The organism is Methyloceanibacter sp. wino2 (genome assembly GCF_003071365.1).
In the GTDB taxonomy this organism is placed as follows: Bacteria; Pseudomonadota; Alphaproteobacteria; order Rhizobiales; family Methyloligellaceae; genus Methyloceanibacter.
This window is the reverse complement of the sequence record NZ_CP028960.1, coordinates 1369991-1427316: the sequence shown is the minus strand read 5'-3', so window position 1 is coordinate 1427316 and position 57326 is coordinate 1369991. Positions and strand designations below refer to the sequence as shown.

Annotated in this window: 49 protein-coding genes and 1 tRNA gene (2 of these 50 running past the window's edge); 17 read left to right on the top strand and 33 right to left on the bottom strand. The window is 64.1% G+C overall.

Annotated elements, in window-relative coordinates; translation table 11 throughout:
* The 10 genes from addA to DCY11_RS06525 form a co-directional block, all read right to left on the bottom strand.
* Positions 1-811: the start of a double-strand break repair helicase AddA gene (gene addA, locus DCY11_RS06570; RefSeq protein ID WP_159079854.1), read on the bottom strand. Its footprint begins 2729 nt before the window's first position; the window shows 811 of its 3540 coding nt (coding positions 1-811); its start codon is at positions 809-811; its stop codon lies beyond the left edge, outside the window.
* The gene (addB, locus tag DCY11_RS06565) at positions 808-3879 is read right to left on the bottom strand and encodes a double-strand break repair protein AddB (RefSeq protein ID WP_108682051.1); all 3072 of its coding nucleotides are present in this window, start codon (positions 3877-3879) and stop codon (positions 808-810) included. The genes addA and addB overlap by 4 nt, the downstream gene beginning before the upstream one ends.
* A gap of 9 nt (positions 3880-3888) precedes the next feature.
* Positions 3889-4614 (bottom strand): nucleotidyltransferase family protein, encoded by a 726-nt coding sequence (locus DCY11_RS06560; protein ID WP_108682049.1) that lies wholly within the window; start codon positions 4612-4614, stop codon positions 3889-3891.
* A gap of 12 nt (positions 4615-4626) precedes the next feature.
* Positions 4627-6153 carry a tRNA (adenosine(37)-N6)-threonylcarbamoyltransferase complex ATPase subunit type 1 TsaE gene (gene tsaE / locus DCY11_RS06555; protein WP_108682047.1) on the bottom strand — a complete coding sequence of 509 codons (1527 nt, stop codon included), beginning with the start codon at positions 6151-6153 and terminating at the stop codon, positions 4627-4629.
* Complete coding sequence (locus DCY11_RS06550) at positions 6150-8390, bottom strand: PAS-domain containing protein (protein WP_108682045.1); 2241 nt, start codon at positions 8388-8390, stop codon at positions 6150-6152. Before DCY11_RS06550 ends, tsaE begins: the two co-directional genes overlap by 4 nt.
* Before the next feature lie 227 nt (positions 8391-8617).
* A complete protein-coding gene (locus DCY11_RS06545; RefSeq protein WP_159079853.1) occupies positions 8618-10309 on the bottom strand; it encodes an outer membrane beta-barrel protein in 1692 nt (563 codons plus the stop codon).
* A gap of 82 nt (positions 10310-10391) precedes the next feature.
* A complete protein-coding gene (locus DCY11_RS06540; protein WP_108683718.1) occupies positions 10392-11777 on the bottom strand; it encodes a porin in 1386 nt (461 codons plus the stop codon).
* A 266-nt stretch (positions 11778-12043) separates the two neighbouring features.
* On the bottom strand, positions 12044-12358 hold the full coding sequence (locus tag DCY11_RS06535) for an EthD family reductase (RefSeq protein ID WP_108683717.1): 315 nt from the start codon (positions 12356-12358) through the stop codon (positions 12044-12046).
* A gap of 143 nt (positions 12359-12501) precedes the next feature.
* Positions 12502-12843: a c-type cytochrome gene (locus DCY11_RS06530; protein ID WP_159079852.1), complete on the bottom strand. Its 342-nt coding sequence runs from the start codon at positions 12841-12843 to the stop codon at positions 12502-12504.
* A 130-nt stretch (positions 12844-12973) separates the two neighbouring features.
* Entirely contained in the window at positions 12974-13375 is a 402-nt protein-coding gene (locus DCY11_RS06525) for a hypothetical protein (protein WP_108682039.1), read from the bottom strand.
* 412 nt (positions 13376-13787) lie between these two features.
* Between DCY11_RS06525 and DCY11_RS06520 the strand changes: the two genes are divergently transcribed.
* The 5 genes from DCY11_RS06520 (at position 13788) to DCY11_RS06500 (ending at position 17258) form a co-directional block, all read left to right on the top strand.
* Positions 13788-14351: a dTDP-4-dehydrorhamnose 3,5-epimerase family protein gene (locus tag DCY11_RS06520; protein ID WP_245409477.1), complete on the top strand. Its 564-nt coding sequence runs from the start codon at positions 13788-13790 to the stop codon at positions 14349-14351.
* A gap of 1 nt (position 14352) precedes the next feature.
* The gene (locus tag DCY11_RS06515) at positions 14353-15393 is read left to right on the top strand and encodes a glycosyltransferase (RefSeq protein WP_159079851.1); all 1041 of its coding nucleotides are present in this window, start codon (positions 14353-14355) and stop codon (positions 15391-15393) included.
* A 69-nt stretch (positions 15394-15462) separates the two neighbouring features.
* Entirely contained in the window at positions 15463-15867 is a 405-nt protein-coding gene (locus tag DCY11_RS06510) for a cupin domain-containing protein (RefSeq protein WP_108682035.1), read from the top strand.
* Positions 15868-16110, top strand: a complete 243-nt coding sequence (locus DCY11_RS06505) for a tautomerase family protein (protein ID WP_108682033.1) — start codon at positions 15868-15870, stop codon at positions 16108-16110. It abuts the gene before it with no gap.
* 113 nt (positions 16111-16223) lie between these two features.
* Positions 16224-17258, top strand: a complete 1035-nt coding sequence (locus DCY11_RS06500; RefSeq protein ID WP_108682031.1) for a zinc-dependent alcohol dehydrogenase family protein — start codon at positions 16224-16226, stop codon at positions 17256-17258.
* Between the two features lie 625 nt (positions 17259-17883).
* Here DCY11_RS06500 and DCY11_RS06495 read toward each other — a convergent pair.
* From DCY11_RS06495 to DCY11_RS06480, 4 genes are all read right to left on the bottom strand, one after another.
* Complete coding sequence (locus tag DCY11_RS06495) at positions 17884-18591, bottom strand: toll/interleukin-1 receptor domain-containing protein (protein ID WP_159079850.1); 708 nt, start codon at positions 18589-18591, stop codon at positions 17884-17886.
* Positions 18588-19148, bottom strand: coding sequence for a hypothetical protein (locus tag DCY11_RS06490; RefSeq protein ID WP_208430512.1), 561 nt, complete (start codon positions 19146-19148; stop codon positions 18588-18590). Before DCY11_RS06490 ends, DCY11_RS06495 begins: the two co-directional genes overlap by 4 nt.
* Positions 19149-19569: 421 nt before the next feature.
* Positions 19570-20295: an outer membrane protein gene (locus tag DCY11_RS06485; protein WP_159079849.1), complete on the bottom strand. Its 726-nt coding sequence runs from the start codon at positions 20293-20295 to the stop codon at positions 19570-19572.
* A gap of 102 nt (positions 20296-20397) precedes the next feature.
* Positions 20398-20664: a hypothetical protein gene (locus tag DCY11_RS06480; RefSeq protein ID WP_108682025.1), complete on the bottom strand. Its 267-nt coding sequence runs from the start codon at positions 20662-20664 to the stop codon at positions 20398-20400.
* 184 nt (positions 20665-20848) lie between these two features.
* Here DCY11_RS06480 and DCY11_RS06475 point away from each other — a divergent pair, with 184 nt between their 5' ends.
* Positions 20849-23320 carry an arylsulfatase gene (locus tag DCY11_RS06475; protein ID WP_108683715.1) on the top strand — a complete coding sequence of 824 codons (2472 nt, stop codon included), beginning with the start codon at positions 20849-20851 and terminating at the stop codon, positions 23318-23320.
* Between the two features lie 79 nt (positions 23321-23399).
* Here DCY11_RS06475 and ahcY read toward each other — a convergent pair whose 3' ends face one another.
* Complete coding sequence (gene ahcY, locus DCY11_RS06470) at positions 23400-24788, bottom strand: adenosylhomocysteinase (protein WP_108682023.1); 1389 nt, start codon at positions 24786-24788, stop codon at positions 23400-23402.
* 225 nt (positions 24789-25013) lie between these two features.
* Here ahcY and DCY11_RS06465 point away from each other — a divergent pair, with 225 nt between their 5' ends.
* Positions 25014-25589: a cytochrome b/b6 domain-containing protein gene (locus DCY11_RS06465; RefSeq protein WP_108682021.1), complete on the top strand. Its 576-nt coding sequence runs from the start codon at positions 25014-25016 to the stop codon at positions 25587-25589.
* Between the two features lie 33 nt (positions 25590-25622).
* On the opposite strand, the gene DCY11_RS06460 is transcribed toward DCY11_RS06465, so the two are convergent.
* From DCY11_RS06460 to DCY11_RS06440, 5 genes are all read right to left on the bottom strand, one after another.
* Complete coding sequence (locus DCY11_RS06460) at positions 25623-25940, bottom strand: HPr family phosphocarrier protein (protein WP_069443815.1); 318 nt, start codon at positions 25938-25940, stop codon at positions 25623-25625.
* Positions 25941-26342 (bottom strand): PTS sugar transporter subunit IIA, encoded by a 402-nt coding sequence (locus DCY11_RS06455; RefSeq protein WP_045364320.1) that lies wholly within the window; start codon positions 26340-26342, stop codon positions 25941-25943.
* A gap of 86 nt (positions 26343-26428) precedes the next feature.
* The gene (locus DCY11_RS06450) at positions 26429-26926 is read right to left on the bottom strand and encodes an HPr kinase/phosphorylase (protein ID WP_108682019.1); all 498 of its coding nucleotides are present in this window, start codon (positions 26924-26926) and stop codon (positions 26429-26431) included.
* Between the two features lie 16 nt (positions 26927-26942).
* Positions 26943-28757: a sensor histidine kinase gene (locus tag DCY11_RS06445; protein ID WP_108682017.1), complete on the bottom strand. Its 1815-nt coding sequence runs from the start codon at positions 28755-28757 to the stop codon at positions 26943-26945.
* A 12-nt stretch (positions 28758-28769) separates the two neighbouring features.
* On the bottom strand, positions 28770-29465 hold the full coding sequence (locus tag DCY11_RS06440; protein ID WP_045364328.1) for a response regulator transcription factor: 696 nt from the start codon (positions 29463-29465) through the stop codon (positions 28770-28772).
* Between the two features lie 177 nt (positions 29466-29642).
* On the opposite strand from DCY11_RS06440, the gene DCY11_RS06435 reads away from it, so the two are divergent.
* The 4 genes from DCY11_RS06435 to DCY11_RS06420 all read left to right on the top strand — a co-directional run bounded on the left by DCY11_RS06435 (position 29643) and on the right by DCY11_RS06420 (position 34774).
* On the top strand, positions 29643-30407 hold the full coding sequence (locus DCY11_RS06435; RefSeq protein ID WP_108682015.1) for a HugZ family protein: 765 nt from the start codon (positions 29643-29645) through the stop codon (positions 30405-30407).
* A 111-nt stretch (positions 30408-30518) separates the two neighbouring features.
* A complete protein-coding gene (locus tag DCY11_RS06430) occupies positions 30519-32324 on the top strand; it encodes a phosphoenolpyruvate carboxykinase (GTP) (protein WP_108682012.1) in 1806 nt (601 codons plus the stop codon).
* Positions 32325-32449: 125 nt separating this feature from the next.
* On the top strand, positions 32450-33973 hold the full coding sequence (locus DCY11_RS06425) for a gamma-glutamyltransferase family protein (protein WP_108682010.1): 1524 nt from the start codon (positions 32450-32452) through the stop codon (positions 33971-33973).
* Positions 33974-34105: 132 nt separating this feature from the next.
* Positions 34106-34774: a glutamine amidotransferase gene (locus DCY11_RS06420; protein WP_245409476.1), complete on the top strand. Its 669-nt coding sequence runs from the start codon at positions 34106-34108 to the stop codon at positions 34772-34774.
* A 3-nt stretch (positions 34775-34777) separates the two neighbouring features.
* On the opposite strand, the gene DCY11_RS06415 is transcribed toward DCY11_RS06420, so the two are convergent.
* The 5 genes from DCY11_RS06415 to DCY11_RS06395 form a co-directional block, all read right to left on the bottom strand.
* Positions 34778-35989, bottom strand: coding sequence for a hypothetical protein (locus tag DCY11_RS06415; RefSeq protein ID WP_208430511.1), 1212 nt, complete (start codon positions 35987-35989; stop codon positions 34778-34780).
* A 77-nt stretch (positions 35990-36066) separates the two neighbouring features.
* Positions 36067-37329 carry a SulP family inorganic anion transporter gene (locus DCY11_RS06410; RefSeq protein ID WP_108682006.1) on the bottom strand — a complete coding sequence of 421 codons (1263 nt, stop codon included), beginning with the start codon at positions 37327-37329 and terminating at the stop codon, positions 36067-36069.
* A gap of 54 nt (positions 37330-37383) precedes the next feature.
* Positions 37384-40335, bottom strand: a complete 2952-nt coding sequence (gene polA, locus DCY11_RS06405) for a DNA polymerase I (protein WP_108682004.1) — start codon at positions 40333-40335, stop codon at positions 37384-37386.
* Between the two features lie 91 nt (positions 40336-40426).
* Positions 40427-42097, bottom strand: a complete 1671-nt coding sequence (locus tag DCY11_RS06400) for an FAD-dependent oxidoreductase (protein ID WP_108682002.1) — start codon at positions 42095-42097, stop codon at positions 40427-40429.
* A 109-nt stretch (positions 42098-42206) separates the two neighbouring features.
* A complete protein-coding gene (locus tag DCY11_RS06395; protein WP_108683713.1) occupies positions 42207-43169 on the bottom strand; it encodes an acyltransferase family protein in 963 nt (320 codons plus the stop codon).
* A 215-nt stretch (positions 43170-43384) separates the two neighbouring features.
* Between DCY11_RS06395 and DCY11_RS06390 the strand changes: the two genes are divergently transcribed.
* The 4 genes from DCY11_RS06390 to DCY11_RS06375 all read left to right on the top strand — a co-directional run bounded on the left by DCY11_RS06390 (position 43385) and on the right by DCY11_RS06375 (position 46618).
* Positions 43385-43461: transfer RNA gene (locus tag DCY11_RS06390), tRNA-Arg, on the top strand.
* 134 nt (positions 43462-43595) lie between these two features.
* Positions 43596-43907: a hypothetical protein gene (locus tag DCY11_RS06385; protein ID WP_108682000.1), complete on the top strand. Its 312-nt coding sequence runs from the start codon at positions 43596-43598 to the stop codon at positions 43905-43907.
* A 43-nt stretch (positions 43908-43950) separates the two neighbouring features.
* Positions 43951-45237, top strand: coding sequence for an NAD(P)/FAD-dependent oxidoreductase (locus DCY11_RS06380; protein WP_108681998.1), 1287 nt, complete (start codon positions 43951-43953; stop codon positions 45235-45237).
* A gap of 127 nt (positions 45238-45364) precedes the next feature.
* Positions 45365-46618, top strand: a complete 1254-nt coding sequence (locus DCY11_RS06375; protein ID WP_108683712.1) for a NupC/NupG family nucleoside CNT transporter — start codon at positions 45365-45367, stop codon at positions 46616-46618.
* Positions 46619-46787: 169 nt separating this feature from the next.
* Here the strand turns inward: DCY11_RS06375 and DCY11_RS06370 are convergent, their stop codons facing one another.
* The 5 genes from DCY11_RS06370 to DCY11_RS06350 form a co-directional block, all read right to left on the bottom strand.
* On the bottom strand, positions 46788-48560 hold the full coding sequence (locus tag DCY11_RS06370) for a hypothetical protein (RefSeq protein WP_159079848.1): 1773 nt from the start codon (positions 48558-48560) through the stop codon (positions 46788-46790).
* A 166-nt stretch (positions 48561-48726) separates the two neighbouring features.
* Entirely contained in the window at positions 48727-50196 is a 1470-nt protein-coding gene (locus DCY11_RS06365; RefSeq protein ID WP_159079847.1) for a serine hydrolase, read from the bottom strand.
* An 18-nt stretch (positions 50197-50214) separates the two neighbouring features.
* Positions 50215-50679 carry a thioredoxin-dependent thiol peroxidase gene (gene bcp, locus DCY11_RS06360; protein WP_108681992.1) on the bottom strand — a complete coding sequence of 155 codons (465 nt, stop codon included), beginning with the start codon at positions 50677-50679 and terminating at the stop codon, positions 50215-50217.
* 13 nt (positions 50680-50692) lie between these two features.
* A complete protein-coding gene (locus tag DCY11_RS06355; protein ID WP_159079846.1) occupies positions 50693-51142 on the bottom strand; it encodes a GNAT family N-acetyltransferase in 450 nt (149 codons plus the stop codon).
* A gap of 5 nt (positions 51143-51147) precedes the next feature.
* Complete coding sequence (locus DCY11_RS06350) at positions 51148-52251, bottom strand: PHB depolymerase family esterase (RefSeq protein WP_245409475.1); 1104 nt, start codon at positions 52249-52251, stop codon at positions 51148-51150.
* Positions 52252-52465: 214 nt separating this feature from the next.
* Between DCY11_RS06350 and speD the strand changes: the two genes are divergently transcribed.
* The gene (gene speD / locus DCY11_RS06345) at positions 52466-53005 is read left to right on the top strand and encodes an adenosylmethionine decarboxylase (protein ID WP_108681986.1); all 540 of its coding nucleotides are present in this window, start codon (positions 52466-52468) and stop codon (positions 53003-53005) included.
* Positions 52954-53808: a polyamine aminopropyltransferase gene (gene speE, locus DCY11_RS06340; protein ID WP_108681984.1), complete on the top strand. Its 855-nt coding sequence runs from the start codon at positions 52954-52956 to the stop codon at positions 53806-53808. Before speD ends, speE begins: the two co-directional genes overlap by 52 nt.
* A 25-nt stretch (positions 53809-53833) precedes the next feature.
* Here speE and DCY11_RS06335 read toward each other — a convergent pair whose 3' ends face one another.
* The 3 genes from DCY11_RS06335 to egtB form a co-directional block, all read right to left on the bottom strand.
* Positions 53834-55084: a diphosphate--fructose-6-phosphate 1-phosphotransferase gene (locus DCY11_RS06335; protein WP_108681981.1), complete on the bottom strand. Its 1251-nt coding sequence runs from the start codon at positions 55082-55084 to the stop codon at positions 53834-53836.
* 106 nt (positions 55085-55190) lie between these two features.
* A complete protein-coding gene (gene egtD, locus DCY11_RS06330) occupies positions 55191-56186 on the bottom strand; it encodes an L-histidine N(alpha)-methyltransferase (RefSeq protein ID WP_108681979.1) in 996 nt (331 codons plus the stop codon).
* Positions 56186-57326, bottom strand: partial view of an ergothioneine biosynthesis protein EgtB gene (gene egtB, locus DCY11_RS06325; protein ID WP_108681977.1) — the 3' portion only. Its footprint extends 149 nt past the window's final position; the window shows 1141 of its 1290 coding nt (coding positions 150-1290); its start codon lies off the right edge, out of view — the gene reads right to left on this strand; its stop codon occupies positions 56186-56188. Before egtB ends, egtD begins: the two co-directional genes overlap by 1 nt.

Here is a 57326-nt window from a genome sequence, read left to right as displayed (position 1 = left end):
CGAACGCGGCGAGCGCTACAAGTGTGGTGTCGAGCTGTTCGTCCGAGAGCACGTTGGCTTGTTCGGTGACGAGCAGGGCCGCTTCTTTCCCAGCGACGTCGAAGAGGGCCTTGAGCGCTTCGGCTTCCGCGGCTGGCCAGTCGGCCGCGGGGGCTGTTTCCATGTGCCGCCGCACGATCCGATGCAACTCCGCGCGCTTCGCAAGGATCTCGCCCACGACATCGCGGAACTGGTCCTCGCTCGTCAGGGCGACGACCTTGGTGAGGGCGTGCCCCAGCGGGCTGCCGGGATTCGACGTAGCCTTCATCGCAACTGTGTCGAAGGCCTCGTTGCGCGTCTGTTTGGCGGTCGTCTCGTCGAGCACGGTGAAGTTCGGTGTCACCGTCGCTTCCAAGGGGAAGCGTTGCAGCAGCCGCTCGCAGAAGCCGTGGATGGTATGGATCTTCAATCCGCCACGTGCTTCGAGCACGCGCGCGAAGAGCCGCCGCGCGGTCCGCATGTCCTCCTCGTCGAAGGGCTTGCGGAGAAGTTTCCCGAGCGTCTCGCGCAGCTTCTCCTCCGGCATCAACGCCCAGCCCGACAGGGTCTTGAGGAGACGGTTCTGCATCTCCGCTGCGGCCGTCTTCGTGTAGGTGAGACACAAGATACTTTCGGGCGACGCCCCAGCCAGCAACAGCCGCAAGAAGCGCTGCACGAGCACGGCCGTCTTGCCGGTCCCTGCGTTGGCGGACACCCAGACGGAGGCCTCGGGTTCCGACGCGCGTGCCTGGTTGGCATCGGCGGTGTGAACGAGCTCGGACGGTTCATTCATGACCCGTCTCCCTCGGTCAGCCATTCGGGCACGCGGGCGAGTTGCTCGTAGTCGTCGAACCTGTAGGCGTCCGTGAAGCCGGCGTTAGCGCGCCGTTTCACCTCGTAGGGCGTCTTGGGATCGTCGAAATAGGCGACCAGCGCTTCGAGCTGTTCGAGCGCGAGCTTGGCCAGGACCTCTGGGCTTTCCTTGCTCGCCGCTTGCTGCTCGCCTCCCTCGCCTCGTCCCGAGGCGCGGATATATTCGAGCCCCGTCACCGCGCGGGCTCCCAGTCCTTCGAAGCCGCCGTCTTTGGCAATGGCGGCTTCCAACGGCAATTGCGGCCGATAGAGATCCTTGACGTGGCTTTGGCTCGGCGGCGGCCCGGTCTTGTAGTCGTAGATCACGAGCGTCCCGTCGTCCGCCGCATCGATGCGGTCTGCACGCGCCGTCAGGCGAAAGCCGGAGGGCAGTTCCAGCACGCCGGTCACCTCGGCGAAGGACTGCAGGATATTGGCGCGGCGTGCCGGTTCGGTGGCGGCGAACCACGCGGCAAAACGGCGGAAGCTCGGGCGCCAGAAAGCGTGCAGGCTCGGATCATCGCCGAGCGTCGCGAACGCCGCATCGCCGATCTCGTTCAGCGCGGCCTCGATGTCGTCCGGCAGTGCGCTGGGGTGGGCGTCCGTGAACTTTCGCAGGATCGCGTGAAAGGCGGAGCCGCGCATGGCGTTGTCCGGTTCGGCGCCGAGCGGCGACAGCGGAACAAGTTTCAGGATGTGCCGCGCGTAAATCTCGTACGGGTTCGCGATCCAGCGCTCGATCTGGGTGACGCTCAGGCTGCGTGGCCGCGCCGCCACGGGCGGGCAGGGACGGGGCCGCTCGGCAGGCTTGAACGGATCAGTGATCGCATCCCGGTCCCGGGCCCAGGCGATCCAATTCTGACTAGGCGAGAGAGCCTCGCTCAGCTTTGCGGCGTCGACCAGGGCTTGCAGCCGCTGCAGCCAGCGCGACGGGACGGTCGGCACGCCTTCGACCTTGAGAGCCCGGCTCAGGACCACGGACTTGGCGCCCAGTGCTTGCGCGAAATCGTGGGCGGCAAGCCCGATGCGGCGCTCCGGCGACGACAGGCCCAGCCTTCCGCGCATAGGCCGGTTGAGCCAGGGGTCCGAGTCTTGGGGCTTGGGCCAAGTGCCTTCGTTGAGCCCGCCCAGAATCATGAGATCGGGCTGCTGCAGCCGTGCTTCCATTTGGCCCCAGATGAACAGCCGGGGATGGGCGGGCCGTGTCGGGCGCACGGCGTGGCCTGCGAGCAGGGTGCGGTAAACGGCCGGGTATTCGCGCGCGCGCATCTCAAAGCAGCCGCCGTCCTCGATCAGCCGTGATAGGAGTACCGTAAGGGCCTCGCCCGCGTCGCCGACCCAGAGCGGTAAGGCGCCGGTCTCGTCCCGCGCCAGGGCTTCAGCAGCGGCCGTATGCGCCCGCACCAGGCTCGCCGCGTCATGCGGTGCGCTTCCCTCGAACAGGTCCGTGAGGGGCGCGAAAGCCGCCTGAAGCGCTTCGACGAGCGTCGAGGCCGCCGCGGCTTCGGGTTTCGTGACCGGTACTCTGTGGTCGAGATTCTCGAGGGCCTTGGCCGCATCTACCAGCCCCCGGCCGAGATAGTTCTCTCGAAACACCGCCCGCTCCAAAGCACGCCCCATATGGCGGATCTCGCCTGCGGGCCTCGACAGGCGCGTCAACGGGTGCTTGAGCAGCGCCATCAGGTCGGGCGGCGCGAAGTCGCTCTCGACGGCGGCGAGCACCAGGTCGAGGAACGCCCCCGGCAACGTGCGCCTGACGGGCGTTCCGGCGGAGTCGTCGATGGCGAGATCGTAGTCCCTTAAGCGTGCCGCCACCCGCCGCGCGAGCTCCCGGTCCGGAGTGACCAGGGCCGCGGTCTTGCCGGGCTCCTCGATGCACTCCCGCAGGATGAGCGCGATGACTTCGGCTTCGTCATGGGCGGTGGGGGCCGCGACGAGACTTAAGCCTTCGAGCGCCTCCGCAAGATCGGACTCCGGTCCCTCGCCTCCGCCGTCGAACGCCTCGGGCCAGCGCTCCGTGGTCTCGGCGGGACGCAAGGTTTCGCTGGCGAGACGCAAGCGCGCCTCCGCAGCGGGCCCAGGGTCGCTGTCGGGCACGAGAGCAACCTCCTCGCGTGTGGCGCCAAGCTTCGTCAGGAGCTCGGCCATGCCCGCTTGCGGGTGCTCCGGATGGCGGTGGAGTGTCTCCCAGCTCTCGCCTTCAAGGAGGAGATCAAGACCGGGCAGGACAACCGCCCCGTTCGGCAGATGAGCGATCGTTTGCAGAAGCCGCGCCGTCGCAGGCACCGTGCCGGTCGACCCCGCCGCGATTACGGGATAGGGCGAACCCGCTGCGAGCCGCGCGGTCTCCTGCGCCATGAGAAGGTTGCGCCGCCCCACCGGTGAGACGAGACCGATTTCCTTTAGGTACGCGGGCCACTGCTCGGTGACGATAGTGAGAAAGTCCACGGTCTCGGCCCAATGGGCCGCCAGTTCCTCGGGCACCAGCGTATCGAGTGCGGCAAGGTCGACTTCCTCGGACTCCGCGCTGTCCATCAGCGCCGCAAGGTCTCCCGCAAGGCTCGTAGCCTGCGCCGGCGTCATGGGCATCGGGACCTCAGAGCCGGACGGCTCCGCCGCAGGTCTGTGCGACCAGGCGAGGATCATGCGCGTCAGGGCGATCAGGCGCGCGGTCGGCTCGATTGCCGGGATGCCCAACGTGGCATCGGCCTCTGCGAAGCGCTCCGCGTCGAGGATCAGTGCTTCGTCTTCGTCCGCATGGCCGAGCGCCAGGATTCTTGGCAGCAGCAGGGCTTCGCCGCCGGACTCTTGCAAAAAGGCTTCGCGCAAGGTGCGCGCCGCCCGCCGCGTAGGCAGGTAGATCGTGGTGTTCGGCAGGTCGAGCAGGCTGGGCTTGGCGCCGCCTGGCTCCGGCAAATCGCCGGCGAGGATCGCCCTTGCCAGGGTCGTGAGGAAAGGCGCCGAAGGCGGGATTGTGTAGAGGCGGGGCTGTGCGCGGGGCTCAGACACGCGTCAGTCTCATGCGCCTTCGTGCTCGAAAGAGGCCTCTGCCTCCGTGATCGCTTCGGGCGTGCCCACGTGCATCCAGCGGCCGTCCAGGCGCACGCCATAGACGCGTTCTCTCTCGAGAGCGCGGTCCCAGAGCAGGTTCAGCGAGAAGGGGCCTTCGGGAGCGTCTTCGAAAAGCGCCGCGGTGCACAGGGACACACCGGCGAAAGCGAAGGGCACGACTTGGCGTTCGCCGCGCCGGGAGATGCGTCCGTCCGGCTCCATATCGAAGTCGCCGCGGCCGCCATAGCCGATGCTGGTCGACAACGGGGCGAGCAGCAGGAGGCAATCCATCAGCGCCGGATTCCAGTGGCGCTGCATATGGGACAGCGCGGGCGTCACGCCCTCGCTCCAAACCGAATCCGAATTGTGGATGAAGAACGGGCCCTCACCCAGCAGGGGCAGCGCCTTGGTCGCGCCGCCGCCCGTGTCGAGCAGCTGCTCCCGTTCGTCCGAGATGATTGTTTTCGGGCCTCGATCGGCGCGTGCCGCCATGTGCGCTTCGATCTGGTCGGGCAGATAATGCACGTTCACCACCGCCGTCTCGACGCCCGCGGCATCGAGCCGGTCGAGGACATGATCGATCAAGGACCGGCCCATCAGCGGCACGAGAGGTTTCGGCATCTTGTCGGTGAGGGGACGCATGCGCTCACCAAACCCGGCGGCGAGCACCATCGCACTGCGTACAGGAGTCATCGTGGTATCCTTCTAGAGCGACTTCGGCGGAAGGTCCTCCGCGGCCGGGAAGGCCCGCGCGTAGAAGTCGCGCAAATCTGCGAGCGCCGGGTGAGCGAGGTCCCGTTCCAGGTAACGCGCGACCCGCGGCATATGAGCCAAATAGGCGCGCTTTCCGTCGCGCTTCGCCAAGCGGGCAAAGATGCCGAGAATCTTGGAATTCCGCTGGGCGCCAAGCGTGGCGTAGAGCGTTCGAAAATCATCGCTTGAGAAAGTCCCACCCCGCGCCGTTCGGGCGGCACAGTACCGGTCGAGTTGGGCCCGTTCAAGCGCTTCGGGGACATCGAGCCTCGCGTCTTGCAGCAAGGAGACGAGGTCGTAGGCAAGGGGGCCGCGGAGCGCATCCTGGAAGTCCAGAAGGCCGATATCCCGGACGCCGGCGCGGTCGGGCAAATACATCAGATTGGGTGAATGGAAGTCCCTGAGGACCCATCCGGGATCGGCTTCCGCGGCAGCTTCGAGATGCGGCCGCCAGAGGGATTCGAACTCGGCCCTCACGTCTTCGGGCAATGCGCGACCCTGCGCGGCCGGCCAAAGCCATTCCACGATGAGCGAGGCCTCGATCAACATGGCCTCGGCGTCGAACCGGGGCAGGGCGTAGGGGCTGCTGCCGGGCACAGGGAGGGCGTCCTCGGGCGGCGTCTCGCTGAGCGCGAGCAGCACGTCGACGGCCTTGTGCCACAGCTCGGCCTGGCTCATCCCGCGCTCCATGGCCGTCTTGAAGACTGCGTCACCGAAATCCTCCAGCACGATGAATCCCCTATCGAGATCGAAGGCCTGGATCTCCGGGGCCGAAAAACCGCGCGCCCGCAAGGCTTCAGCCACGGCGACGAAGGGCTTCACGTCCTCGGCCAGGTGCACGAGAGCACTGTAGGGCTTGCCGTCGCGGATCGGTGGGCCGTCGGGTTGCCGCGGCGAATTCATCAGCACCGCCCTCCTGTCCGGCAGCACGAGCCGGGCATAGCCGCGTGCGGACGCATCCCCTTGCAGGTAGAGCGCATCGGCTTCGGCGAAGGCGGTTCCTTCCAGAAAGCCCGCCATGGCTTGGAGACGGTGCAGTCTTCCGGCCCAATCGCCATGGCCGGTCAGTACCAGCGTGCGGGTCTCGGGCGCGCCCGTCTCCTCGAAAACGATCTCAAGCCGGTCCTGCGGCAGCCAGCCTTGGGCCCGCTCCGGCCACTCGATCAGCAGGGCGCCGTCGACAAGCGCATCGTCGAGGCCGAGCTCTTCCAGCTCGCCGTCGTCGAGCCGATAGAAGTCGCAATGGCTCAGGGCCAAGCGGGGTGTCTCGTAGCGCTGGATTAGCGCGAATGTTGGGCTCGGCACCTCGCTGCCCCGGTCGAAATGACCGACCAACGTCCGCGCCAACGTCGTCTTGCCGGCGCCGAGAGGCCCCGACAGCGTCACCACGTCGCCAGTCTTGAGGGTCAGCGCGATCCGGCTTGCAAGGCGGTCGAGACGGTCCAGATCGACGCCGTCAAGCCGCCAGACTTCGGTCATCCGGCGTGTGTAGCCCGCATGGGACCCGCTTCCATTTCGGGCGTTTCCAGGTCCTGCGTGAGCGGAAGCAGCACGGTGAGCCGGGTGCCCCGGTCAGGCGCGCTTTCGAGCGAGACCGTGCCCCCGTGGAGTTCGGTCAGGCTCTTGACGATGGACAGTCCTAGCCCTGCGCCGCGGTGGCGGGAGCCCTGCGTACGGCTTTCGAAACGATCGAACACGGTTTCCTGGAAGTCCTCTGGTATACCCGGACCTTCATCCTCAACGGAGAAGGCCAGCATCGGGCCGTCGCGGCGGCAGGTCAGCCGCGCGACGGAGTTCGGCTCGGAGAAGCCGATAGCGTTCGAGAGCAGATTATAGAGGATCTGGGTGACACGGCTAGCATCCGCGACGACCTCGTCGACCCCATCCTCGATCTCGATTTCCAGCTGGACTTCGTTCTGTTTCAAGCGTTCTTCGACGCCATGCCTTGCCGCGTCGATGATGGCCGACACGCGCACCGGAGCGAGTTGAAGCCGCAACGACCCGGCGTCGATCGTGGCCAAATCCAGAATGTCGTCCACGATGGCGCGTAGTGTGGTGCCCGAGGAGAGGATGTCGTCGACATATTCGCGCTGCTTGTCGGTCAAGGGACCGAAGGCGGGCTCGGCGAGCATCTGCGCGAAGCCAAGCATGCTGTTCAGCGGCGTCCGCAATTCATAGGACACGTGCGAAACGAAATCGCTCTTCAGACGGTCGGTCGTTTCGAGCGCTTCGTTCTTCTCGATCAGCGCGCGTTCGGCGCGTTTTGAATCGGTGATGTCCGAATAGGTCAGAAGCGTGCCGCCGTCCGGCAGGGGCAACGCGGCGAAGGACAGCACCGTGCCGTCCGGCCGGTCGAATTGGCTGTCATAGGGGCGCCGCTCGGCGACGATGGAAGTGACGATTGCCCGGGTCCGGTCCCACTCGTCCGGTTCGTTGTAGAGCAGGCTGCACCATGCCGTGACTTCGTCCACATGCGGTTCGGCGTCGAGGAGCTTCGGCGTCAGGCACCAGATGGCGGCGAATGCGCTGTTGTAGAGACGCAGGCGCCCATCGGAGCCGAACACGGCAACGCCTTCGCGCAGCGTATCGAGAGTCTCGCGCTGTACTTGGGTCAGAGCGTTGTACCGGCTCTCCAAGGCGATGTGCTCGGTGACGTTCTCGTACAGATATGTCACGCCGCCATCGCTGTTCGCGTCTGCGATCACGTGCAGCATACGGCCGTCAGGCAGATGCCAGCGGTCTTCGGTCTGGTTGCCGCTGCCGTAAGTCGAGAGCCAGTCCTGCTTCCAGACACGGTACTCGGCGCGTTCTTCGAGCCGTCGGGCCTGGCGCAGGCGATCGAGGATCTCGCCGTCGCGCGGCCGCGTTTCGAGCCAGTCGGCATCGAGTTGCCAGAGATCGACATAGGCTTGGTTGTAATGCGCGAGCCTCTGCGTGGAGTCGAACACGGCAAACGCCGTCGCCAAGCGGTCGAAGCTGCGGAAATGAGTGTCGAGCAGCGCGCGCGCCTCAGCGTTGTCGCGCTCGTTCTGCTTGGCCTCGTCCAGCAGCAAGCGCAGCGCGGCGACCTGCTCCTCGAGCTCCTTGTGCTTCGCCGAAAGCTCGGCCAGTTCGAGACGCTGCCCCGCGATATCGCGGACCTTCAGAACCAGGGTGTGCCCGGCAGTCCGTCCGTCCGCTTCTACATAGCGTCCGCGTTTGGTGCGGAGCATCAGATTGAACGGTTCGCCGTGCGCGGCGAGTTCCTTCATCGCGGATTCGAGATCGGCCGCCGAGTCGCCGTCGAGCCATTGCTCGAAGGCGAGCAGCAGCGATGCGTCGCGTGGTACGCCGAAGCTGCCGGGCAGGTTGGACACCAACAGCTCCGGCGTCGCCGTTTCGCCGAGAGTCAGTAATGCCTGCGGCTCGGCGGCGAGCACCGTCTCCAGCGTGTTCTCGCTCAGAGCCAGCCGCTCGGCTTCCTCGGCGGCGGTCGCCTCGCGCAGCCGCGCCCGTTTGATGGCGCGCAGGCACGCGATGACCATGCCGACCGAAAAGGCGATGATGCCGAGATCGATGCCGAGCTTCAGCAATATCCCGGGTTCGAGAAAGCTGCCGTCCGCCGCGACCGCGCCAGTGCTGCAGAGCAGCCACGCCGGGACGGAATAGGCGAGAACGCGGGACAGCGCCGTAGGCCACCTTGATGCAGGCGTCGCCTCCCCTGTGCTGGTCCGCATGGTCCCCCTCGCTCCACGCCACAGATGGGCTGCCGAACATCCGCCGGCCGCGCCAACTGCGCTGCGTATGATGGTGCCCTTGCGGTACTAAAACTGAACGCGTCTGAAACGTGCCGCATTTTGGACGCGAAACCGAGCTGGCGGACGCCAGCCGCAAGGACGAATCACTTTGAGACTACCTGCTTCGCGCCACCTTGCCCACAGGCTGAAGGCCCAAGGAACGGCCTTTAAGGGCCACCGAATCGATAAGAGCCCTGGACGAGGAGCTGCGCCTGCTCGGCCGCGTAGCGCATGGGAATGATGGTGCCGGTGCCGCCGAAGTTCACCGTGCCCTGTGTCGTCCACATCGCCCAATAGCGCCCGCCGACACCGATGCTGAAGGCGTCCGTGAGCGCATAGGACAATGTCGCTTCGAGTTGCACGCCGATGCCATCGCCGTCCTCCGGCGATACGAGATTGCGCAGGATGTGATCGTCGGTGCCGTCGAAGGCCACGTAAGGAAGATAAGCGGCATCGGCCGTAAGGCTCATGCGCGGCGCAATTTGCGCTTCGGCTGCTGCGCCGAGCCGCAGCGCCTGCCACGTGTCGTCCTCCGTGATGCCGCGCACAGAGCGGGCGAAGGCGGGGTTGCAGTCCGAATAGCGGTTGGCGATCTGGCGGCAGCCGAGCCCGGTCATGTCCTGTTCGAAGCGGGCATAGCCGACGAAGGGCGTGATCGAATGGGTCGGGCCGCGCCACAGTGCGTAACCGACATCGACGATGCCGTAACGGATGTCGTTGTCGACGCCCGACAGCGTGTTCGAATAGGGCACTTCGTTGGGACCGAATTCGAGATCCCAGTCTTCGTCGTTCAGCGCGCCGCTGCTGCTGCCGCCGCCGACAAGTCCCTTCACCACCAGCCCGAACGGCGTGTCGAGCCGCGCGAAGGCCTCGCCCCCGTGCGTGTCGGTATTCTCGTAAGTGAGCCGGGAGGCGAGCGAGCCGAGGCCCTGGTTCGGGATACCGAGATCCTTATGGAACTGGCCCCAACCATAGACGTAGCGGGCACCCGTGGTCAGCGCGTAGCCGGGCGCCATGGTGTCTCGCGCAAGTGTGCCCTGCGTGCTGGCACTGTCGCCGGAAGCCCCCGCCGCCATCTCCGCCGCAGGTCCCAACCGGTAGTTCACGCCAAGCTTGATCAGGTGGACGTTCTGGGAAAGGTCCGTTCGTGCAGACGGGGCCGCTTCGAAGCCGGGCTGGGGCGGCCTCGGTTGAACGCGGCTGCTAGGGGCTACGAAGCCTTGATCGAAGGAGAGGAAGCCGTACTCCGCCTTCACCGTCCAGCGCGGCGACAAAGCGCGCTCCACGCCCCCGCCGACTGTCCAGCCCCACTCCGTGCCGCTCTCCGCCGTGCCGGGCACTTGGAGGCCGCCATTGGGTATGGCTTGGAGGTCGCCGGTCGCCCAGGCAAGGCCGGCCTTGCCGTACAGCAGCGTCTTGCCGTCCGAGGGGAGGACGTAGCCCAAGCGCCCGGTCAGCGTGCCGAGCGCATCGATCCCGGCCCGGCAATTTGAGCTGATGAAATAGCCGCTATAGGCGTAGCAGGTGTTTGTGCCGCCGAGATCGGCCCAGCTTGCATCGGCCTCGATCCCGAACACCGCCGCATCGTGCTGCCAATTGTAGCCGGCCTGTCCGCCGGCGATGGGCCCCGGGGTGCGCACCGTGTTGCCGAAGATCGAACGGCCGTACGGATCGCCCATATCGGCGAGGCCGAGCCCGCCGCCGAGATGCGCGCCGGCGTAGAAGCCGCGCCAGTCGTAGAACCCATCGGGGACGCTTCCGTTGGCGGGCGCGTCCCCGGCCACGGCTGGCGTGCAAACCGCCATCGAGACAGCCGTCAGCGTGGCAAGCAACCCGTGTGTCCTGAAGCGCGAAACCATGCGCCGCCCCTCCGCATGTTCGAAGGCTCGAGTGTGCGCTGATTCGCATCGCCGTTGCGAGGCCATCGAGCGGCCGCGTGGCTCAGAAATAGAGCCCGACATTAATGTTGAAGCGGGCGTGCCAATCGTTGTCCAGCCCGCCGTCGGCCAGCGCGGTGGTCCAGTCACCGCCGAGCCAGGGCTGGTTCTTGCCCATGGCGAGGTCGATATAGATGTAGAGCGGATCGGCATCCACGGCGCAGCCCACCACGTTCTGCAGGCTGTTCTTGAAGCCGCTCTCCTGCTTCGCCATCAGGCTGAAGTCGTTGTAGAACGTGAGCGACTTCACGCGCGGCCAGTCGACAGGAAGCGTGTAGGCGATCCCCGCCGTATACACGGATGCGACCGACGCCACGTAGTACTCCGCGTCGTAGGCGCCGAAGACGACGAAGCTCCCATCCGGACTCGCATCGCGGATCGGATCGTTGTCCACGTCGTAATCATAGTGGAGCGCCTGGAGCATCACGTTCCAGCGGTCGTAATTGCCGACGAGATGGGCCGCGACCGCATAGCGGCTGCCGTCCCCACCAAGAGGATTGCTGTTGTCGACTTCCCCGGCCATGAGCGACACGCCGATCTCCGTGGCGTATCCCTCCCTGTGATCAATCGTGTAGGCCAGCCGTCCGTTGAACTGGTTGCGCTCGGCATTGCTGTTCGTGCCTTCCCGCACGAGATCGTAGGAGTAGCGCGCGCTGTCGCCGCTATCGCCGAAATAGTTCCCCTCGTCCTTCGGGAAGTACGCGACCTGGATGTTCCAGGGCGAATCGTCGGCGATGTATTTGATACCGAGATCGTAATCGTCTTCGAGCCCGAGATAATAGGGCAGCTGGAAGAACCAGTTGTGCGAGGCGTAAGGCAGGATGCCGAACGGGACCTTGGTTACGCCGGCCTGCACTTCGCGCCGCTCACCGAACTTCCGTCCGATCCACGCGTGATGGATCATCGAGTAGTCGTGGCCGTCCGCGAACTTGTCCTGGTAGTAGCGGTATTCGAAGGAGCCGATGATCGGGCTCGCCTCCTCGTCCAGATCGAGATTGATCCGCGCGGTGTCGAAGGCCAGTTCCCCCGGCCAGTCATAGGCGTCGTCCCAGTCCTTGTAGATGTAGTTGACGCGGAACGCGCCGCCGATGCGCACCGGGCCTATTCTGAGAGGCTCCCAGCCCTCATCGACCACGTCATACGGGTCGTCGATTTCGGGATCGCCGGCGTCCGGATTGCCGGCAAGCGGGTCGTCGATTTGGATTTGCGATTCGGCAGCGCCTTCGGGCACGGGGCCCGTGCCCCTATCTTCGACCGGCGCGGAAGCGCCCTCGTAGACCTCCTGCGCCTGCAGCGGCAATGTCCCCAACCCGAGGGAAATCCCAACCGCCACCAGCCGCAGGCCGATCCACGCGGCACTCGGCAACCTACATGGGACTGCGGCCTTCATAGCGGCGGGCGCCCCTTCCAAAAAGCGCGTCTCACGGTTGCGGTCCGGCCGCACCCGTTCACTTTCGGCAATGGACGCGGCGACCCTCGCCGCAAGCATGTCACACGCGGCGGCTCCCTGACCAGCACCGGAAAGTCGGGGAGATGTCTCTCCATCGTCGCCCTGCACGGACGAGCCCAGCTATAAAGACTTAGTAGAAAAGAGGGGTGGCGATGCTCACGAGGCGCCGTCGGGCGGCGTGAGCATCGGAGGCTCGGAGAGCTTGATCAGTCGACGACGACGTCGCTGATCTGGATAATGGGCGCGAGATCGGTGTAGTTCGGAATGTCCCCCATGATCTCATCGGCGTGCGGGCCGAAGGCGCCCTGGAAGCTCTCGACCGAGTCGCAGTAGATGTGACACATGCCCACAAAGGGCGCATCGCTGTCAGGCGCGCCGCCCGCGATACCTTTGTCGACCGTGTAGCGCAGGCAGGCGTCGCCCATCTTCTCCGCCACCATCGGCATGTGCTTCTGGGCGTAATACTCGTGGTCGAAACGTGCCCCGGCTTCATTGGGGTAAAAAACGCTGACCTTGATCATGCGCGTGCTCTCCTCGAATGTTCGGATGATTGTGTAAGGGTTGAGTGTGTAGGACGGCCACGAGAGTGTGTCGAGAATAAGGGACAAATGCCTGCACGCGCGGTGTCGCTTCTCTCGTTCGAATGCGAACGCCCGCTTGGACGCTAAGGATGGCCAGGCGCCGCTGGCGCGTCCAAGTCCACGATGTAGGCCGCCAGGTCGTTCAATTCCTCAGGACCAATCGGAATGTTCGGCATCATGGGATGTTCGGCCTTGATTCTCTGAATGACTGCCTTTGCGGAGCCGCCAGACCGATCGGCGATTTCATCGAAGGTCGGAGCCTCTCGAACTGGAGAGCTCTGGTCGGAAAGAATCGCATGACAATTGGCGCAGACTTCTTTGGCGTACACGAATCCCTCTTGGGGATCGCCCGTGTCGAGCGGCTCCGCACTGAGGCTGGTGGAGACCAAGAGCAAGATTGCAGAACTCAATAGCGCGAGTTTCATTCGATCCTCCATGAGCTCGTCGGACGCCAGGCGGACCATAGCAGCTACCCGCAGCCACCGGTCCGGCGACTTCCCGCCATTTCGCATCCCATGCCCCTGGCCCAGAGCCCAAGAAAATGCCCTTAGGCTATCACCTGCTGTTTTGACCTTCTTTGCAAGAGCCTTGGAACAGCCCGTAGGAGCCCCGCAATTTGATAAAGCGTGTGTAATCGGGTGGCAGCCTGTCGGGCACCGGGCGCTCCTCGATAAAACCGAGGTCGCGTTCGCCTTCAACGCTTCGTATCTGCCACGTCTTGCCCCGCGTCGTGATGTACGCTTGCGGCAGGGGCGGCGCGAGACTGTCGCTTTCTTCCGCTACATCCTCCTCTATGCCGCGCACCGGCGAAAAAAAGATATCGTCCCGGCTAATATCGAAGTTGTGGTGGACGGCTGCGGTTAGCTCCGCAAAGACCTTTTCTCCCGCACCATGCGGCAAATAATAGCCGACGCAAGCAAGGACTAGCGTCGCGCCTAGGGTTCCAAATCCGGTCATGTCCAAACGCCCTCGATCGCGACAATGCCCGGCTCACATGTCAACTCCAAGTCTAAGCCTCTCAAGTCTGAAACTTTCAGGTCCGAGCCCTTCACGAGCAGCTCCCCCAAAATGGGTTTCCACGCAGGGCCGAGAGTAGCAGACAAAAAAGTGAGCCTTGGCGTTTTCGCCGGAATTCAGAGCCTGGACCTAGCGCCGCGAACGGTCTGCAGCCCGCGTCCTCCTGGGCGAAGCGTGGTGGCATCACACTACTGGGCTTGTCACCAAAGGCGGCACTCTGTGCGTCTGCACACCGATTATTCTGACTGTGGGGCCCGCAATTTCGATCCCCTCGACTCTACTGCCAAAAAGGTGAAACTCTCCCTAGTGGCGATCGTCGAGAAATCTATTGTCAAAGGGAGCGAGCCAACAAGTGAGCAAGGATCACGGCGAGATAAGTGCTCTCGAGGAAACACTCCGGCATGCCGTCAAGGACTCCCAGATGGTCACGCCCCAAGGCGCCAGCTTAGGCAAGCGCGTTCATGGGGTGAATTTTCGTGACGTGCCGACGCATATCGATGCGCGCGGGAGCGTCGTTGAAATGTTTGACCCGCGCTGGAACTGGCACCCGGACCCCTTGGTCTTCGCCTATAGCTTCACGATCAAGCCAGGATACGCGAAAGGCTGGAACCTGCATAAGCACCATGAAGACCGGTACTTCCTCCTGCAAGGCGAGATGGACCTCATCTTCTATGACGTGCGGCCGGATTCGCCGACGCTCGGACAGGTGCAAAAGATCACGCTGTCGGAGAAGCGACGAGGACTCGTCAACGTGCCAACCCATGTTTGGCACGCCGACCACAATATCGGAACGCATGACTGCGTCGTCGTGAACTTTCCGACGCAGCCCTACAACCACGAAGACCCCGACAAGTACCGCTTGCCCTTAGACAGCCCCCTGATCCCGTATACGTTCAGGGACGCGCGTGGATGGTGACGTGACACCGCGTTTTAGCGTTCTGTTGCCGACGCACAACCGGGCCGATGTTATTGGCTATGCCATTCAGTCTGTGCTTCGCCAAAGCGAGCAAGATTTCGAGGTCCTGATCGTCGGAGACGGCTGTACCGACAAAACCGCCGAAGTTGTCGCTGCCTTCGACGACCCGCGTCTCCAATGGTTCGATCTTCCGAAGGCGCCCTACTACGGCTATGCCAACCGAAACATCGCGTTGAAACAGGCGCGCGGGGACTACATCGCCTTCATGGCGCATGACGACATTCTGTTCCCTGATCATCTTGAGATTCTTGCAGCGACACTTGAGAGCACGCGCAAGGAGTGGGCCTACAGCCGGCCGCTCTGGGTCGATCTCAACGGCAACATTGCTGCCTATCCCATGAACCTCGAGAATGATCGCGAACTTGACGTCTTTCTCAATCATCGCAACACGGTTCCAGCGAGCTGCGTCGTTCATCGGCGGGATTGTTTTGAAAAGTACGGATACTGGCCAGAAGACGTTCCGAGATCTGCGGACTGGCATTTCTGGCGTCGGATATTGGAAGGGGGCGGGCGAGAAAATTTCGCTCAGTGTCCGAAGCCGACGTGTCTCCATTTCGTGGCGGATTGGCGCCGGAAGCGTGCTCCTGCGTACGACTCCCCGGACCAAGCAATCGTCGGGTCTGTTCGCATCCCTCCCGGTCACACCGAACAGCAAGCGTTCTTTGACGCGATGGTCGCGGGTGGTGATGAGTGGGTGTCTGCCATACGCCAGGCCACTTGCCGCGCTGTCGACGGACTGGCCTGGAGGGCGACGACTGAGCTTGCTCCCCGCCTGGCAGCCGCGTCAAAGAGCGCCGAGGGAACGGCAAGGCGTCTGTCAGGATTGGAGAGGGAGAAGCGCGCGTTGGAAGCCGACAAGGTTGAGCTGAAGAAAGTTGCAGCGCGACTTCGCAGAGAGGTTGAGGCCCTTCGCGAGAGCAACTCCTGGCGCATAACGTCGCCGCTGCGTCGATTGAAGCGATTGCTTAGACGCGGAGACTGATAAGAGAATTGGTCTGAGTGACGCGCGACGCGAGCGCCGAACGCCGCCGCGCAGGAAGGACATACGACAATGGACATCGTTCGCATCGGCACGCAGCCTTCGGTTCAGGGCCCGGCCGATTGGTTCACCGGCGACGCCCGGATCGACTCAGCCTTTCAGCGGGAGGACCCGGCCCGGGTCACTGGCGCGGTGGTGACGTTCGCGCCCGGCGCGCGCACCGCATGGCATACCCATCCGCTCGGGCAGACCTTGATCGTGACCGCCGGTGCCGGCTGGGTGCAAACACAAGGCGGCCCGCGCGTCGACATCCACCCCGGCGACGTGATCTGGTTTCCGCCGGGCGAGAAACACTGGCATGGCGCGACCGCGACCACCGGCATGACCCATATCGCGATCCAGGAAGCCCTCGATGGCAACAACGTCACCTGGATGGAGAAGGTCGCGGACGCGGACTATCTGGGAGGGACGAAATAGATGCCCCATATCGTCGTGAAGCTTTGGCCCGGTAAGAGCGAGGAACAGAAGGCGCAGCTCACCGAGGCGATCGTCCGCGAGGTGACGGGCATTCTGGGCAGCGGTCCCCAGTCCGTCTCCGTCGGTTTCGAAGAGGTGCCTTCCGACGATTGGACGGAGCAGGTTTTCGAGCCCGACATCCTGAACAAATGGGACACGCTGACCAAGGAGCCCGGCTACGGACCGCGGCCGAACCGGTCGTAAGATGGTCCCAATTGACCATGGAAGGGCCTTCGTTTTTCCGTAGGCTTCGCTGGAGCGCCGCCCCTGCGGCTCGCACCCCGCCCCACGCCCCCGAACCTGAAAGGCTTACAACCATGCGCGCAACCGTCATGTACAAGGCACACGATGTCCAGATCGCGGACGTCCCCGACGCCGCTCTCCACAACCCCACCGACGCCGTCATTCGCGTGGCCCGCGCCTGCATCTGCGGCAGCGACCTCTGGCCCTACAACGATGGACCGAATGTGAGCGGCCAGCAGATGGGCCATGAGGCCATCGGCGTCGTCGAAGCGGTGGGCAGCGATGTTCGCACCGTGAAGCCCGGCCAGGTCGTCGTCATGCCGTTCGCCTATTCCGACGGCACTTGCATGTTCTGCGGCGATGGGCTGCAGACGTCCTGCGTGCACGGCGGCTTTTTCGGCCAGGGCACCGAGATCGGCGGCGCGCAGGCCGAGGCGCTGTGTATTCCGTATGCGGACGGCACGCTCTACCCGTTGCCGGTCGGCGAAGACGATGCGCTGATGCCCTCGCTGCTCACGCTTGCCGATGTGATGGGCACGGGCCATCACGCGGCGCTGACCGCGGGCGTATCGCCGGGCGACAGCGTGGCCGTCATCGGCGACGGGGCCGTGGGCCTTTGCGGCGTCATCGCGGCCAAGCGGCTCGGGGCCGAGCAGATCATCATCATGGGCCGCCATGAAGATCGCATCGCGCTCGCCAAGGAGCTCGGCGCAACCGACGTGGTGAGCGAACGGGGTGAGGAGGCATACGAGCGCGTCCGCGCCCTGACCGGTGGTTTCGGCGTGAACGCCGTGCTCGAATGTGTCGGTACGGAGCAGGCCATCGGCACATCCACCGCCATCGTCCGTCCCGGCGGCGGCATCGGCCGCGTCGGTGTCCCGCATTACGATACGATCCCGGCCGCGCAGGAGACCTTCTATCAGAACGTCAGCGTCGCCGGCGGGCCTGCGCCCGTGCGCGCCTATATCGACGAGCTGCTGCCGGACATCATGGAAGGCCGCATCGAGCCGGGGCGCGTGTTCGACCGGACCGTGGATCTCGACGGCGTTCCCGACGGCTATCGCGCCATGAACGACCGCGAGGCGCTGAAGGTGATGGTCCGGCCTTAAGGCTTTCGACGCGCACGCATCTGAAGGACGCACGCCAAAGCACCCCGGCGCGTGGGTGCGCCCGGACGACGAACTCGTCTCCCTACGTCTCAAAACTCAAACCCGCGAAGCGGGGACTTCGTCCCGAAGGGACGTGCGGGGCGCTGGTCGGCCGCCGTCCGTATTTTTGTGGTGGGCAGCCTTCCGGCGCCCCGCATGGCGTATCGAATTCGCATCACGTGTCGCGAAGCGACCCTCGACGCCGCGGCGATATTACAGCCCCCATCTCCGCTTATCTCGTACTGTTCGGTATGAGCCCTCTTGGCAAAGCCCCAAGAGAGCAAGCCCGCATAGCCGGACCTTGGATGACACCGCCCAAGGCGGGAGGTAAGGGGCCCCTGAGGCCGTTCCGTTACGCATGATGCGGGGTTCCGGGCCTTCTCTCATCCGGCCCATCTTTACCGCACCTTCCTCAGGCGCCGCGTCCCCCGCCCCGAGAGCAGACGGTCTGCAGCTCGCGTCCTCATCGAACGAGGGATGGGACGGAGTGTACGGCAGGTTTCGGGGGAGGGGGATAAGCGTCATCTGGAACTAAGACCCCAAGAGGTCAATCCGAGAGTTACCACGCTCCAACTTACCAGTGACCTCAGAAAGGTATCTCGTCATCATCGATCGCGGAAGTCTTGGCGGACGCTAGACGGTCTTTGGTGCGAGGGTCCTCGGAGAGAAGCTCGTGAACCTCCTTTGCGATGTCCTCTGCCCTCTTTTGCAAGCGTGGAAGCGCCTGTCGACGGCCGATGAACCCTGTGGGGTCTTCGCCCATTCTAAGCGAGACAATCTTGACTCCTCGCGCAACGGCGAATCCGACTTCTTGTTGGGTCCAAGTGCTGGCAGAGAACCCCCTTGTGTGCATTGCTATGAACGCATCCATATGAAACAGCGCTCGCGTGATCTCATCCTGCCATTCCAGGGTCGGATGAATGTCATCGTGTGCCACGAAACCACTGATCCCGTATGTGGCTAGGCACTCCTTAAGCCGAGTGGCTTTGACCTTCTCCTGGGATATGTGGCTGATGAACAGGCGGAATAGCTTTGTGTCTCGCCAGTTTGCGGGAGCGTTGGACTCCGTTCCTGCAGCGTCGATCCCCAGGTCGCCTGCAATCTCGATGACCTTCGAGAGTGGCTGGGGAGCGAGCGCCGCACGCGAATACACCCACTTGCTGTTTACGCCCACATTCTCTGGGCGTGCGATGCCCCACGCCGTTAAGTAGTCATCGCGCTCGCCGAACGTGAAGCGCGTTTGTAGTTCCCTACCGATTTTATCGACAAGAGCCAAGCGCTCGGAGACCTTCATGCGTCTCCTCCTGCGACCTTGCGGAACGTATCCATAGCCTTTGAAGGGCTCTCGGTCATATCTTTTGCGCCTAGGTCTAGAGCCCATTCGACGAGTGCATTGTAACTATCCTCTAGGAGTCCAGGCGTGCGTTGTTCGTAGTGCCAGCGGATTACCAGATGGGGGTTGTGGATCAGGGCGAGGCTCATGGGTCCCGACTTGCCCCCCTTGATGTCGATGAAAAGCAGGTCCGCCAGCTTCTTCGCACGTGTGCGCCAAGTGTACTCCGCGCGACTGCCACTGAATCCAGCGGCGACGGCTAAGTCCCTTTGCTTTGCGAGTGATGCGAATGAATTGTCCCAAGTTGAGCACCATAGGGTCATGTACGTCTCCGAGAGACGTGTGCCGTTACCCAACTCGTCCATGATCCTGAGGATCATGGGCATCGTTTTTGGAATCGTCGCGAAGCCTTTGTTGGCCTTGCGATTCCAAATGACTGATTCCGCCTGTGGCCAGAGTTGATCCCGCAATGCCAGTTGCTTCTTCGCGATGGCGGTTGCCGCTTTGACACTAACCATGTTCGTTCCTCGATAGGGTCTAAGGGCGGGCCGAGGTTTGGACCCTCGGCCCCTGTGGACGTTTCCGAGACGCAGCTTCCGCTATGGACACGGACCGCAGCCCGAATTCAGCCACGCATCGGACTATGGATAATAAATTGTTATAATTCAATGACTTAGGTAGATACTAAAATGAAAACCACATGTAAGTTCAATGACTTGTTTCCTCCAGCGCGGTACTCATAGTGCTCAGTGTGCTGTTAGCGTGCTGATGGTCCTCGTCGGTGCTCACGGGGAGGGTGTGGGAGGGGGTCGCCAACGGGTCTTTCAGGCAGGGCTCGCTGGCCGCCCGTTCAGCCGCAACACGACGATTTATCATGCGCCTTCCGGGCCGCGGCTGAGCGGATCTTAGGTTCTTGGATGACGGCGGAGCGTTTAGTCCCTACCACCAACCCCCAAACCGCAAATTCAGACCCGCACGGACGACGTTGGCGGTGTCGTCGATGTCCACGAAAGCCGTCGGCAGGAAGCTGTATTGCGGGTCGAGCGTGATGCGGTCGGTGCCGAAATCGTAGTGGGCGTATTCGACGAAGGCTGAGACGTGTTCGGTGATGGCGTATTCGCCGCCGCCGCCGAGGGTCCAACCGTCGCGCGTGTCCGTGGCGCGGTAGGCGGTGCCGATCTGCGTGGTCGAGGCGGCATATGAGACGCGCTCCCAGGCCACGCCGCCTTCCACGTAGAGCAGCACGTCGCCGAAACCATAGCCGAGCCGGCCGGTGAGCGCGCCGAGCCCTTCGGTTTCGCTATGATAGAACACGCCGGTCTCGCGGGCGGACGGGTGCGTGCCGTCCGCGTCCGTCCAGCCATAGTCGCCGCCGATGCCGAGCACGATGCCGTTCGACAGCTGAACGTCGCAGCCCGCCTGCACGCCGCCGATGAAACCGTCCGTGTCGTGGCCGCCCAGCGACACGCCTTCGAAGGCACCGCCCGGCGTGCGCGGGATCCATTTGTCGCTCGTGCCCCAGGCCCCGCCGAGATGGCCGCCGCCGTAGCAGCCCGTCCAGTTCGTAAGGGTTGGCGACTCCGTGTGCGCGACGAGCATGCCGCCCGCGCGGGCTTGTCCGCTAAGTGCAATCACGAACGCAATGGCAGTCAAGACTGTGCGCATGGCATCGCCCCCCAACGATGAGGGGCCACTATAGCGCAAGTCGTGGTCTTGGGTCCTGTTGAACCCCACCTTGTGCCGGACTCACGATTTCCTGCGAGCGCGCTACCATCCGCCGATCCACGTGCCCAAGGCCCAAAACAGGACGACGTTGACGGCCATGCCCAGCGCGACAAGAGCCAAGTTCACCGTCACCGATTGGGTGTCACCCAGCCAAAGCAGCAGGTGGCTCCAGGGCATACCGAGCAGCAGAGCCGGAACGGCCGCCAAGGGATCGGGGCGCAGCCACCCGGCGGCGCTCAGCGGGATCGCCGCCAGCGCGAGCACACAAGCAATCGCATAAAGCCCCGCGGGCCAATGTTCAAAACGCATCGGTCCTCACTCCGCAGGACGGACTCTATCCCCGAAGACGGCACCGAATGGCAAGTTTCGCCGGGAAGTTGCGGATAGGGTGCATCGGCAGAGCCCTAGGCAAATTCGGAAGGAAGACATGATGATACCGTTTGGGCGCAAGGCGGCCGCCGCCTGCGTGTGCGCAGGGATCGTGGCCCTTGGCATGCTCCCGCCGCTGACAGGAGACATCGCGCACGCTGCCGAGAACGCCGCCGGACCGGGTTCGCCAGGCTACAAATCGACGATCGACGGGAACTACCTGCCGAGCCCGCCTGCGCCGTTCGGCGGCGAGATCAATCTCAACGCCTCGCAGTCCAAGCCCTATTGGCCGGCCCGCGTGGTGCCGCCCAAGGGTGCCCCCAATATCCTGCTCATCATGACCGACGACGTGGGCTTCGCGGCACCGAGCACGTTCGGCGGTGTGATTCCGACGCCGGCGCTCGACCGGATCGCGAATGCGGGCTTGCGCTATACGAACTTCCATTCCACGTCGCTGTGTTCGCCGACGCGCGCGGCGCTGATCACGGGACGCAACCATCATGCGGTCGGGTTCGGCGTCATCACGGAGCAGTCGACGGGCTTTCCCGGGTACAACAGCCTCATCGGTCCGGAGAACGCCACCATCGGGCGCATCCTTCTCGAGAACGGCTACCGGACGTCGTGGTTCGGCAAGGACCACAACACGCCCGACTGGGTGGCGAGCCAAGCGGGCCCGTTCGATCAATGGCCCACGGGCATGGGCTTTGAGTACTTCTACGGCTTTGTCGGCGGCGACACGAGCCAGTGGCAGCCGAACCTGTTCCGCAACACGACGGCCATCTACCCTTATGTGGGCAATCCGAAGTGGAACCTGACCACGGCCATGGCGGACGACGCCATTCACTGGCTGAACCAGCTCAACGACATCGATCCGTCCATGCCGTTCCTGTTGCACTATGTGCCGGGCGGTACGCACGCCCCGCACCATCCGACGCCGGAGTGGATCGAGAAGATCACCGACATGCATCTGTTCGACGGCGGTTGGAACAAGCTGCGCGAGACGATCTTCGCCAATCAGAAAAGGCTCGGCGTGATCCCGCAAGATGCGAAGCTGACGCCCTGGCCCGAGAAGCTCCTGCGCAAATGGGACACGCTCTCCGACGAGGACAAGAAGCTCTATATCCGCCAGGCGAACGTCTATGCAGCCTATCTCGCCTACACCGATCATGAGATCGGACGCGTCATCCAAGCTGTCGATGATCTCGGCAAGCTCGACGACACGCTGATCATCTATATCAGCGGCGACAACGGCTCGAGCGCCGAAGGCTCTCCCAACGGCACGCCGAGCGAGGTGATGCAGTTCAACGGCATCGAGCTTCCGGTCGACAAGCAGATGAAGTGGTATGACGCCTGGGGCACGGACGAGACCTATCCCCACATGGCGGTCGCCTGGACCTGGGCCTTCGATACGCCTTTCAAGTGGACCAAGCAGATCCCTGCCTTCTTCGGCGGCACGCGCCAGGGCATGGCCGTCTCGTGGCCGGGGCACATCACCGATCTCGGCGGCGTCCGCGAACAGTTCGGCCACGTGATCGACATCGTGCCGACGCTGCTCGAGGTCACGGGCATTCCGGCGCCGCGCATGGTTGACGGTGTTGCGCAGAAGCCGATGGACGGTGTGAGCCTCGCCTACACCTTCGACAAGGCGAATGCGAAGGCGCCCTCGCGTCACAAGACGCAGTATTTCGAGATGATGGGCGTGCGCGGCCTCTACCACGACGGATGGATGCTGAGCACGGTTCCCACGAGGCCGCCCTGGGTTCTGCTCGGCCCGACCATCGACGACCCGGCCAACGCCTATGAGTGGCAGCTCTACCACGTCGCGGAGGACTGGACGCAGAACGACAACGTCGCGGACAAGTATCCCGAGAAGCTGCGGGATATGAAGGAGCGGCTGTGGGCGGAACTGCAGAAGTACAATGCGTTGCCGCTCGATGCCTCGGTCGCGACACGTCTCGTGGCGCCGCGTCCCAACGTGACCGCCGGACGGAAGGAGTTCACCTATTCGGGCGAGACGGTCACCGGCATTCCGCACGGCGATGCACCGAGCCTGCTGAACACCTCATACACCGTCACGGCCGAGGTGGATGTGCCGCAAGGCGGCGCCGAAGGCATGATCCATACCAATGGCGGGCGCTTCGGCGGCTACGGCTTCTACCTGCTGAAGGGTAAGCCGGTCTTCCTGTGGAACCTGCTCGATCTGGAACGCCCGCGCTGGGAGGCCTCGGAGGCGCTGAGCCCCGGCAAACACACGATCTCGTTCGACTTCAAGTATGACGGGCTCGGTCTGGGTACGCTGGCGTTCGACAACATGAGCGGTATCGGCAAGGGCGGAACCGGCACGCTGACGGTCGACGGCAAAGTGGTCGCCGAACACCGTGTGGAACGCACGGTGCCGCTGATCCTGCAATGGGACGAGACGTTCGACATCGGAGCCGACACGGGCACACCGGTGGACGACGCCGACTACCAGGTTCCGTTTGCGCTCACCGCCAAGCTCGACAAGCTGACCATCTCGCTGGACCAGCCCGAGCTGACGGCGGAAGACGTGAAGAAACTAGAGGCGGCGCAGAAGTCAGCTGCCGACGCGAACTAGGGCAGCCCAGCAGACTCACCCGCCCGCAAAAAAAGGCGCTCCCGCAGGAGCGCCTTTTTTCTTGGAAGCAGCGAAGCTGCTAGTAGCGGTAATGCTCCGGCTTGTACGGGCCGTCGACGCTCACGCCGATATAGGCTGCCTGCTCGTCGTTGAGCTTCGTCAGCTGCGCGCCGAGCTTGGCGAGATGAAGCTGCGCGACCTTCTCGTCGAGATGCTTCGGCAGCACGTAGACCTTGTTCTCGTACTTGTCCGAGTACTGCCACAGCTCGATCTGGGCCAGCACCTGGTTGGTGAACGAGGCGCTCATCACGAAGCTCGGATGGCCCGTGGCGCAGCCGAGATTCACGAGCCGTCCCTCGGCCAACAGGATGATGCGCTTGCCGTCCGGGAACTCCACCTCGTCGACTTGCGGCTTCACATTGTGCCACTTGAAGTTCTTCAGCGCGGCCACCTGAATCTCCGAGTCGAAATGACCGATATTGCAGACGATGGCCCGGTCGTGCATCTCGCGCATGTGGTCGACGGTGATGACGTCCTTGTTGCCGGTCGTGGTGACGAAGATGTCGCCGCGGGGCGCGGCGGCTTCCATTGTGGTGACTTCGTAGCCTTCCATGGCCGCCTGAAGCGCGCAGATCGGATCGATCTCGGTGATGGCCACGCGGGCGCCCTGGCTCTTCAGGCTCTCGGCGCAGCCCTTGCCCACGTCGCCATAGCCGGCGACCACGGCATATTTGCCGGCCAGCATCACGTCCGTGGCACGCTTGATGCCGTCAGGCAGGCTCTCGCGGCAGCCATAGAGGTTGTCGAACTTCGACTTGGTGACGCTGTCGTTCACGTTGATGGCGGGGAAGGGGAGCGTGCCCTTCTTCTGCATCTCGTAGAGGCGGTGGACGCCGGTCGTCGTTTCTTCGGAGACGCCTTTGAGATTGCCGCGCACCTTGGAATAGAAGCCCGGATCGCGCGCAAGGCGCTTCTTGATCGTGGCGAAGAAGGCTTCTTCTTCCTCGTTCCCCGGATTGTCGAGCACGGAGGGGTCGGTTTCGGCCTGGGCGCCGAGGATCACCATCATCGTGGCGTCGCCGCCGTCGTCGAGAATGAGGTTCGCGGTCTCACCACCCGGCCATTCGAGGATGCGGTCCACGTAGTCCCAATACTCTTCCAGCGTTTCGCCCTTCACGGCGAACACCGGCGTGCCGGTCGAGGCGATGGCCGCGGCGGCATGGTCCTGGGTCGAGAAGATGTTGCACGAGGCCCAGCGGACCTCGGCGCCGAGCGCCTGAAGCGACTCGATGAGAACCGCCGTCTGAATGGTCATATGCAGGCAGCCCGCGATGCGGGCGCCTTTGAGCGGCTGCTCGCTGCCATATTCCTCGCGCACGGCCATCAGTCCCGGCATCTCGGTCTCTGCGATGGCGATTTCCTTACGGCCCCAATCGGCGAGCCCGATATCCTTGACGTGGTAGTTCATGCCGTCCTGCCTTTGCGTCCTGCCTGTTGCGTCTCGCAACGTGGCTGCATAAAGATATAAAGAAGTCCTTATATGTTATAGGCGGGTGGGGGAGTCAAGACGGGGGTGCGCGGTTTCCGGGCGGCAAATTTGCCGTGCCGACGTTTCAGGTCCCTTTAATCTGCGTCATTTTTGTTGTCCCCGCTGGATGGCAAATTGCCGGCGGATCTATTGAGGAATGAGATCATGGGGAACGAGATCGAGGCTTCTTCCGGGACGGAAGTGGTGGTTTGGGATCCTTTCGTCCGCTTTTTCCATTGGACCGTAGTGCTTGCTTTCGTCGTCGCCTACCTGGTCGAGGATCCCCACATCGTCCATGTCTGGGCTGGGTACGTGATCGCCGCGATGCTGATTGCCCGCGTGATCTGGGGCTTTGTCGGCTCAAAGCACGCGCGCTTCACCGACTTTCTGTATGCGCCGTCGACGGCGTTCGCCTATGGGCGAGACCTGCTCCGGATGCACGGCAAGCGCTACCTCGGGCACAGCCCGGCGGGCGGCTACATGATCGTGGCGCTCATCGTGATGCTTGCCCTCACCGGCATCGCCGGCCTGATCGTGTATGGCGGCGACGAGAACGCAGGTCCGCTTGCCGGGATGGTCACCAAGCAGACCGCCGAGCAGTTCGAAGAAGTGCACGAGGTGCTCGCGAACGTCACGCTCGCGCTCATCCTCGTTCACATCTCAGCCGTCTTGTTCGCGAGCTTTGCGCATCATGAGAATCTCGCCCGGTCGATGGTGACCGGCAAGAAGCGCGCGGAATAGCAAGATGCTTGGCGGCTCCATCTAAGAAGGCCGCTAGTCTTCTTCGCCGAAGCCGTCCTCGACCAGGGCCACGAGGGCCTGGATGGCCGCCTTCGCGCTCTCGCCGCTCGCCTCGATATGGATGAAATCGCCTTGCCCCGCCGCGAGCATCATGAGCCCCATGATCGAGGTGCCGCCGACCGTCTGCCCGTCCCGGCTGACCTGGACATTCGCCTTGTAGTCACCGGCGGTGCGCACGAACTGCGCCGAGGCGCGGGCGTGGAGCCCCTTCTTGTTCGGGATGAGGACGTTGGCCGCGTAGGCCCCGTTGGCGGGGTCCGAGAGTTCGATACGGGCCTTCGTGCTGCCCATCTAGTGCGCCGCGAGGATCTGGCTGGCGACACTGATATATTTGCGGCCGGCCTCCTGCGCCTGGGTGATCGCTTCCTCGAGGCCGCATTCGCCGCGCACGCTCGCCAGCTTTACGAGCATCGGCAGGTTGACGCCGGCCACCACCTCGACGTCGGGTTTCTCCATGGCCGAGATCGCAAGGTTCGACGGCGAGCCTCCGAACATGTCGGTGAGGACGACAACGCCGTCACCGGAATCGACCTTGGCGAGCGCCGCAAGCATGTCCGCGCGCCGCGCATCGAGGTCGTCGTCCGGTCCGATCGAAATCGTTTCGACTTGCTCCTGAGGACCGACGACATGCTCTAGTGCTGCCCGGAACTCGCAAGCCAGATTACCGTGGGTCACGATGACGACGCCGATCATGTTACCTCTGGGATGAATGCCGCCCCGCTATGGGCCACTATTGTCTTCAGGCGGACGGGGACTGTGCAAGTCTGATCCGCGCCTTCCTAAACCCGAATGTTCACGCCGCGCAAGTGCGCCGTGGCGGCGACGATCGCCAGCCTAAGTTTCAACGGCGCGGATGCCTCGAATGGCGCCAATTTGAGCACAGGAAGCTCGCTTCCCGCCAGCACGGTCCGGTCCCACGGGTCCGGGGGCATGCGGGGAACATCCTGTGCGGCCACGAGATCACACACGACAACCAGCCGCGCCGAACCTGCAAAAGAGACGGTCTGAATTCCGAGCCCGCGCACTTCAATGAGCCCCGCGAGAGTTGCCGGGGGGCTCGCCACCAGGCCGTCGGCCGTGGCCGTCAAACAAACTTGATCGTCGGCAACGAGCGCCGGCTGTCCCGCTTCGCTGACCGGCAGGGCCAGAAAGCGTAAGGCGAGGTCGGACTTGCCGGTTCCCGAGTCACCGCGCAGCAAGACGGCATCCGTCCCCAGTGCGACGCAGGTGCCGTGAACGGTCTCTCGATCATCGTCGCGGACAGGATCGCGCGTCATCGCTTCTCTGAAAAATCTACGTAGCTGCAAGGCGGATGACGAAGCGCGCACCGCCGCTGCGCTTTACGCCCGCCGTTCCGGCGTCGCCGCCCGGCGCCGGCCGGTTCTCCGCGTAGAGCCGTCCGCCATGGGCCGCGATGATCTGGCGCGAGATGTTGAGACCGAGGCCGGAATTTTGGCCGAACGTCTCGTGGGGCCGGTCCGTGTAGAAGCGCTCGAAAATGCGCTCCAGATTCTCCGGCGGGATTCCCGGGCCCTCGTCTTCGATCAGGATTTCGATATTGGTCCCACGCCGCCGCGCCGTGATGGTCACGCGGCCTCGCGGCGGCGAGAAGGAGATCGCGTTCTCGATCAGGTTCACCATCACCTGATGCAGCCGGCTGTCGTGACCGAAGACGCGATAGGGGTAGGTCCCGGGCGCATGCTCGATCTCCAACGAAACTTCGGGCAACTCGTCGAGGTGGATGTCGTTGTAGAGCGACACGGTTGCACGCAGAAGGTCGTCCATGTCGACAGGCCCCGCATCCTCACGGGCCAGTTCCGCATCGAGACGCGAGGCATCGGAGATGTCACTGATCAAACGGTCGAGCCGCTTCACGTCGTGCTGGATGATTTCCATCAAGCGCGTGCGCGATTCCTGATCCCTCACCACGGGCAACGTCTCGGTCGCGCTGCGCAGCGACGTGAGAGGATTTTTCAGTTCGTGCGCGACGTCGGCGGCGAAACTCTCGATCGCGTCGATCCGGTTGTAGAGCGCTGCCGTCATGTCTCTGAGCGCACCGGATAGATGTCCGATCTCGTCGGAACGGTCCGTGAAGTCCGGGATCTCCGCGCGCGCCTTGACGCTGTGCCGCACGCGCTCGGCCGCGACCGCCAGGCGCTGCATGGGACCGGCGATCGTGTTCGCAAGAATGAGAGACAGGACGACCGTCACGGCCGCGGCGAACAGCGCGACGCGGAAGATACGCCAGCGTTCCGCGGCAACGACTTTGTCGATATCGCCGCCCCGGGTCGAAAACAAAAGCACACCGAGCACCGACCGCATGCGTTCGACGGGAACGGCGACGGAGACGACAATCTCACCCTTTTCGTTCTTGCGGACGATGGGAACGGACGTGCCCGTAAGCGCGGCCTCGACCTCCGGGTAGGCTTTCCCGTTCACGGTTCCGATCTCCGTATAGACCGGCAGGTCCAGCGGCTGGAACTGATTGGCCACCGCGTTCCAGAACGTTGTCAGCGCGTCGGGCTCGCTCGTTTCCGGCGGCGGCAGGTCGTAGCGCAGCACCTCGCCGCGCGAATAGAACGTGTCGGAATCGAGGATCAGCGCGCCGTCGCGGTCGTAGATGCGCGCGCGGCTGCCCGTGGGTTTCACCAGCGGGCGCAGGATCGGCGCGGCGCGCTCGGGATCGATCGTGAAACCGAGTGCGTTGGGAAGGGTGCCGCTCTCGGAGAAGGCGGCATCGCCCATTTCCCGTTCCAGGATCGTCTCCGGGTCGACATCGGACTCACCGGCATCGACACCCGCGGATGCGGCGATGGCCCGGGCGATGATCTCGCCTTGGGTCTGAAGGCTCTGGACCTCGGCACCGATCAGAGCGGCGCGCAGGTCGTTCAGATACAGAATGCCCGAGACGAGGATCGCAAGGCCGATGAGATTCAGCACGACGATCCGGCGGGTGAGGCTCGAGAAGCCGTGACGGAACGGACGGTGCTGCCCGAGCCAGCGCGTGGCGCGGCGGACCCAATAGAGACCGGCACGGCCCACGCGCATGGCGCGGGCGCGCAACGTTCCCGAGTCCTGCTGCCAGGACCTTTCGGCCTCGGCGGTCATTGGCGCCGCCTGTTATTCTTTGAAGCGATAGCCCACACCATAGAGCGTCTCGATCACATCGAAGCTTTGGTCGACGGCCTTGAACTTCTTCCGCAACCGCTTGATGTGGCTGTCGATTGTGCGGTCGTCGACATAGACTTGATCATCATAGGCCGCATCCATCAGCGCGTCCCGGCTTTTTACCACGCCCGGGCGCTGCGCCAGCGCCTGCAAGATCAGGAACTCGGTCACGGTGAGAGTCACCGGCAACCCGTCCCACACGCAGGTGTGGCGTTCGGAATCCATTTTCAGCTTTCCGCGCTCCAGGACCTTGGATTTGTCGTCCGCCACTTGGGCCGTGTCGCGGGGCTGGGCGCGCCGCAGCACCGCCTTGACGCGCTCGATCAGGAGACGCTGCGGGAAGGGTTTCCGGATGTAATCGTCCGCACCCATCTTGAGGCCGAACAGCTCGTCGATCTCCTCATCTTTCGAGGTGAGGAAGATCACGGGCATCTCCGTGCGCTGACGAAGACGCCGCAGGAGCTCCATGCCGTCCATGCGCGGCATCTTGATATCGAGGATGGCGAGATCGGGCGGACTGTCGAACAGACCGTCCAGCGCGCTGGCGCCGTCGTTGTATGTCTGGGTCTTATACCCTTCCGCCTCGAGCACCATGCGCAAGGAGGTGAGAATGTTTCTGTCGTCGTCGACAAGGGCAATAGTTGGCATAGGGGGGGCCTTTTTGCGCGCGTTGCGCGATTGACTGGGTGTTATGCTCCTAGCGCTGCGTGAAAACCATGGCAGCATCGGGGCAAAGCTTGGGGCGCCTTGCGCCCGACCCATCAATACCGGGATGCAACAAAAACCGTTATGGCGCAAGTAAATAACTCTCCAGAATTACCCGACATGGCAGGGATCGCGGCCGAAGCGCGCAGCCTCGTGCGACTATCGACCAAGGGCTCTTTGGCGACCCTGGAGGCCACTTCCGGGGCGCCCTATGTCTCGCTCATCACCCTGGCGACGGAGGCGGACGGGTCGCCCATCTTCCTCATTTCGACGCTGGCCCGGCATACGCGCAACCTGGTGGCCGATCCGCGCGCGGCGATCCTCCTGGACGGGACCGGTTTGGGCAGCCCCGGCGGCGGCGATCCGCTGCAAGGCGCACGCCTGACGCTCAGCGGGCGTGCCGAACGGACGGACGATCCGGCCGCTCGCCGGCGGTTCCTAGCCCGGCAGGCTCAGGCCGCGTTTTACGCGGATTTTCCCGATTTTTCGTTCTGGAGGCTGGAAATCGAGGGCGCCCATTTCATCGGCGGCTTCGGCCGCATCGTCGACTTGTCGCCGGAGGACCTGTTGGTCCCGGTTGCAGGCGCGGAGAGCCTCCTGGAGGCAGAGGAAGGGATCGTCGCGCACATGAACGAGGATCATGCCGACGCCGTCGCCCTCTATGCGCAAGTCTTCGGCGGTGTGGCGCCCGATCCGGCGGCTCCACCAAATCCGGCCCAGCCACCTTGGCTGATGAGCGGTCTCGATCCGCTGGGATGCGATCTTGTGCGCGGCACCGAGGCCCTGCGGATCGATTTCAAGGGCCGGATTCACACCCCGCAGGACGCGCGAAAGGAACTCGTACGACTTGTGGATGAGGCCAGGGCCACGCTAGGCTCTGCCTGACAATTGCCATTGGCCTATTTGCCGATAGGCGTTTTCCAAGAACGAAGCATATTGGAGAAAGCTCCATCGACTAGAACAACAGACAACATCAAATAATAGGGACGGAAACGCATGAATGTTCAGTCAAAAGTGGCCCCGACCACGAATCCGAAAGTGCTGGAGTTCGTGGCCGAGGCGGAAAAGCTATTCAAGCCGGAAGCAGTCCATTGGTGCGATGGCTCCAAGGAAGAATACCAGGCGCTGCTGAAGGCGATGGTCGATGGCGGCACGGCGATCTGGCTGAACCAGGAAAAGCGCCCGAACTCCATCCTGGTCCGTTCCGACCCTAAAGATGTCGCCCGCGTCGAAGACCAGACCTATATCTGTTCCGAAAAAGAAGAAGACGCCGGCCCCACCAACAACTGGTTCGACCCGGCCAAGATGAAAGAGACCCTTTCCGCGCTGTATGACGGCGCGATGCAGGGACGCACCATGTATGTGGTGCCCTATTCCATGGGTCCGGTGGGTTCCCCGATCGCGGGCATCGGCGTCATGGTCACGGACTCGGCCTACGCCGTCGCCAACATGCACATCATGACACGCGTGGGAGATGCGGTCTGGGGCGCGCTCGGCGACAGCGATGATTTCGTCCGCGGCATGCATACGGTAGGCGCGCCGCTTTCGGCGCCGAACCAGGCCGACGTGCCGTGGCCCTGCAGCGAAACCAAGTACATCTCGCACTTTCCAGAGACACGGGAGATCTGGTCCTACGGGTCCGGCTACGGCGGCAATGCGCTGCTCGGCAAGAAATGCCACGCCCTGCGCATCGCGTCGGTGAAGGCGCGCGACGAAGGCTGGCTCGCCGAGCACATGCTGATCCTCAAGCTCACCAATCCGGAAGGCGAGGTGAAGTACATCGCCGCTGCCTTCCCCAGCGCTTGCGGCAAGACCAACCTGGCGATGCTGAACCCGACGATTCCCGGCTGGAAGGCCGAGACCATCGGTGACGACATCTGCTGGATGAAGTTCGGCGAGGATGGACGCCTCTACGCGATCAATCCCGAGACCGGGTTCTTCGGTGTGGCGCCGGGCACGTCGGACAAGTCGAACGTCAACGCCATGCGGACGCTGGATGCGAACTGCATCTACTCCAATGTCGCGCTCACCGATGACGGCGACGTTTGGTGGGAGGAGATGTCGAAGGAGCCGCCGGCCCATACCACGGACTGGCTGCGCCGCTCCTGGACGCCGGACGCGGGACGGCCGGCCGCGCATCCCAACTCGCGCTTCACCGCGCCTGCCGGCCAGTGCCCGGTCATCGCCCCCGAATGGGAAGACCCGAAAGGTGTGCCGATCGATGCGATCCTGTTCGGCGGCCGCCGTGCCTCCGTCGTGCCGCTCGTCATGGAAGCGGCCTCCTGGCGCCAGGGCACCTTCCTCGGCTCGATCATGGCCTCGGAAAAGACCGCGGCCGCTACGGGCGGACTCGGCAACCTGCGCCGCGACCCCATGGCGATGCTGCCCTTCTGCGGCTACCACATGGGCGAATATTTCGCCCACTGGCTGAAGGTCGGCGAGAAGGGCGGCGATAAGATGCCGAAGATCTTCTACGTGAACTGGTTCCGCAAGAGCCCCGACGGCAAGTTCCTGTGGCCGGGCTTCGCCGAGAACTCGCGCGTATTGAAGTGGATCTTCGATCGCTGCGATGGCAAGGCCGAGGCCGTGGACACGCCGCTCGGCAAGATCCCGGCCGAGGGCGGGCTCGACACCGAGGGTCTCGATGTCGACAGCGCGGACATGAAAGAGCTGCTCCGCGTCGACGTTGAAGGCTGGAAGGCCGAGATCCCCTCGATCAAGGAGCACTACGAGTCCTTCGGAGACAAACTGCCGGGCGGCTTGAAGGAAGAGCTCGCCGATCTGGAGCAGCGCTTGGGCTAGCGCGTCTCCAAAGCACCAAGACACGGAAGCATGGCCGGGTTCGTCCCGGCCATGCGCCGTTTTGAGTGCCGGTTTCGTGCATCTCGCCCTTGCTCCCGGCGGCAACCCCCCTTACGCACTCCCGGATGAAGAAACCCCAATCCGTCGTCGCGGCAGGCCATAGCCTGACTGCCGAGGCTGCCGCCGAAATCCTTGCCGACGGCGGCAACGCCTTCGATGCGGCCATTGCCGGTGTGTGCATGAGCTTCGTGGCCGAAGCGGTGTTCGCCTCTCCGGGCGGCGGCGGCTTTCTGATGGCGCGGGCGGCGGGCCAGCGGGCGGCGAAGCTGTTCGACTTCTTCGTGGAGACACCGCTCAAGCGCCGCGCCGCGAACGACGTCTCCTTTTTTCCGATCAACGCGAATTTCGGACCTGCTACCCAGGAGTTCCATATCGGGCTCGGAGCCAGCGCAACGCCCGGCATCGCGCAAGGTCTTTTCGCGATGCATGAGGCCTATGGGCGCCTGCCCATGAAGCGGCTGGTGGAGCCGGCCGTCCGCGCGGCAAACCAAGGGTTTCCGCTCTCGGACTTCCAGGCCTATCTGTTCACGGTCGTCGCACCGATCCTGCAGGAAAGTGCGTCGGCGCGGGCGATCTTCGCCCCCGGCGGCACGCTCCTCAAAGGCGGGGATACGTTCCGCAACGAAGGACTCGGCGAAACGCTCGCCTGGCTCGCCGAAGACGGCGCACGCCTTTTCGTTGACGGCGATATCGGCCAGGCCATCGCCGCCCAATCCCGGGACCTCGGCGGGCACCTCACCATGGACGACCTCAAGCGCTACGAGGTGTGCGTGCGCGATCCGCTCCTGTGGCGCTTCGGCGGCGCTGCCGTCGCGCTCAACCCGCCGCCGAGCGCAGGCGGCGCACTGATCGCCTATGGCCTGTCCTATCTCGAGGCCCATACGGCGCTGGGGCAGGATATCGACGCGCGCGCGCTGGGTGCGGCCATGATCGCAACCAACGAGGTGCGCGGCGCCCATGGCAATCAGCTCGCCGCGAAGCTGGCGGCCGGTGCTCTCGCAGGCGACATCGCTGCGAGCGTGGCCGCGCCGCAAGCCTATCGCGGCACGACCCATATCAGTGTGATCGACGCGGAGGGTAATGCGGCCGCCGTCAGCCTCTCGAACGGCGAGGGCAACGGCTTCATCGTCGGCGACCACGGCTTCATGCTGAACAACATGCTCGGCGAGGAAGACGTGGTGGGCGGCGAGCCTGGTGATTTTCGCGAAGGCGTCCGCATGTCCTCCATGATGGCGCCGACGATCATTCTGGAAGCCGACGGAACGGTCACCGCGCTCGGCACGGGCGGGTCCAACCGTATCCGCACCGCGATCCTGCAGGTGGCGGTCAACATCCTGGCGCACCGCTTAGAGGTAGAGGACGCCGTGAACGCGCCGCGTCTGCATGTTGAGCGCTGCGGCACGGTGAGTTTCGAGCCGGGCTTCACGGAAGAGGAAGAGGCGGCATTGCGTGCGCTCAGCGAGACCGTCAAGGCCTGGCCCGAGCGGAACTTGTTCTTCGGCGGCGTGCATGTGGCGCGCTGGCACGAGAAGAAGGGCGCGCAAGGGGCTGGCGATCCACGCCGTCAGGGCGTCGCGAAGGTCGCGTAGCGTCACGTCATGTCGCAAACGAACAACCCGGCGTCGCACACAGGCAATAGGACTGTCGGTACCGGTGCGATCCTGCTGAAACCTACGCAGGGAGGAAGACCCGCATGAAAAAACGCCGTCGCCATCTATCACGTGGCTTTCGAGGATGCCGGCACGCTCGGCCCCGTGCTCGCCGAGCGCGGCATCGGTCTCACCTATCTTCAAGCGGGGCGCGACGATCTCAGCCCGGCACTCGACGCCGATCTCGTGCTCATCCTCGGCGGGCCCATCAGCGTCTACGAGTTCGAGCGCTATCCGTTCCTGACGGACGAGCTGAAGCTGATCGAGGCCGTGGTCAAAAAGGGCACGCCCGTGGTGGGCATCTGCCTCGGCGCGCAGGCCCTGGCGGCGGTGCTCGCGGCGCGCGTCTATCCCGGCGCGGAGAAGGAGCTCGGCTGGGACCAGCTCACCTTGACCGAGGAAGGCAAGGCCTCGCCGCTCGGCGTGCTGGAAGGCCTGCACATTCTGAACTGGCACGGAGACACGTTCGATCTGCCGTCCGGCGCCACGCGGCTTGCCTCCACCACGATCACGCCCAACCAAGCCTTCGCGTATGGCCCCAACGTGCTTGCGCTCCAGTTCCATGTGGAACTGCCTAAGGAAGACATGGAGCGCTGGTTGATCGGCCACACGCTGGAACTGGCCAACTCCAATGTGGACTTGGGCGAGATGCGCGCCACCACGGCCCGCTATGCCCCGGCCACCAACGAAGCCAGCCACAAACTGTTCAACGATTGGCTCGATCGCTTGCCGCGCAGCTAGCCGTCATTCGGCGCCGCCTTCGACCGGCGTGCCGTACAGCGTGATCGCGAGCCCGAGCACCATCAGCGCCGCATAGGAGATGCACAGAGGCCCGAACGGCTTGTTGCGGTGGGCGAAGTGCGCCGCGATGCCGGCCTGGATGGCGTAGTAAGCTGCGAAGGCGCGCGAGGCGTAGGCGATGATCTCGAACACGTCCGCGGTCCAGGTGAGCGCAATGCCGACGACGATGAGCAGGAGATAGCCGACCCGGCTTGAGACCTTGCCGTGCGTCAGCTCCTCGAACAGCCCGCCCGATCCGCTCGTGTCGGCCACCGCGGCGCTGAACTGCGCGCTTAGCGCCGCGACCACCAGCAGCACGGTGAGGATCGGGGCGACCATGCCCATCATGTCGACCACCGCGGTCTCCGAGAAATGCAGGTCCTCGCGCGCGAACACGAACGTGACGAGGCCGATATAGACGAGATAGATCGCGGTCGAGATAATCTGGGCGAGCCGCATCGAGGCGATGCGCGTCTTGGCGGAATAGGTGTCGCCGAGATAGCGCGAGGTCTCGAAGCCCTGCACGGTGACGATCAGGCCGAACAGCATCGCCACTGCGTTCCACCCCGTGACCTGCGGCGTGTTCAGGACGAGCGCACCTGCGGATGCCTTGGCGCCGAAATAGCTCGCAAGGCCGACGAGCAAGCCTCCGATGACCGCAAGCTTCAGCCCGACGGAGATTTGCTCGAGCCGTTCGAGCGCGGAGAAGCCCCGCGTCCAGCCGATGACGAGAATGAACGCGAACATGACGGTGGTCAGCAGCTTCGCCGAAAAGTCCTGATCCACATCAGCAAGGCTGACACCAAAGGCGCCGAACAGGTTCAGGTAATAGGCGACCGAGATGATGTAGGCGAAGGCCAGCACCCAGGAAGAGATCGACTCCAGCCGCTCGATCGGCGACCCGGCGATCCATCCGTCCTTGGCGTAGGCGGCGATGTTGAAGCGGATGGCCGAGCCGAACATGGCCGCCATTGCACACAGCGCGGCCATGGCGAGAAGCCCGTAGGCGCCGAAGCGGTCGTCGAGGATAGGGCCGAGCACCAGGAAGCCCGACCCGATGATCGAGGCCAGCGGCGTCAGCGTGGCGCGCCACAGCCGGTTGTTGGCGAGCTTCGGCCACGCCATCAGCCCCGCGCAGGCGGCCGTCGTCAGGAGTATGAGGGCGCTAAGCATCATGGGAACCAATCGTCCAACCAATAGCGAATGATGCGTGCGAGGTCATGTCGGCCGGTGCCTGCGCACGCAACTCGCGGTTAGCGCTCCGGCGTCTGCCAGTCCGAGGGCGGCACGTTGCGGCGCCGCAGCCGAATAGCCAGCCCCAAGGCGACCCCGACTGCAATGGCAATAGTGAGATTGGTCAAAACCGTCAGCACGAGCGTCAGCACCAGCAGGACTCGGTCCGCCAGCCGCTCCGCCATGTAGCCGCGCCATTTGTGCGGCTCGCTCATGTACCAGGCGGTGAGGATGAGGAGCGCGGCGAGCGCCGGCAGCGCGAGATGTCCAGCAAGGGGCGCCGCGACCAACATGATCACCAGCACCGCCAGCGCATGGATCAGTCCCGCGACCGGCGTCTTGGCGCCGGCCCGCACGTTTTTCGCGGTCCGGGCGATGGCGCCCGTCGCCGGTAGGCCGCCGAACAGCGCCGAGCCCACATTGGCTGCGCCCTGGGCAATGACCTCCGCATTCGGCCGGTGCCGGCTGCCGATCATGCGGTCCGCGACCATGGCCGACAGCAGCGATTCCACCGCCGCCAGGAAGGCGATGACGAGGGCGCTCGGCAGCAGCTCCACCACGCGCTCGAACGACAGTACGGGCAGCGCCGGCATCGGCAGGGTCTGCGGCAGGGGCCCGTAGCGGGACACGATGGTATCGGCGGGAAGCGCGAAAATCGCGATCACGGCCGAGACGATGGCCACCACGATGATCGTGCAGGGCAGGCGCGGCGCCACCCGGCGGAGCAGCACGATCGAGACCAGCGTGACGACGCCGATCACAAGCGCGGTGAGGCTGGCGGTATCGCGCGCGGCCCAAAGCGCCGCGACCTGGCCGCGGAAGTCGGCCGGCAGCGACTCCACCTGGATGCCGAAAAAGTCCTTCAGCTGGCTCGTGGCGATGATCACCGCGATACCGATGGTGAAGCCGTTGATGACCGCTTCGGGAATGTATTGGATCAGGCTCCCGGCCCGGAGCGCGCCGGCGATCAGCAGGATGATCCCCGCCATCAGCGTCGCCAGCACCAGACCGTCATAGCCGTGCTCGGCGATGACGCCGTAGACCACCACGATGAAGGCGCCGGTCGGCCCGCCGATCTGGACTTTGCTGCCGCCGAGCAGCGAGACCAGGAACCCGGCCACGATCACCGTGACGATGCCTTTCGCTGGGTCCGCGCCCGAGGCGATGGCGATGGCGATGCTGAGCGGGATCGCGACCAGGGCGACCGTCAGCCCCGCAACCGTGTCGCTGAGGAAGTCCGCGCGCGTATAGCTTTGAAGGGTGGTGATCAGCTTGGGCTTCATGGGCCCGTGTCGCGCACCGGCCCACCCGCCGTCAATGCGCGAATTGCCCCGGCCCTAGTGCGCAGCTTCCCAGTTGTCGGCGGCGCGGGCGTCGACCTTGAGCGGCACCTTGAGCTCGAGCGCGGGGGCCGGTGCGGCTTCCATGATCGCGCGCGCGACCTTCATGGTCTTCTCCGCTTCGCTCGAAGGCGCTTCGAAGATCAGCTCATCGTGAACCTGTAAGAGCATGCGGGCTTCCAGCCCTGCATCGCGCAAGGCCTCCGGCATGCGGATCATGGCGCGGCGGATGATGTCCGCCGCCGAACCTTGGATCGGCGCGTTGATGGCAGCGCGCTCATAGTTTCCGCGCAAGCTCGGATTCTTCGTGTTGATCTCCGGGTAGTGGACTTTGCGCCCGAAGAGGGTAGAGACGTAGCCGGAATGCTTCGCTTCGGCCTTCATCTGCTCCATGTAGTCCTTGATGCCGGGAAAGCGCTCGAAATAGGTCTTGATATAGGCGGCCGCCTCCCCGCGCGGGATGCCGAGCTGCGCGCCGAGCCCCACCGCCGAGATGCCGTAGATGATGCCGAAATTGATGGCCTTGGCGCGCCGCCGGACGCCCGGGTCCATGCCCTCGATGGGCACGCCGAACATCTCCGACGCCGTCATGGCGTGAATGTCGAGGCCGTCCGCGAAGGCTTGGCGCAAGGTCGGCGTGTCGGCCATGTGGGCCAGCACGCGCAGTTCGATCTGGCTGTAGTCCGCGCTGATCAGTGTCTTGCCGGGTTCGGCCACGAAGGCCTTGCGGATCTCGCGGCCTTCCTTGGTGCGCACGGGAATGTTCTGCAGGTTCGGCTCTTGGGAGGCGAGGCGCCCCGTCGTGGTGGACGCCAGAACGTAGCGCGTATGCACGCGTCCCGTGTCCGGGTTGATATAGGCGGGCAAAGCGTCCGTATACGTACTTTTCAGCTTCGCGAGCTGCCGCCATTCGAGAATCTTCTGCGGCAGGTCGTGGCCTGCGGCCGCGAGTTCGTCGAGCGCGGCGGCGTCCGTGCTCCAGGCGCCTGTCTTGGTCTTGCGCCCGCCCGGCAGGCTCATCTTGTCGAATAGGATCTCGCCGAGCTGTTTTGGCGAGCCGATATTGAAGTCTTCGCCAGCCAGTTCCCGGATCTCGTCTTCGAGCCGCGCGATGGTCTGCGCGAACGAGCCGGAGAGCCGTGCCAGCATGGCCCGGTCAACCTTGATGCCGGCGCGTTCCATCTCGGCCAGAACCGGCTCCAGCGGCCGCTCGAGTGTCTCGTAAACGGCCGTGACGCCTTCCGAAGGCATGCGGGGCTTCAGCACCATCCACATCCGCATGGCCGCGTCGGCTTCTTCGCCCGCCGCTTCCGTGGCCCGCGCCACGTCGACCTGGTCGAAGGGAATCGCAGACTTGCCGGTGCCCACCACCTCCTTCTCGGTGAAGCAGGTGTGTCCGAACAGGGCCGCCGTGCGCTTCGCCAGGGTGTGATCCGACCGCCCGGCATCCAGCGCGTAAGAGATCAGTGTGGGGTCGTCGACGCTGTCCAGAGCAATCCCGTAGCGGGCCAGCACCACCATGGCGGGCTTGGCGTCGGCGATGATCTTCAGCACGGCCTCGTCTTCGAGCAGCGGCTTCAGCAGTTTCAGCGCCTCGGCGGGGGCAATCTGCGCAATCTCCGGACCACCGCCGAGATCGAGCCCGTCACCGGCGCGATGGGCCATGGGAATGTAAGCCGCCTGGCCGGGCCCTAGCGACAGCGCGATACCGGCAATGTCGGATGCCATGGGATCGGCGCGGTCGCGTTTCACCGACAGCGCCACGAAGGCTTGCTCGCGCGCGCCCTCCACGAGTTCAGACAGCCGGGCGGTGTCCGTCACGGTCTCGTAGGCGCTGCGGTCGAAGGGGATGTCTTCGATCCGGTCCTGACGCTCGGCGGCCAGCTCGCGGGGCGATCCCCCCTGGACGGCGATATCGCGGGCGGGTCCGGTAGCCCCGCGCGGGCTCTGCCGCAAGGGATGGTCGTAGTCATCCTTCTTCTTGCGGGCAGTCTTCTTCGGTTTGTCGAGGCCGTCGGGAACGGGCGCGCCAAGTCCCTCGGCCACGCGTTTCGTCAGCGTGGTGAACTCCATCTCACGCATGAAACCGAGCAGCGCCTCGGGCTCGGGCGCACGCACGGCCGTTTCGGCCAGCGGCACGTCCAGCGGCGTCTGCGTATCCAGCGTCACGAGCGTGCGCGACAGCCGCGCCTGGTCCGCGAATTCGATCAGGTTCTCACGGCGCTTCTTTTGTTTGATCTCCTCGGCGCGCGACAGCAGCGTATCGAGGTCGCCGTACTCGCCGATCAGCAGGGCGGCCGTCTTGACGCCGATGCCCGGCACCCCCGGCACGTTGTCGGACGTATCGCCGATCAGCGCCTGCACCTCGATGACCTTCTCGGGCGGCACGCCGAATTTCTCGACCACGCCCTCCTCGTTGATCACCTTGTTCTTCATGGTGTCGTACATGCGCACGCCGGGACCCACCAATTGCATCAGGTCCTTGTCGGACGAAACGATGGTGACGTCGGCGCCGGCGTCCTTGGCCTGCAGCGCGTAGGTCGCGATCAGATCATCGGCCTCGTAGCCCAGCTTCTCGATGCAGGCGACGTTGAACGCGCGCGTTGCATCACGCACCAGCGGAAACTGCGGCACGAGATCCTCGGGCGTCTCCGACCGGTTGGCCTTGTAGCCCGCGTAGAGCTCGTTGCGGAACGTATGCTCGGACTTGTCGAAGATCGCCGCCAGATGCGTCGGCGGCGCCAGTTCGTCCGCGTCCCGCAACAGCTTCCACAGCATGGCGCAGAACCCGTGCACGGCGCCGATGGGCAGACCGTCAGAAGGGCGTGTTAGGGGCGGCAGCGCATGGTAGGCGCGGAAAATATAGCCCGAGGCGTCGATCAGGTAGACGTGGTCGCCGGGCCCTGCAGGTTTGTTGGCGCCGGTTGAGGCGGTGCTCTTCTTGGTCATGACCGGGCGACTATAAGGACTGCGGGCCCTGCGCGGGAGGGGGAAAGCCTAAACGGCCACAAGGAGCTTGCACGAGACGACGATAGGGGCCTCAGGCCTGCGGCTGGTGCTCGTCTTCCTTCTCGTCCATGACATTGCCTGGCGCAAAGGCCTTGTCCGGGCCGCCGAAGGTCTCGTCGATATAGCTCCGGAAGTACTTCTCGAGCGGCGGGAAGGCCCGCGCGAAACGCCGGAAATCCTTCTGCGCGGTGAAGAGCAGCAGACCGTCTTCGAGCGCCTCGACAAGGCCGGTGCGCAAATGCGACTTGAGCAGGACCCGTTCGCCAAAATGGTCGCCCGGCCCGAATTCCTTTTCGAAATGCTCGCCCGTGTCGGGATTGTCGATGGTCAGTTTGAAGCGGCCTTTGATCACCGTATAGAAGCCGTCGATCAGCATGCCGGGTTCGAAGACCTTGTCGCCCTCCCAGTAATGGATGTAGCGGGTAGCCGGCGCCGGCATGCGCAGCTGCACGATATTGGGCGGCATCACGGCGTTGATCATCCAGTTCAGCCCGACACGGAATTTCGACACGAGGCCGGGCAGGAACGACAGATAGAATCCGCGCCACAGCAGCCAGGCAAAAATGCCGTGCATCTTGACGCCGTAGACGTCCGCCACGGCCTTACTCATGCCGAGCGAGGCGAGGGAGCCCTTGGACGTGTAGGCAAAGGGCTTCAGCGGCTCGCTCTTGAGCTTCGCCACGATATTGGCGGCGAGCTGATAGCCCTCGCGCACCGCGAACTGCGCGGTCTGTGTCGCGTAATCGGCCGGGTCGTCCTGCGGATCGTCGTTCAGCGGGATCAGCGCCGCGTCGCCCAGCGCCCAGACATGGTCGTGACCGGGGACCTGCATGAACCTGTCGGTTTTGATGCGGCCCCACTTCATGTCGAGGCCGAGCGCGTCCACCAGCGGGTGCGGCCCGTTGCCGATCGTGGCCACGATGGTCGAGGAATTGATCACCCGGCCGTTGGTCAGTTCGACGCCCGTGGAGGTGGCCGACTTGGTGCCCACGCCGGTCAGTACCTCCACCCCGTTCGCCCGGAGATTTTTCGTGGCGTAGTCGGCAAGGTCCGCCGGGAAGGTGGGCAGGATGCGCGGTGCGAACTCGATGAGATACATGCGGATCTCTTCGGGCGTGATGTTGTGGTAGTAGCGCAGCGCGCGGCTGATCAGCTCGTTGGTCTCGGCAGCCGTCTCGACGCCTGAAAAGCCCGCGCCCACGACGACGAAAGTCAGCAGCTGATCCTTGACCAGCGTGTCGGTGGTGACGTCCGCAGTCTCCAGGCAGCCGATCACGTGGGTGCGCAGCATGTGCGCGTCCGTCAGGTCCTTCATCGTCAAGGCGTGGTCCGACATGCCCGGAATGCGGGCGAGGTCCACGCCGGTGCCGAGTGCGATGACGAGTTCGTCGTAGGGCAGTTCCACGGGCGTCATTCGGGCGCCCTGGATGACGATGACGATCTTGCGCTCGAAATCAATGCCCATGACGCGCGCCTGGCGCACCTGCACCCGGCTCAGGAGCTGCCGTAGCGGCACTACCGCGTCCGAGGAATTCAGGTTCGACGACGCCACCTCCGGCAGGAGGGGCTGAAACACGAAATAGTTGTTGTTGTTGATCAGCTCGACGTCGACTTCGCCGCGTCCGAGCTTCTCCAAGGATTTGGCCGCGAACACGCCGCCAAAACCGCCGCCGATAACGATGACCTTCTTTTTATCCGCCATCCTCTTATTCACCCTCGGCTGCCCAGCCGCCTCTTAGCCTTGAGGCCGCATAGGTGACGCCTATGCTCAAGCGCGTCAAGTAAGCCATGAACCCGGGATTTCGGGCCTCTTAGGAGGCCTTGGCCGGCGGGCTCACGGGTGTGGGGTCCAATTTGGCCCAATCCGGGCGTTTGAACAGGAAGCTGAAGGCCGTATTCCGGACCAATCGGTGAAAAATGAGGGGCACGACCACCCCCATGGCGGTTACGATCAACGAGACCAGCCCCGTGTCGAGCCCGGGCGCGAACCTCAGCAGGAGGATCCGAGTCGCGGCCATGGGCAGGAAGAAGGCGAGATAGATGACGATCGAGTTCTCGCCTGCGTAGCGCACGAAGTCGGCCACGCCCAACCGCCACAGCAGCACGCCGGAGGAGATCACGGCGAGCGCTCCCAGGAAGCCCAGCCCCAGATTGACGACCGGGAGCTCGGACACGCCGCCGAACACCATCAGGGCCTCGAAAACAGCCCAGCCGACTAGCAGGGCAGCGGCCTCGCGCGGATGCTGCTGCACCGTATCCGCGAAGCGGAAGAAGAAGGCCGCGAAGACGTAGCCGGAGTAGAAATAGACGAAGCGGGCGCAGAATTCGTCGATCACGATGCTGCCCGTGTCCACGCCGGCGATCTGCAGCGCCGCCGCCAGGGGCCAGACAATGAGCGGCGAGATGCCACGCGTGAGCTTCGAGACCACGAAGAAGATGGGCAGCAGATAGATGAACCAGAGCGTGCTGAAGGGCTGGATGTAGGCCAGGGCATAGGCTTCCAAGGCCCCGGCCAAACCGTCTTCGGCGAAGTGGTGCGCCTTGACGACGAACTGGATGGTCACCCAGAGGACGTAGAAATAGGCGAAGTGGACGACCTTCGTATCGAGGTATTTGCGCCAGGGGCGGTCGATCACGCGGGCGAGAAAAAGGCCGGAAATCAAGAAAAAATCGGGCATGCGGAAGGGCTTGGCGAAGGCGACGAGCGCGCCCATCCAGCTCGGTTCGCCTGTGGCCTCTTGGACGCCGAGGGTCGAATGCATCATCACCACCATGATGATGCAGATGCCCTTGGCGTAGTCGACCCAGGCAATTCTGTCCGAACTGGTCGTCACCCGCTCCTGCCTCCGTTCCCTGGCGTACTGGCCCCCGCTATGGCGAGCGGGCGCGGCCTGCCCAATTCTCGGGTTACAATACCCCTCAGGCGGGGTTAAGGGGCCGTTGCTTCGCGATCACGGTTTGGTTAGGTTCGCGCACAGATTCCGCGATAGCACCCGTAGCTCAGCTGGATAGAGCGCTGCCCTCCGAAGGCAGAGGTCACAAGTTCGAATCTTGTCGGGTGCGCCACAAACAGGGTCCTCCGCGGGCTAGAACGCCCGCAACGAGCGCTGGTCCTGAGCGCGCAATGGGGACACGTTCCAACTCCTCCGAAGGCCGCCACGGTCGTCGCGATCAGGAGGGCCATTGTGAGATCGTTTCTCTTGGCGATCGGCTTGGTGTTCTTGCCGGCCCCCTTGATGTGCGCCGCCCAGGATCAGGCGCCGGCGCAGACGGTCGACGCCGAGGCCGCCCTGCTGGCCGCGAGCTGTTCGGGATGCCATGCCAAAAACGCAAGCGACGAGGGGTTTCCATCGATCTACGGGCGCCCGGCGGCCGAGATCCGCGATTTGCTTCTCTCTTTTCGATCAGGACAGCGCGAAAGCACGGTGATGGGCCGGCTCGCCAAAGGCTACGACGACGGGGAGATCGCGCTTTTGTCGGACTACATCGCTGCACAAGGGACCGCGCAGTGATGCTGAACGACCGTCTCACTTCCTTGCATGGGCACCCGACCGCATGAGCTCTGACCCCAGCACGCCGACACGCCGCCGGTTCTTGGCGACGGCTGCCACCGCGGCGATTGCCGCCGGCCTGCCCGCGCGGTTGAAGGCGGCGGGCACATCCGCACGGGTGGTGGTCATCGGCGGTGGCTATGGCGGTGCAACCGTCGCCCGTTTCTTGCGCGCCGCCGATCCGCGCCTTGAGGTGACGCTGATCGAGCCGAAGCGCGCTTACTATTCCTGCCCCTTCAGCAATGCCGTGATCGCCGGCTTGAAGCCGTACTCGATATTGCGCTTCGGCTATGACGGCGTCGAGGCTGCGGGCGTGCGCGTCGTGTTCGACAAGGCGACCCGTGTCGACCCCGCCGCGAGGACCGTGCGGACGGACGGGGGGCTCGTCTTCTCCTACGATCGCCTGATCATGGCGCCGGGCATCGACTTCATCTGGAACGCGATCGCGGGCTACGACGAAGCGGCGGCGGAAATCATGCCCCATGCCTGGAAAGCGGGACCGCAGACCGTGCTCCTGCGCAAGCAGATCGAGGAAATGCCCGACGACGGCGTGGTGGCGATCGCGCCCCCCACCAATCCATTCCGGTGTCCCCCCGGTCCCTACGAGCGTGCAAGCCTGATCGCGCACTATTTGAAGGCGCGCAAGCCGCGCGCGAAGGTACTCATCCTGGATTCGAAGGAATCGTTCTCGAAAGACCTTCTGTTTCGGCGCGCCTGGAAGCAACTCTACGGCGACAGGGTCGAATGGCACGGGATCTTCGATTTCGGACCCGTCATCGCGGTCAAGCCGAAGGAGATGGTGCTGGTGACGGAGACGCGGGAGTTCCGCGTGGACGTGGCCAATGTCATCCCGCCCCAACAGGCGCCTAGGATTGCCCAGGACACCGGTCTTGCGGACGCAACAGGCTGGTGTCCGATCGATCCGGTGACGTTCGAGTCGCGCCTGCAGCCGGGAATCCACGTTCTCGGCGATGCTTCGATCGCCGGCGCCATGCCGAAATCCGCGTTCTCCGCGAACGCCCAAGGCAAGGTGTGTGCGATGCAGGTCGCCCGTCTCCTGAACGGCGAAGAGCCGATTCGCACGAAACTGGACAATGTCTGCTACAGCCTCGTGGCGCCCGACTATGGCATCTCCGTCGCCGGCGTTTATAGGCAGGGCGACGACACCATCGAGGCCATCGAGAACGCCGGCGGCGTCAGCCCCACTCATGCGTCAGAGAAATTCCGGCGGAGCGAGGCCGGCTACGCCCAGGACTGGTTCCAGACCATAACGGGACAGGTCTTCGGCTGACACGTGCGCCTTGGAGAATGATCTCCAGCTCGAACGGGCGGGAGAACGCCCGTTGACCGCCGCGCTTGACGGTGCGGACGGCAAAGGCGTACGCGGGGTGTCGTCGGAGTTGGGGGGATCAATCGCTATGTGGCAGGGCGTGCTTCAATCTGCGCTCGGACTTCTCGTCCTATTGGGCTTCGCTTGGGCTATCAGCGAGGACAGGCGCGCCGTGTCCGCGAGGGTGGTAGCGAGCGCGATGGCGCTCCAGGTCGTTCTCGCGCTTCTGCTGTTGCGCGTGCCGCCGGTCACGGTCGCGCTTTCCTGGCTCAACAAGGCCGTCGAGGCGGTGCGGCAAGCAACGCTCGCCGGCACGTCCTTCGTGTTCGGTTATCTCGGCGGCGGCCCCACGCCGTTCGAGGCGACGGAGCCGCAGAACGTCTTCATCCTCGCCACGCAAGGCCTGCCGCTCATCCTGATCGTGAGCGCGCTGAGCGCCGTGCTGTTCTACTGGCGCATCTTGCCGAAGATCGTCCAGGGCTTCGCGTGGCTGCTCGAACGCACCATCGGTCTCGGCGGCGCCGTGGGCGTCGCGTCCTCCGCCAATGTCTTTGTCGGCATGATCGAAGCCCCGTTGCTGATCCGCCCGTATCTGCGCGACATGAGCCGCGCCGGTCTGTTCCTGGTGATGACCGCCGGTATGGCGACGATCGCGGGCAACATGTTCGTGCTCTACGCGGCGGTCCTGTCGCCGGTGCTGGCCGATGCCGCCGGAACGCTCATGACCGCTTCGGTGATCAGCGCGCCGGCCGCCGTCGCCATCGCGGCGCTGATGGTGCCCGGCGACTACACCGGCGATGCGGTTGAGCAGCACGGTCCCGACGAGGACGCCACCAGCGCGGCCGAGGCCATCGTCAATGGGACGCTCAACGGCCTCCGGCTCGTCGTTGCCGTCGCAGCTTTGCTGATCGTGGCCATCGCTCTCGTGCATCTCGTGAATATGGCGCTGGGCCTCTTGCCCGAGATCGGCGGGTTCCGATTGAGCCTCCAGCGCATGCTCGGCTGGCTGCTGGCCCCGGTTGCGTGGCTCATCGGCATTCCTTGGAACGAGGCGGGGCTCGCCGGCGAACTGATGGGCACCAAGATCGTGCTCAACGAGCTGGTCGCTTATCTCTCCATGGCGGAGCTGCCCGAAGGCGCGCTGTCGCCGCGCAGCGACGTGATCCTGACCTATGCGCTGTGCGGCTTCGCCAATCTCGGCAGTCTCGGCATCATGCTGGGTGGCCTCGCCACCATGGTACCGGAGCGGCGGGCGGAGATCGTGGCTCTCGGCCCCAAGGCGCTGATCGCCGGTACGATCGCCTGCTTCATGACGGGCGCGATGGCGGGGCTATTCGCCTAGAAACCTGACTTTCGGTGTCTTGTCGGGGAAGGCGTTCACGAGCGGACCGAGGTCGCGTGCCGCACGAAACAGTCGACAGTGCCAACACAAGCATTTGCCTCTATGGCTGGGGGCGGAACTCGGGCGAAACCGCGGTCGCGTCGGTACGTGGCTCCAGCGCAAAGTGGGACTAGTCCGGGCAAAAGTGCCCGACGAAACTCGTCTTGGGAGCGGTAAGCTCGCCCATCTCAAACAGGCTCGTCGTGACCAGTCCCAGCATCGAGGAAATCTGCCTCGGTGTGAGGGAGCCATCTCTAATCGTTTGAATAACCCGGGCACGGTCAATCATGGCAGTCCACGCGGCTGAAGACGAGGCTATGACCTCCGTCACGTAGCTGGTGATCTCGGGGCACTTCGCAAGGGTGTACTGCCAGCCACCATGCTTCGGAATGCCAGGGGGATCCGTGACGGGTGGGGGGGACCTACGAAGATGGGGTGCCCATTTGTCGTTCGCGAAGGCTATGTCCGCGAGCTCCGGCGAAACCAGACTGATGATATCGTGATGAAAGCGCTGCGCTTGCCGTTCCTTGTAGGAAACCCGGAATGGCAATGCCAGCAGCGCTCTATTGTAGAGAGGTGAAAATGCCAGGCTTGAGTGACGCTTTGCGCCATAGTTGACCCCTGCCCAGTTTGGAAGGCGCTGAGTGCAGTAGAAGACATCTGCAAAATCACGGCTGTTGGATCGTCTGGGCGCATGGCGTGCCAAGACGGGGAGCAAGTCGGCGCTTAGCGTCTCTTTGGTGTGCTCCAAGAACGCGCCGAACGGGTCTAATGTCGGAATGGTCGTTTCTATGCTGTAGCCAGAAAGCTCGGGCGCTCGTCTCTTATAGAAGTGCTTGAGCACCTCGCCGTAGAGGCCCTTCACGTCCACGTCCCTAGACCTCGATGGTGGTGAAACGCGAATGGCATCCCAGCCACTGGTTAGTCCGTCGACAGAGAAAGCATGCGCCTCTAGTCGGTTGATCAAAGCATCGACCGAAGGAGGCTCGCTGACCGCCGAAGGGCGAGGGATCACCTCAAGGTTCAATCCGAACATGCGTGCGATCTGTTGCGCGACGACCGCATCGGCTCCCCCGCCACGATCGGCAGCGAAGTCGTGAACGAAGAACTCGGATTGGTGGTGCAGGCCAGCGTCGAGAAGGAAGGAGAGCACGAGCCTGGAGTCTTTTCCACCGGTCAGGCCAAGGCGGATCGCCCCATGCTCCTTGACGTGCGCCTGCAACAATGAGGCGACAGCTTCGCGATAGGCGAGCAGCTTCTTCTTGCCGCTGCTAAAGCCCTTTCTGTGGAATGGCGAACCTCCAGAGGGAACATCAACGATCTCACCATGACGAGACAGCAATTTGGAATTGACCGATGCACGCCGTACCCGCTCGAACATGGTCCGCTCGCCGACAGCGTAGCCGAGGCTCGATACCCACGTTCCCGTAAGGGGGTCAGGCGCTTCATCGCCAACGATCGCGGCGCAAATGGAGGAGCGGTCGGAGATCACGGATAGGCCGGTGGCCGTGGCGTAATAGAGTGGGATCGCTAGCAGCGGATCGTAATCAACCAGGACGTCTCCCGCCCGGTTCACACGCAGCCAGTAAAAGGCACCTTGGATGCGTGCCGGGTCGGGGTTGCGCCGTATCACAGCTTGGGTGGTGAGAAATTCGCCTTCGGTCCCATCTACCGCGCGCCCCTCGAAAAGGCTGAGGGTCGCAAAACTCCGATGGGGTCCTTCCGAGACGGCCGCAGACTCAAGTCCGCACAGTTCAAAGACGACAGAGCGACGTGACTGGTGAATGAAGGTCCGAACGGTCGACGGGTGATAAAGTGCCGCCCGCAGCGTGGCATCTCGGTATTTGATGATGTCCGTGTCGCTCAACGGCCTTGTTGTTGTTATGGCGGCAAAGCTCGGCAACACAACCTCCCCCAAAGGTTGCAGAATCGCGCGCCACCGTAACAGGCGTTATTTTGCGAATACGACTACAAATAGGTGCCATAAGTTCCTGCCTGAATTGCCACTTTTTGGTTGCCTGCTGCTCCACTTTGCCCGTCCGGAGAGACAGGAGAGGCCGCTAGCAGAGCTATTCGCCTAGAAACCGGGCTCTCGGCGTCTTGTCGGGGAAGGCGTTCACGAGCGGACCGAGGTCGCGTGCCGTGTCCCAATCGCCGCCGTTCAGTGTTTGCCCGAGCCGCACGACCACCAGGTCCTTGGAGGGGATCATGGCCACGGCCTGACCGTTGTGGCCGAGCATGTAGAACGAGTCGGCCGGCATGGGCGGCTCGCCGAGATTTTCGGACTTCTCCAGTTTCAGCCAGACCTGTGCCCCGTACTCGTCCTCAGGCGATTGCGCCGTCGGCCGCGTCGTATAGGCGACCCAGCCCTTGGGGAGGATCTGCTCGCCGCCCCACTTCCCGTCCTGCAGATACAGGAGTCCGAGCCGCGCCCAGTCGCGCGCCGAGGCGTAGAGAAACGCCCCGCCCATCAACGTACCGGACGGGTCGGGTGGGAGTTGCGCCGTGCGCATGCCGAGCGGTCCGAAAAGGCGTTCGCGGGGGTAGCTCAGATAGTCCCGCTCGTCGTCGAACGTCTCGCGCAGCACGCCCGACAGGATCGCCGCCGCGCCCGTCGAGTACGACCAGTGTGTGCCGGGTGCATACGCAAGCGGTTTGGACGCCGCGAACGCCGCCGTGTTGCCTTGCACGAACATCATCTGGGATACGTCGCTCAGCTTGTCGTCCGGGTCCTCGTGGAAGGCCAGTCCAGACGTCATGCGCAACAGCGTGTTGACCGTGATCTCGCTGCGCATGTCGTCCCGCCCGAGCCACTCGGGCATCAGGCGCGTATCGTCGAGAGCAAGCGCTCCATCTTTGACCCGCAGACCGATAAGCGCGTTCGTTCCCGTCTTGCTCATGGACCACCCGACGAGCGGCATATGCGCATCGAAACCGGGGGCATAGCGTTCGGCGACGATGCGGCCCTTGTGCACGACCACGAGCGCCCGCGTAGCGCGCGGCCGTTCCGGGTCGGGGTCCGCGAACACGGCATCGACGGCCTGGGATGCAGCCTGCCCATCCACGCCATCGGGCCATTCGAAGTCTCTTCCCCAAGCGCCGGCCGCGACACGCGACCCTTGCGGCCACTCCGCGTCCGGTGCCGCCGGCAGGTCTGCCGTGAACGGATCGGGGTTCTCCGCGCCATAGGCGGCCGCCGATCGATGCCGGATGAGCGTGCAGCCGAGCCCGTGCCTGTAGACCGCCGTCTGGCCGGCAATGCCGAACGCGGACGCACGTACGGTCTTGGCGGTTTCGTCCACGTGAGGGGTGAACAGCGCCAATGGGCCAAAGCCCGGACCCGACAAATCCTCGGCCATCACGTGGTCGAAGCTGCGGCCGGAGACAAACAGTCCTGCGCAGAGCTGCTGGGCCATGTAGCCGGAGCCGAGCAGGGCGATGCGGTACAGCGGCGGCCCGGCGAAGAACGCGACCGCCGAGATCACTAGGACCAGCGCGGCCAGCCAGATCCTGCCGGAGCGCATGACGGGTTTTGACACGGGACGCCCTTCCGCCCGCTACAGGTCTTGTGCCGCCTTTAGCACCTCGTCCACGTGGCCCGGCACTTTCACCTTGCGCCAGATCGCGCGAATGACGCCTTTGCCGTCGATGAGGAAGGTCGAGCGGTCGATGCCCATGTATTTGCGGCCGTACATGCTCTTCTCGACCCAGGTGCCGTAGTCCGCGCAAACCGCGCCATCCTCATCCGAGGCCAGCGGGAAGGTCAGCTCGTACTTCTCCTTGAACTTGTCGTGCTTCTTCACCGGGTCCTTGGAGATGCCGATGACTTTCGCCTTCGCTTTGGAGAAGTCCGGCAGCGCGTCGCGAAAGGCGCATGCCTCCGCCGTGCAGCCCGACGTGTCGTCCTTGGGGTAAAAATAGAGGATGACGGTTTCACCCTTGAGGTCCTTCAGGGAGATGGTGCCGCCGCCGTCCGTCGGCAGTTTGAAATTGGGCGCCTTGTCGCCGACCTCTAAGCTCATACCGTAATGCCTCCTATCTGAGTCGTTTCGTAACCCGCACATGCGGGATCGTCTGTTCAAAAAATGCCGCGCCCTCCTGCGCGTAGCCGTGCTTGAGGTAGAACCCCTCGGCGCCGACCCGTGCATGGGCGACCATAAGCCGGAAACCGGCGGACGTGCCCCAACGCTCCACGTGGGCAACCAGTCGCGAGCCGATACGCGCGGCCCGTTTTGGCTCGACAACGGCCATTTGTTTCAGATGCAGCGTGGTCTCGTCCAGGGGCCGCAGGGACACCGTGCCCACCACCGCGCCGCAATCCACGGCGCAGAAGTGCTGGCGCATGCTGTCGTCCGCCAGTTCCTCGGAACTCACTGTGAGGCCCAAGGGCCGGCGCAGGATATCTTCGCGCAAACGCAAGGCATCGCGGTACAGGCCGGAGCCGACAGGCGCCTCGAAGATCAGGACGGTCGTGCTGTGGTCCATGACGGTCACTCCTGTTCGGGCGACGCCTCTACCGGGGTTTCCTCCGCTGGAGGTTCCGCGAGACGCTCCACCATCTTCCAGAGCGCGCTGATCTGCGGCGCGTCCTTGCCAAGATAGTCGAGACCCGTATAGCCCCACCAGTCCCAGCACCCTTGCGGGTTCACGGCGCTGGAGGCGATCTGCGGGAACAGGATAATCAGCCGGTTGGTGTCGGCCAACTCTGCGTAGCCCGTGTCCTCGATGAAGGTGCCCCCGACTCGGGTGCGCGATTGCTGGCAGCCGTGCAAGGCCACGTGCACCCGGCAGCCGGGAGTCTCCCGGCACGAAGGCGGAATATAGACGACGCCTTCATCGGCCAGCCCTTCGCCGGCCTCGGTGAACTCGGCCTGTTCGAACACGACGAAGTCGCCTTCCGCTTTGCCGGCCGCGGGCGTCAGCGGACCGTAGATCCAGCCGAGGATGGCGCGGGCCTGGTCGTAGTCGCAGTCGCTGACGAAAGGCGTTTCCGAGAGGCCGCAAGCCGCGCCGCCTTCCTCGGTGATGAACGCGTGGCCGCCGTCGCCCTCCACATAGGAAATGTTGCCCTCCGGCACGCCGGCGAGTTCGTAGAATTTCTTGGCGGCTTCGACCACGGGACGGCTGACCGTGGAATCCTTGTCGCCGGAATAGAGATAGATGTTGTGCGTCGCGAGCGCCGAGAGCGGATCGATCTCGCCGTCGTCGGCCAGCTCGCGAGCGCGCGCGATCAGCTTCTCGGGGTCCGGCTCGCCGAGGGTGGTTTTCATGCAGCTTTGCGCCGCCTGTATCGCGTTCTGCGTCACCCCGGTGGCCCAATAGGGGAACAGCCGCGCGATTGCTGATTCGGCGCAGGCGAACGGACCGCCGGCGACAATTCCGGCGCCGACGATGTCTTCGGAATGGGCGATCTCCAGTTGCCCGGCCATGAACGCGCCGGACGACAGGCCGGATACGGAGGTCTGCGACAGTTCAGCGCCGAGCTTTGGCAGCGCCTCGGCGGCGGCTTGTCCGGGCGCGAGGAGCGCACAGCACATTACCGAACCGAGAGCGGCGGATTGGGTCGCGGCCCAGCTTCGCACCAGGAAGGTCATCGTCGCACAGGCTCCTCGGGAAGGGTGCGCCAGCCTCGGCGGAGGGCGCCGACTGTCACAATCGAAGTTAGAGCGCGTCTGTGAGTTCATACCACGCGTCACGGGGTCCCAATGTGACCTTTGCCACCAAAAAACCACTTGCAAGGGTGACTCGCGCGGTGCAAAGAACTGCCCCTTATTCGACTGGATCTATCTACTGGTTGGGGAGGACGCCATGTCCAGTGACGCCCTCTTCCAATTGGGGATGGACTTGGATCATGGTTCAAGCACCGCCCAAACGGAAGAAACGCAAACCTTGTGCCTCGAGGCCGAGATGGCTGAAGAGCGCAAGGACTTTTTCTGTGAGCGAGATGGTGTGCGCTACGCGGGCACGCATCTCATAATTGATCTTCTCGGGGCGGAACGGCTCGACGACCTGGAGCACATCGAAGCGACGCTGAGGCAGTGCGTGGAGGAGGCGAACGCCACTCTCCTGCACATCCATCTGCATCACTTCGAGCCGAATGGCGGTGTGTCCGGCGTTGCGGTTCTTGCCGAGTCGCATATCTCGATCCACAGCTGGCCCGAATACGGCTATGCGGCGCTCGACGTGTTCATGTGCGGCGCCGCCGATCCGAACGCGACGATCGAGGTCATGAAACGCGCGTTTTCTCCGGACAACGTGGTCGTGAAAACCGAACTTCGCGGTAGGGAACTTGAGCGATGGACCGTTGGGTCGAAGAGACACTCCATGGCGGCTTCCGCGTCCGCCTGAAGGCGGACAAGGTTCTGTTCGACAGCCAGACCGAACATCAGCAGCTGATAATCTTCGAGAACAAAGATTTCGGCCGCGTGATGATGTTGGATGGCGTCGTCCAGGTCTCCACGAAGGATGAGTTCGTCTATCACGAGATGATGGCGCACGTGCCGCTCTTCGCCCATGGCAAGGCGAAGAACGTGCTCGTGATCGGCGGCGGTGATGGCGGGGTCCTGCGCGAGGTGCTGCGGCATCCGGACGTGAAACGCGCCACGCTATGCGAGATCGACCGCAGCGTGATCGACCTGTGCCGCGAGCACTTTCCGGAAATCTCGAACGGCGCCTTCGACAATAAGCGTACACGTGTCGTCATTGCCGACGGCACCAAATTCGTGGCCGAGACGGACGAGCGCTTCGACGTGATCCTCGTCGACTCGACCGATCCGATCGGGCCGGGGGCTGTGCTCTTCACGAAAGAGTTCTATGCGGACTGCAAGCGCGCGCTGGCGCCGGGCGGCGTCCTCGTCACGCAGAACGGGCTGCCCTTCCTGCAGGCGTCCGAGCTCAAGCAGTCCGTCGGCTATTTCCGCGAGTTGTTCGAGGACGCGTTCGCTTACATGGCGACCACACCGAGCTATTTCGGCGATGCCATGTCCTATGGCTGGGCGAGCGACAACGACGACCTGCGGCAGTATACGGTTGGCGAGATCGAATGGCGTTACGCCGCGGCAGGCGCGTTCCCGACGAAGTACTGGAATCCGCGCGTCCATGTCGCCGCGTTCGCGCTGCCGAACTACGTTCTGGACTTGGTCGAAGCCTAGTTCGCTCGAAGCTTGGCGGCGCCGCTCAGAGTTTTCCGAAGGTCGGCAGCTCGCCCACCAAGGGGTGGCAATAGTCGTAGAACACGGCGCTGATGTTGTTGCCGTCGTCCGAGAAATCCTCCGGCATATGCCGCGCGTGGCGCGCCACCGCCGACAAGTCCGCCCGGCCGAACTCGCTTCGGTAGTCGCCGGGCACGTTCGAGGTCCGGATGATGGTGATGGAGGCGCCAGCGTCGCCGTCGGCTGCGAGCTTGGCTGCGTGCCGCCCGACGCCACGAGCCTCCATGGCATCGATGGATGACGTCACCGGCCAGCAGCGCTGCAAATATCCGAACGTATCGGCGCGGACGCGCGGCGCCTTACCGCCCGCCGGGGTCAGTGCCTTCTTCACCGCATCGGCGAGGCCGTCACCGAGGGCGCCCGAGCCCGAAAGCTGCACATTGCCGTGGGCGTCCACTTCGCCCGAGCGCATGAGCTGTGGCCCGATCTCGTTGCCGTCGGCGTCCCGGATACCTTCGCTCACGGCGATCTGACAGCGGCCCAAGGCCGAGTAGACCCGATCGACGTCGTGGAGGAAGTGATCCATCACGAATGGCACTTCCGGCACGTAGATCAGATGGGGCGCAGGCCGCTTGGCGGCGTCCTTGTCGGTTTCGCGGCATCCGCGTGCGAGCGACGCGGCAGCCGTGAGAAACCCCGCTTGCCGGCCCATGACGACATTGATCTTGATGCCGCCGAGGCTGGCATTGTCCAGCGCATCGCCCATGTGGGCGAGCGTCACGAAGCGCGCGGCGGAGGCAAAGCCCGGCGTGTGATCGTTCTCTTTGAGGTCGTTGTCGATGGTCTTCGGTACGTGGAAGCAGCGCATCTCGTAGCCCGCCTCTGCCGCTTTCTCGCTCACGATGCGGCAGGTGTCGGCGGAATCATTGCCGCCGATATAGAAGAAGTAGCGAATGTTGTTCTGGCGGCAGCCTTGGAGAATCTGCGCGCAGTATTCTTCGTCGGGCTTGTCGCGGGTGGAGCCGAGCGCCGCGGACGGCGTCTGGGCGACGGCCTCGAGTGTCTTGGCGGGCATCGTGGTGAGATCGACGAGGTCGCCGCCATCCTTGGCGATGCCGCGCACGCCATGGCGCATGCCGAGGATCTGCTTCACCGTCCCGGAGGCAACGAGGCCCTTCTGCAAGCCCTCGACGACGCCCACGAGCGACTGGTTGATGACGGCGGTCGGGCCGCCTGACTGGCCAATGGCCGCATTCCCGGTTGGAAGATCAGACACGCGCTACCCCTTCTTGGCTCCTCGTTGTGGCGGCACCATGCCCCGGAGCCTTGACCCGTTGCAAGACCTTGGGCGCCGCTGCGGGGGAAGCTGCGTCCGGGCTGCTCTAGGCCGCTCGCAGAAGGTGCAGGCTGAAAAGCGCCGCTTCGTCGGTCCAGACCTCTGCCGGCTCCCAGCCGCCGCGCCGGGCGAGATCCTGAAAGCCCTCGATCGAGTATTTGTGGGAGTTCTCGGTGTGGATGCGCTCGCCTTTCGTGAAGTCGAAGCGCTGCCCCAAAACGTGAACGGTCTGATCCGCGAGGCTCTCGAGATAGATCTCGATGCGCCCTTGGCGCGGATTGTAGACCGCCCGGTGAGCAAACCGGTCCGCATCAAAATCGCCGTCGAGCTCCCGATTGATTCGCGCCAGCAGGTTGAGGCTGAACGATGCGGTTACGCCGCGCGCGTCGTCATAGGCCGGAATCAGGATGTCGAGGTTCTTCTGAAGATCGACGCCGATCAGGAAGGTGCTTCCCGGTCCCAGCAGCCGCGTGGCGTTCTCGAGAAAGTCCGTGGCCTCCTCGTGGGTGAGGTTGCCGATCGTGGAGCCGGAGAAGAACCCGAGCGGCTCATCGGCCTCGATGCCATGGAGGTCGCGGGGCTTGGTGAAATCGCCGACGACGGGGCGGACGGTCAGATCCTCGAAGTCGGCCTCCAACCCTTCAGCGGCTTCCGCAAGGAAGCTCTCCGAAACGTCGATCGGCACGTATGTCTCGAGGCCGTCCAGTGCCTCGATCAGGAGGCGCGTTTTCCGGCTCGACCCGGAGCCGAACTCGACCAAGGTCTCGACCGGACCGACGCACTCGGCGATCTCGTCGCCATAGGCCCGAAGCAACGCGATCTCCGTGCGGGTCGGATAATATTCGTCGAGCTTCGTGATCTCCTCGAACAGGGCAGAGCCTGCCTCGTCGTAGAGAAAGCGCGAGGGAATGTGGCGGGGCTTTTGCGCAAGACCTTCCAGGACGGCTGTAGCGAACTCGGCGTCGCGAACGGCACGCGTCGGCTCGTCGGCTTCTGCGACGTTGCCGTCGCGCGCCTGTGACAGGGAGAACGCGCTCGACATTACGCGTCCGCCGCGAGCCGCAGGCCCGTGAACTGCCAGCGCTGGTGGGGATAGAAGAAGTTCCGGTAGGTCCGGCGGACATGGCCGTCGGGCGTCGCGCACGACCCGCCCTTGAGGACGAACTGATTGCACATGAATTTGCCGTTGTACTCGCCGACGGCGCCCGGGGCCGGTTTGTAGCCCGGATAGGGCAGGTAGGCGCTGGCCGTCCATTCCCACACATCGCCGAACATCTGATTCAGTCCCGCGTCGTCTGTTGCGGGTTGCGGGCTCAAGAAGCCGCTCCCGAGCGTTCGTCCGTTCTCGGCAAGACCGGCCGAGGCATGTTCCCATTCGAACTCGGACGGCAGCCGGTAACCGGCCCACCGGGCGAAGGCATCCGCCTCGAAATAGCTGACATGGGTCACCGGCGCGGCGGGGTTCGCGGGGCGAAAGCCTCGGAGCCCCATCTGACCGTACCCGTCTTGAGCCCGCTCGAAATAGAGCGGCGCGCGCCAGCCCTCAGCGTTGATGAGGTTCCATCCGTCCGCAAGCCACAGCGCCGACGTCTCGTAGCCGCCGTCCTCGATGAAGGCGATCCATTCGGCATTGGTGACGCAGCGATTGGCGAGCTTGAAGGGACGAATGAGTTGCTCGTGGCGCGGTCCCTCGTTGTCATAAGAGAAGCCGCTGCCGTCATGACCGACCTCGAACACGCCGCCGTCGAACGCGACGAATGTCAGCGGATCGGGCGTGCCGGCGGGTTCGCCCGGCGCGGCGTCGCGATAGGCCGGTTTCAGCGGCTGGGACGCGAACAGGCTCAAAATGTCCGTGAGCAGCAATTCCTGATGCTGTTGTTCGTGATTGATGCCGAGTTCGACGAGCGCGGCGGCCTCGTCCGGAATCTCGCCGGCAAACAAGCTGTCGAGTGCCTCGTCCACATAGGCGCGGTAGGCGCGGACCTCATCGCCCGAGGGGCGCGTCAGCAGGCCGCGAAAGGGGCGCGGATGGCGGGCGCCGACGCTCTCGTAATAGGAATTGAAGCAGTATTCGAAACGTTCGTCGAAGCGGGTATAGCCGGGAAGAAATTGCGACAGGACAAACGCCTCGAAGAACCAGGTCGTGTGGGCGAGGTGCCATTTCGTCGGACTGGCGTCGTCC

What these genes read in the sequence shown, in the direction of transcription:
- egtD (WP_108681979.1), bottom strand. Translation starts at nt 56,186, where the DNA reads ATGTCGAGCGCGTTCTCCCTGTCACAGGCGCGCGACGGCAACGTCGCA.
- DCY11_RS06455 (WP_045364320.1), bottom strand. Translation starts at nt 26,342, where the DNA reads ATGATCGGCGTCGTCATCGTGACCCACGGTAATCTGGCTTGCGAGTTC.
- DCY11_RS06485 (WP_159079849.1), bottom strand. Translation starts at nt 20,295, where the DNA reads ATGCGCACAGTCTTGACTGCCATTGCGTTCGTGATTGCACTTAGCGGA.
- DCY11_RS06530 (WP_159079852.1), bottom strand. Translation starts at nt 12,843, where the DNA reads ATGAAACTCGCGCTATTGAGTTCTGCAATCTTGCTCTTGGTCTCCACC.
- DCY11_RS06540 (WP_108683718.1), bottom strand. Translation starts at nt 11,777, where the DNA reads ATGAAGGCCGCAGTCCCATGTAGGTTGCCGAGTGCCGCGTGGATCGGC.
- DCY11_RS06545 (WP_159079853.1), bottom strand. Translation starts at nt 10,309, where the DNA reads ATGGTTTCGCGCTTCAGGACACACGGGTTGCTTGCCACGCTGACGGCT.
- speD (WP_108681986.1), top strand. Translation starts at nt 52,466, where the DNA reads ATGTCCAGTGACGCCCTCTTCCAATTGGGGATGGACTTGGATCATGGT.
- DCY11_RS06450 (WP_108682019.1), bottom strand. Translation starts at nt 26,926, where the DNA reads ATGACGCGCGATCCTGTCCGCGACGATGATCGAGAGACCGTTCACGGC.
- DCY11_RS06395 (WP_108683713.1), bottom strand. Translation starts at nt 43,169, where the DNA reads ATGGTGGTGATGATGCATTCGACCCTCGGCGTCCAAGAGGCCACAGGC.
- DCY11_RS06445 (WP_108682017.1), bottom strand. Translation starts at nt 28,757, where the DNA reads ATGACCGCCGAGGCCGAAAGGTCCTGGCAGCAGGACTCGGGAACGTTG.
- DCY11_RS06550 (WP_108682045.1), bottom strand. Translation starts at nt 8,390, where the DNA reads ATGCGGACCAGCACAGGGGAGGCGACGCCTGCATCAAGGTGGCCTACG.
- tsaE (WP_108682047.1), bottom strand. Translation starts at nt 6,153, where the DNA reads ATGACCGAAGTCTGGCGGCTTGACGGCGTCGATCTGGACCGTCTCGAC.
- DCY11_RS06425 (WP_108682010.1), top strand. Translation starts at nt 32,450, where the DNA reads ATGAAGAAACCCCAATCCGTCGTCGCGGCAGGCCATAGCCTGACTGCC.
- DCY11_RS06560 (WP_108682049.1), bottom strand. Translation starts at nt 4,614, where the DNA reads ATGACTCCTGTACGCAGTGCGATGGTGCTCGCCGCCGGGTTTGGTGAG.
- DCY11_RS06505 (WP_108682033.1), top strand. Translation starts at nt 15,868, where the DNA reads ATGCCCCATATCGTCGTGAAGCTTTGGCCCGGTAAGAGCGAGGAACAG.
- DCY11_RS06490 (WP_208430512.1), bottom strand. Translation starts at nt 19,148, where the DNA reads ATGGTTAGTGTCAAAGCGGCAACCGCCATCGCGAAGAAGCAACTGGCA.
- DCY11_RS06415 (WP_208430511.1), bottom strand. Translation starts at nt 35,989, where the DNA reads ATGATGCTTAGCGCCCTCATACTCCTGACGACGGCCGCCTGCGCGGGG.
- DCY11_RS06375 (WP_108683712.1), top strand. Translation starts at nt 45,365, where the DNA reads ATGTGGCAGGGCGTGCTTCAATCTGCGCTCGGACTTCTCGTCCTATTG.
- DCY11_RS06510 (WP_108682035.1), top strand. Translation starts at nt 15,463, where the DNA reads ATGGACATCGTTCGCATCGGCACGCAGCCTTCGGTTCAGGGCCCGGCC.
- DCY11_RS06500 (WP_108682031.1), top strand. Translation starts at nt 16,224, where the DNA reads ATGCGCGCAACCGTCATGTACAAGGCACACGATGTCCAGATCGCGGAC.
- DCY11_RS06480 (WP_108682025.1), bottom strand. Translation starts at nt 20,664, where the DNA reads ATGCGTTTTGAACATTGGCCCGCGGGGCTTTATGCGATTGCTTGTGTG.
- DCY11_RS06350 (WP_245409475.1), bottom strand. Translation starts at nt 52,251, where the DNA reads ATGACCTTCCTGGTGCGAAGCTGGGCCGCGACCCAATCCGCCGCTCTC.
- DCY11_RS06465 (WP_108682021.1), top strand. Translation starts at nt 25,014, where the DNA reads ATGGGGAACGAGATCGAGGCTTCTTCCGGGACGGAAGTGGTGGTTTGG.
- DCY11_RS06535 (WP_108683717.1), bottom strand. Translation starts at nt 12,358, where the DNA reads ATGATCAAGGTCAGCGTTTTTTACCCCAATGAAGCCGGGGCACGTTTC.
- speE (WP_108681984.1), top strand. Translation starts at nt 52,954, where the DNA reads ATGGACCGTTGGGTCGAAGAGACACTCCATGGCGGCTTCCGCGTCCGC.
- polA (WP_108682004.1), bottom strand. Translation starts at nt 40,335, where the DNA reads ATGACCAAGAAGAGCACCGCCTCAACCGGCGCCAACAAACCTGCAGGG.
- DCY11_RS06400 (WP_108682002.1), bottom strand. Translation starts at nt 42,097, where the DNA reads ATGGCGGATAAAAAGAAGGTCATCGTTATCGGCGGCGGTTTTGGCGGC.
- DCY11_RS06460 (WP_069443815.1), bottom strand. Translation starts at nt 25,940, where the DNA reads ATGGGCAGCACGAAGGCCCGTATCGAACTCTCGGACCCCGCCAACGGG.
- DCY11_RS06525 (WP_108682039.1), bottom strand. Translation starts at nt 13,375, where the DNA reads ATGACCGGATTTGGAACCCTAGGCGCGACGCTAGTCCTTGCTTGCGTC.
- DCY11_RS06475 (WP_108683715.1), top strand. Translation starts at nt 20,849, where the DNA reads ATGCTCCCGCCGCTGACAGGAGACATCGCGCACGCTGCCGAGAACGCC.
- DCY11_RS06495 (WP_159079850.1), bottom strand. Translation starts at nt 18,591, where the DNA reads ATGAAGGTCTCCGAGCGCTTGGCTCTTGTCGATAAAATCGGTAGGGAA.
- DCY11_RS06435 (WP_108682015.1), top strand. Translation starts at nt 29,643, where the DNA reads ATGGCAGGGATCGCGGCCGAAGCGCGCAGCCTCGTGCGACTATCGACC.
- DCY11_RS06380 (WP_108681998.1), top strand. Translation starts at nt 43,951, where the DNA reads ATGAGCTCTGACCCCAGCACGCCGACACGCCGCCGGTTCTTGGCGACG.
- DCY11_RS06410 (WP_108682006.1), bottom strand. Translation starts at nt 37,329, where the DNA reads ATGAAGCCCAAGCTGATCACCACCCTTCAAAGCTATACGCGCGCGGAC.
- bcp (WP_108681992.1), bottom strand. Translation starts at nt 50,679, where the DNA reads ATGAGCTTAGAGGTCGGCGACAAGGCGCCCAATTTCAAACTGCCGACG.
- DCY11_RS06355 (WP_159079846.1), bottom strand. Translation starts at nt 51,142, where the DNA reads ATGGACCACAGCACGACCGTCCTGATCTTCGAGGCGCCTGTCGGCTCC.
- ahcY (WP_108682023.1), bottom strand. Translation starts at nt 24,788, where the DNA reads ATGAACTACCACGTCAAGGATATCGGGCTCGCCGATTGGGGCCGTAAG.
- DCY11_RS06440 (WP_045364328.1), bottom strand. Translation starts at nt 29,465, where the DNA reads ATGCCAACTATTGCCCTTGTCGACGACGACAGAAACATTCTCACCTCC.
- DCY11_RS06430 (WP_108682012.1), top strand. Translation starts at nt 30,519, where the DNA reads ATGAATGTTCAGTCAAAAGTGGCCCCGACCACGAATCCGAAAGTGCTG.